The organism is Streptomyces sp. NPDC047017 (assembly GCF_040644175.1).
In the GTDB taxonomy this organism is placed as follows: Bacteria; Actinomycetota; Actinomycetes; order Streptomycetales; family Streptomycetaceae; genus Streptomyces.
This window is the reverse complement of record NZ_JBEYVW010000008.1, coordinates 32,914-88,427: the sequence shown is the minus strand read 5'-3', so window position 1 is coordinate 88,427 and position 55,514 is coordinate 32,914. Positions and strand designations below refer to the sequence as shown.

At 72.9% G+C, this 55,514-nt stretch carries 53 protein-coding genes and 4 pseudogenes (1 of these 57 running past the window's edge); 25 read left to right on the top strand and 32 right to left on the bottom strand.

The window, feature by feature from the left end:
* Nucleotides 1-173, top strand: partial view of an alpha/beta hydrolase gene (locus ABZ858_RS15745; RefSeq protein ID WP_361377433.1) — the 3' end only. 1,372 nt of this gene lie to the left of the window's left edge; only the last 173 of its 1,545 coding nucleotides appear in the window; the start codon falls outside the window, past its left edge; the stop codon is at nt 171-173.
* Nucleotides 174-495: 322 nt separating this feature from the next.
* Here ABZ858_RS15745 and moeZ read toward each other — a convergent pair whose 3' ends face one another.
* The 4 genes from moeZ to ABZ858_RS15725 form a co-directional block, all read right to left on the bottom strand.
* Complete coding sequence (gene moeZ, locus ABZ858_RS15740) at nt 496-1,674, bottom strand: adenylyltransferase/sulfurtransferase MoeZ (RefSeq protein ID WP_361377430.1); 1,179 nt, start codon at nt 1,672-1,674, stop codon at nt 496-498.
* A gap of 63 nt (nt 1,675-1,737) precedes the next feature.
* On the bottom strand, nt 1,738-2,487 hold the full coding sequence (locus ABZ858_RS15735) for a spherulation-specific family 4 protein (RefSeq protein WP_361377427.1): 750 nt from the start codon (nt 2,485-2,487) through the stop codon (nt 1,738-1,740).
* Nucleotides 2,475-3,440, bottom strand: coding sequence for an NAD-dependent epimerase/dehydratase family protein (locus ABZ858_RS15730; RefSeq protein WP_361377424.1), 966 nt, complete (start codon nt 3,438-3,440; stop codon nt 2,475-2,477). The genes ABZ858_RS15735 and ABZ858_RS15730 overlap by 13 nt, the downstream gene beginning before the upstream one ends.
* Before the next feature lie 348 nt (nt 3,441-3,788).
* Nucleotides 3,789-4,919, bottom strand: coding sequence for a hypothetical protein (locus ABZ858_RS15725; protein WP_361378011.1), 1,131 nt, complete (start codon nt 4,917-4,919; stop codon nt 3,789-3,791).
* Here ABZ858_RS15725 and ABZ858_RS15720 point away from each other — a divergent pair.
* A complete protein-coding gene (locus ABZ858_RS15720) occupies nt 4,851-5,135 on the top strand; it encodes a hypothetical protein (RefSeq protein ID WP_361378056.1) in 285 nt (94 codons plus the stop codon). The genes ABZ858_RS15725 and ABZ858_RS15720 overlap by 69 nt on opposite strands.
* Before the next feature lie 110 nt (nt 5,136-5,245).
* Here ABZ858_RS15720 and ABZ858_RS15715 read toward each other — a convergent pair whose 3' ends face one another.
* From ABZ858_RS15715 to ABZ858_RS15680, 8 genes are all read right to left on the bottom strand, one after another.
* Nucleotides 5,246-7,054 carry a DUF3492 domain-containing protein gene (locus tag ABZ858_RS15715; protein WP_361377421.1) on the bottom strand — a complete coding sequence of 603 codons (1,809 nt, stop codon included), beginning with the start codon at nt 7,052-7,054 and terminating at the stop codon, nt 5,246-5,248.
* A 231-nt stretch (nt 7,055-7,285) separates the two neighbouring features.
* The gene (locus ABZ858_RS15710) at nt 7,286-8,890 is read right to left on the bottom strand and encodes an ABC transporter ATP-binding protein (protein ID WP_361377418.1); all 1,605 of its coding nucleotides are present in this window, start codon (nt 8,888-8,890) and stop codon (nt 7,286-7,288) included.
* Nucleotides 8,887-9,894, bottom strand: coding sequence for an ABC transporter permease (locus tag ABZ858_RS15705; protein ID WP_361377415.1), 1,008 nt, complete (start codon nt 9,892-9,894; stop codon nt 8,887-8,889). The genes ABZ858_RS15710 and ABZ858_RS15705 overlap by 4 nt, the downstream gene beginning before the upstream one ends.
* Entirely contained in the window at nt 9,891-11,000 is a 1,110-nt protein-coding gene (locus ABZ858_RS15700) for an ABC transporter permease (protein ID WP_361377412.1), read from the bottom strand. Before ABZ858_RS15700 ends, ABZ858_RS15705 begins: the two co-directional genes overlap by 4 nt.
* Before the next feature lie 4 nt (nt 11,001-11,004).
* Nucleotides 11,005-12,723, bottom strand: coding sequence for an ABC transporter substrate-binding protein (locus tag ABZ858_RS15695; protein WP_361377409.1), 1,719 nt, complete (start codon nt 12,721-12,723; stop codon nt 11,005-11,007).
* Between the two features lie 231 nt (nt 12,724-12,954).
* Nucleotides 12,955-13,047 carry an Ms4533A family Cys-rich leader peptide gene (locus ABZ858_RS15690; protein WP_361377406.1) on the bottom strand — a complete coding sequence of 31 codons (93 nt, stop codon included), beginning with the start codon at nt 13,045-13,047 and terminating at the stop codon, nt 12,955-12,957.
* A gap of 57 nt (nt 13,048-13,104) precedes the next feature.
* Nucleotides 13,105-14,883 (bottom strand): DUF3152 domain-containing protein, encoded by a 1,779-nt coding sequence (locus ABZ858_RS15685; protein ID WP_361377403.1) that lies wholly within the window; start codon nt 14,881-14,883, stop codon nt 13,105-13,107.
* 320 nt (nt 14,884-15,203) lie between these two features.
* Entirely contained in the window at nt 15,204-16,328 is a 1,125-nt protein-coding gene (locus ABZ858_RS15680) for an alpha/beta hydrolase (RefSeq protein WP_361377400.1), read from the bottom strand.
* Nucleotides 16,329-16,566: 238 nt separating this feature from the next.
* Here ABZ858_RS15680 and ABZ858_RS15675 point away from each other — a divergent pair, with 238 nt between their 5' ends.
* The 4 genes from ABZ858_RS15675 (at nt 16,567) to ABZ858_RS15660 (ending at nt 18,575) form a co-directional block, all read left to right on the top strand.
* The gene (locus ABZ858_RS15675; protein ID WP_361377397.1) at nt 16,567-16,794 is read left to right on the top strand and encodes a hypothetical protein; all 228 of its coding nucleotides are present in this window, start codon (nt 16,567-16,569) and stop codon (nt 16,792-16,794) included.
* A gap of 243 nt (nt 16,795-17,037) precedes the next feature.
* Nucleotides 17,038-17,682 (top strand): TetR/AcrR family transcriptional regulator, encoded by a 645-nt coding sequence (locus ABZ858_RS15670; RefSeq protein WP_361377394.1) that lies wholly within the window; start codon nt 17,038-17,040, stop codon nt 17,680-17,682.
* A gap of 185 nt (nt 17,683-17,867) precedes the next feature.
* Nucleotides 17,868-18,095: a DUF3107 domain-containing protein gene (locus ABZ858_RS15665; protein ID WP_361377391.1), complete on the top strand. Its 228-nt coding sequence runs from the start codon at nt 17,868-17,870 to the stop codon at nt 18,093-18,095.
* Between the two features lie 207 nt (nt 18,096-18,302).
* Nucleotides 18,303-18,575: a hypothetical protein gene (locus ABZ858_RS15660; RefSeq protein WP_361378008.1), complete on the top strand. Its 273-nt coding sequence runs from the start codon at nt 18,303-18,305 to the stop codon at nt 18,573-18,575.
* An 89-nt stretch (nt 18,576-18,664) separates the two neighbouring features.
* On the opposite strand, the gene ABZ858_RS15655 is transcribed toward ABZ858_RS15660, so the two are convergent.
* On the bottom strand, nt 18,665-19,411 hold the full coding sequence (locus tag ABZ858_RS15655; protein ID WP_361377388.1) for a ferritin-like fold-containing protein: 747 nt from the start codon (nt 19,409-19,411) through the stop codon (nt 18,665-18,667).
* Between the two features lie 528 nt (nt 19,412-19,939).
* On the opposite strand from ABZ858_RS15655, the gene ABZ858_RS15650 reads away from it, so the two are divergent.
* Both ABZ858_RS15650 and ABZ858_RS15645 read left to right on the top strand, forming a co-directional pair.
* The gene (locus ABZ858_RS15650) at nt 19,940-22,648 is read left to right on the top strand and encodes a DEAD/DEAH box helicase (protein WP_361377385.1); all 2,709 of its coding nucleotides are present in this window, start codon (nt 19,940-19,942) and stop codon (nt 22,646-22,648) included.
* A 101-nt stretch (nt 22,649-22,749) separates the two neighbouring features.
* On the top strand, nt 22,750-23,676 hold the full coding sequence (locus tag ABZ858_RS15645; protein ID WP_361377382.1) for an alpha/beta hydrolase: 927 nt from the start codon (nt 22,750-22,752) through the stop codon (nt 23,674-23,676).
* A gap of 49 nt (nt 23,677-23,725) precedes the next feature.
* Here the strand turns inward: ABZ858_RS15645 and ABZ858_RS15640 are convergent, their stop codons facing one another.
* On the bottom strand, nt 23,726-24,634 hold the full coding sequence (locus ABZ858_RS15640; protein WP_361378005.1) for an NYN domain-containing protein: 909 nt from the start codon (nt 24,632-24,634) through the stop codon (nt 23,726-23,728).
* 244 nt (nt 24,635-24,878) lie between these two features.
* Between ABZ858_RS15640 and ABZ858_RS15635 the strand changes: the two genes are divergently transcribed.
* Entirely contained in the window at nt 24,879-25,031 is a 153-nt protein-coding gene (locus ABZ858_RS15635) for a hypothetical protein (RefSeq protein WP_361377379.1), read from the top strand.
* A gap of 101 nt (nt 25,032-25,132) precedes the next feature.
* Here the strand turns inward: ABZ858_RS15635 and ABZ858_RS15630 are convergent, their stop codons facing one another.
* The 3 genes from ABZ858_RS15630 to ABZ858_RS15620 all read right to left on the bottom strand — a co-directional run bounded on the left by ABZ858_RS15630 (nt 25,133) and on the right by ABZ858_RS15620 (nt 27,451).
* Nucleotides 25,133-25,738, bottom strand: coding sequence for a MarC family protein (locus tag ABZ858_RS15630; protein WP_361377376.1), 606 nt, complete (start codon nt 25,736-25,738; stop codon nt 25,133-25,135).
* A gap of 67 nt (nt 25,739-25,805) precedes the next feature.
* Nucleotides 25,806-26,675, bottom strand: a complete 870-nt coding sequence (locus ABZ858_RS15625) for a PHP domain-containing protein (protein WP_361377373.1) — start codon at nt 26,673-26,675, stop codon at nt 25,806-25,808.
* Between the two features lie 134 nt (nt 26,676-26,809).
* Nucleotides 26,810-27,451, bottom strand: a complete 642-nt coding sequence (locus ABZ858_RS15620; RefSeq protein ID WP_361377370.1) for a DUF6758 family protein — start codon at nt 27,449-27,451, stop codon at nt 26,810-26,812.
* Between the two features lie 203 nt (nt 27,452-27,654).
* Between ABZ858_RS15620 and ABZ858_RS15615 the strand changes: the two genes are divergently transcribed.
* A complete protein-coding gene (locus tag ABZ858_RS15615) occupies nt 27,655-28,890 on the top strand; it encodes an MFS transporter (RefSeq protein WP_361377367.1) in 1,236 nt (411 codons plus the stop codon).
* 58 nt (nt 28,891-28,948) lie between these two features.
* Here the strand turns inward: ABZ858_RS15615 and ABZ858_RS15610 are convergent, their stop codons facing one another.
* Nucleotides 28,949-29,533, bottom strand: a complete 585-nt coding sequence (locus tag ABZ858_RS15610; RefSeq protein ID WP_361377364.1) for a suppressor of fused domain protein — start codon at nt 29,531-29,533, stop codon at nt 28,949-28,951.
* Nucleotides 29,534-30,021: 488 nt separating this feature from the next.
* On the opposite strand from ABZ858_RS15610, the gene ABZ858_RS15605 reads away from it, so the two are divergent.
* Both ABZ858_RS15605 and ABZ858_RS15600 read left to right on the top strand, forming a co-directional pair.
* Nucleotides 30,022-31,137 (top strand): magnesium and cobalt transport protein CorA, encoded by a 1,116-nt coding sequence (locus ABZ858_RS15605; protein WP_361377361.1) that lies wholly within the window; start codon nt 30,022-30,024, stop codon nt 31,135-31,137.
* 34 nt (nt 31,138-31,171) lie between these two features.
* Entirely contained in the window at nt 31,172-31,684 is a 513-nt protein-coding gene (locus ABZ858_RS15600; RefSeq protein ID WP_361377358.1) for a hypothetical protein, read from the top strand.
* Between the two features lie 37 nt (nt 31,685-31,721).
* Here the strand turns inward: ABZ858_RS15600 and ABZ858_RS15595 are convergent, their stop codons facing one another.
* Entirely contained in the window at nt 31,722-32,483 is a 762-nt protein-coding gene (locus tag ABZ858_RS15595) for a hypothetical protein (RefSeq protein ID WP_361377355.1), read from the bottom strand.
* A gap of 292 nt (nt 32,484-32,775) precedes the next feature.
* On the opposite strand from ABZ858_RS15595, the gene ABZ858_RS15590 reads away from it, so the two are divergent.
* The 3 genes from ABZ858_RS15590 to ABZ858_RS15580 are packed head-to-tail and all read left to right on the top strand — an operon-like array spanning nt 32,776 to nt 35,840.
* Entirely contained in the window at nt 32,776-34,083 is a 1,308-nt protein-coding gene (locus tag ABZ858_RS15590; RefSeq protein ID WP_361377352.1) for a CBS domain-containing protein, read from the top strand.
* Entirely contained in the window at nt 34,073-34,663 is a 591-nt protein-coding gene (locus tag ABZ858_RS15585) for a DUF1003 domain-containing protein (protein ID WP_361377349.1), read from the top strand. The genes ABZ858_RS15590 and ABZ858_RS15585 overlap by 11 nt, the downstream gene beginning before the upstream one ends.
* 43 nt (nt 34,664-34,706) lie before the next feature.
* The gene (locus tag ABZ858_RS15580; protein WP_361377346.1) at nt 34,707-35,840 is read left to right on the top strand and encodes an Mrp/NBP35 family ATP-binding protein; all 1,134 of its coding nucleotides are present in this window, start codon (nt 34,707-34,709) and stop codon (nt 35,838-35,840) included.
* Nucleotides 35,841-35,917: 77 nt separating this feature from the next.
* Here ABZ858_RS15580 and ABZ858_RS15575 read toward each other — a convergent pair whose 3' ends face one another.
* The 4 genes from ABZ858_RS15575 to sigE form a co-directional block, all read right to left on the bottom strand.
* A complete protein-coding gene (locus ABZ858_RS15575; protein ID WP_361377343.1) occupies nt 35,918-36,589 on the bottom strand; it encodes a hypothetical protein in 672 nt (223 codons plus the stop codon).
* A 184-nt stretch (nt 36,590-36,773) separates the two neighbouring features.
* Nucleotides 36,774-37,253, bottom strand: a complete 480-nt coding sequence (locus tag ABZ858_RS15570; RefSeq protein ID WP_361377340.1) for a sec-independent translocase — start codon at nt 37,251-37,253, stop codon at nt 36,774-36,776.
* 256 nt (nt 37,254-37,509) lie between these two features.
* Entirely contained in the window at nt 37,510-38,511 is a 1,002-nt protein-coding gene (locus ABZ858_RS15565; RefSeq protein WP_361377337.1) for a zf-HC2 domain-containing protein, read from the bottom strand.
* Nucleotides 38,508-39,233, bottom strand: coding sequence for an RNA polymerase sigma factor SigE (sigE, locus tag ABZ858_RS15560; RefSeq protein ID WP_361377334.1), 726 nt, complete (start codon nt 39,231-39,233; stop codon nt 38,508-38,510). Before sigE ends, ABZ858_RS15565 begins: the two co-directional genes overlap by 4 nt.
* A 233-nt stretch (nt 39,234-39,466) precedes the next feature.
* Between sigE and ABZ858_RS15555 the strand changes: the two genes are divergently transcribed.
* Nucleotides 39,467-40,162 (top strand): O-methyltransferase, encoded by a 696-nt coding sequence (locus ABZ858_RS15555; protein ID WP_361378002.1) that lies wholly within the window; start codon nt 39,467-39,469, stop codon nt 40,160-40,162.
* A 180-nt stretch (nt 40,163-40,342) separates the two neighbouring features.
* Here the strand turns inward: ABZ858_RS15555 and ABZ858_RS15550 are convergent, their stop codons facing one another.
* Nucleotides 40,343-40,510, bottom strand: a complete 168-nt coding sequence (locus tag ABZ858_RS15550) for a DUF3117 domain-containing protein (RefSeq protein ID WP_003966491.1) — start codon at nt 40,508-40,510, stop codon at nt 40,343-40,345.
* Nucleotides 40,511-40,897: 387 nt separating this feature from the next.
* Here ABZ858_RS15550 and ABZ858_RS15545 point away from each other — a divergent pair, with 387 nt between their 5' ends.
* Nucleotides 40,898-41,701, top strand: a complete 804-nt coding sequence (locus ABZ858_RS15545) for an enoyl-CoA hydratase-related protein (protein WP_361377331.1) — start codon at nt 40,898-40,900, stop codon at nt 41,699-41,701.
* 27 nt (nt 41,702-41,728) lie between these two features.
* On the opposite strand, the gene ABZ858_RS15540 is transcribed toward ABZ858_RS15545, so the two are convergent.
* Both ABZ858_RS15540 and ABZ858_RS15535 read right to left on the bottom strand, forming a co-directional pair.
* Entirely contained in the window at nt 41,729-42,274 is a 546-nt protein-coding gene (locus ABZ858_RS15540; RefSeq protein WP_361377999.1) for a DNA-3-methyladenine glycosylase I, read from the bottom strand.
* A gap of 146 nt (nt 42,275-42,420) precedes the next feature.
* Nucleotides 42,421-42,777 (bottom strand): DivIVA domain-containing protein, encoded by a 357-nt coding sequence (locus ABZ858_RS15535; protein ID WP_361377328.1) that lies wholly within the window; start codon nt 42,775-42,777, stop codon nt 42,421-42,423.
* Nucleotides 42,778-42,927: 150 nt separating this feature from the next.
* Between ABZ858_RS15535 and folP the strand changes: the two genes are divergently transcribed.
* The 4 genes and pseudogenes from folP to ABZ858_RS15515 all read left to right on the top strand — a co-directional run bounded on the left by folP (nt 42,928) and on the right by ABZ858_RS15515 (nt 44,833).
* Nucleotides 42,928-43,788 carry a dihydropteroate synthase gene (gene folP, locus ABZ858_RS15530; RefSeq protein ID WP_361377325.1) on the top strand — a complete coding sequence of 287 codons (861 nt, stop codon included), beginning with the start codon at nt 42,928-42,930 and terminating at the stop codon, nt 43,786-43,788.
* A gap of 170 nt (nt 43,789-43,958) precedes the next feature.
* Nucleotides 43,959-44,330: pseudogene (locus tag ABZ858_RS15525) on the top strand (transposase family protein); the annotation flags it as partial.
* Between the two features lie 14 nt (nt 44,331-44,344).
* A pseudogene (locus tag ABZ858_RS15520) lies at nt 44,345-44,461 on the top strand (HNH endonuclease); the annotation flags it as partial.
* A gap of 27 nt (nt 44,462-44,488) precedes the next feature.
* Complete coding sequence (locus ABZ858_RS15515; RefSeq protein WP_361377322.1) at nt 44,489-44,833, top strand: hypothetical protein; 345 nt, start codon at nt 44,489-44,491, stop codon at nt 44,831-44,833.
* Between the two features lie 63 nt (nt 44,834-44,896).
* Here the strand turns inward: ABZ858_RS15515 and ABZ858_RS15510 are convergent, their stop codons facing one another.
* Nucleotides 44,897-45,667 (bottom strand): hypothetical protein, encoded by a 771-nt coding sequence (locus ABZ858_RS15510; protein WP_361377996.1) that lies wholly within the window; start codon nt 45,665-45,667, stop codon nt 44,897-44,899.
* Between the two features lie 252 nt (nt 45,668-45,919).
* Nucleotides 45,920-46,114 (bottom strand): annotated as a pseudogene (locus tag ABZ858_RS15505) (helix-turn-helix domain-containing protein); the annotation flags it as partial.
* A gap of 675 nt (nt 46,115-46,789) precedes the next feature.
* Here ABZ858_RS15505 and ABZ858_RS15500 point away from each other — a divergent pair.
* Nucleotides 46,790-47,803 (top strand): radical SAM protein, encoded by a 1,014-nt coding sequence (locus ABZ858_RS15500; protein WP_361377319.1) that lies wholly within the window; start codon nt 46,790-46,792, stop codon nt 47,801-47,803.
* 477 nt (nt 47,804-48,280) lie between these two features.
* Here the strand turns inward: ABZ858_RS15500 and ABZ858_RS15495 are convergent, their stop codons facing one another.
* Entirely contained in the window at nt 48,281-49,039 is a 759-nt protein-coding gene (locus ABZ858_RS15495; protein ID WP_361377316.1) for a TIGR00730 family Rossman fold protein, read from the bottom strand.
* Between the two features lie 122 nt (nt 49,040-49,161).
* Nucleotides 49,162-50,241 carry a succinyl-diaminopimelate desuccinylase gene (gene dapE, locus ABZ858_RS15490; RefSeq protein WP_361377313.1) on the bottom strand — a complete coding sequence of 360 codons (1,080 nt, stop codon included), beginning with the start codon at nt 50,239-50,241 and terminating at the stop codon, nt 49,162-49,164.
* A 355-nt stretch (nt 50,242-50,596) separates the two neighbouring features.
* On the opposite strand from dapE, the gene ABZ858_RS15485 reads away from it, so the two are divergent.
* The gene (locus ABZ858_RS15485; RefSeq protein ID WP_361377310.1) at nt 50,597-51,613 is read left to right on the top strand and encodes a heavy metal transporter; all 1,017 of its coding nucleotides are present in this window, start codon (nt 50,597-50,599) and stop codon (nt 51,611-51,613) included.
* Nucleotides 51,614-51,972: 359 nt separating this feature from the next.
* A complete protein-coding gene (locus ABZ858_RS15480) occupies nt 51,973-52,422 on the top strand; it encodes an ATP-binding protein (RefSeq protein ID WP_361377307.1) in 450 nt (149 codons plus the stop codon).
* A 96-nt stretch (nt 52,423-52,518) separates the two neighbouring features.
* On the opposite strand, the gene ABZ858_RS15475 is transcribed toward ABZ858_RS15480, so the two are convergent.
* Complete coding sequence (locus ABZ858_RS15475) at nt 52,519-53,610, bottom strand: bifunctional succinyldiaminopimelate transaminase/glutamate-prephenate aminotransferase (protein ID WP_361377304.1); 1,092 nt, start codon at nt 53,608-53,610, stop codon at nt 52,519-52,521.
* A 122-nt stretch (nt 53,611-53,732) separates the two neighbouring features.
* Nucleotides 53,733-54,053 carry a ferredoxin gene (gene fdxA, locus ABZ858_RS15470; RefSeq protein WP_037852134.1) on the bottom strand — a complete coding sequence of 107 codons (321 nt, stop codon included), beginning with the start codon at nt 54,051-54,053 and terminating at the stop codon, nt 53,733-53,735.
* Between the two features lie 140 nt (nt 54,054-54,193).
* Here fdxA and ABZ858_RS15465 point away from each other — a divergent pair.
* Nucleotides 54,194-55,198 (top strand): annotated as a pseudogene (locus ABZ858_RS15465) (GNAT family N-acetyltransferase); the annotation flags it as partial.
* Nucleotides 55,199-55,514 lie beyond the last annotated feature (316 nt).

Below are 55,514 nucleotides of genomic sequence, written 5' to 3'. Positions count from 1 at the left end.
ACGAGGGCGCGCGGAAGATGGTGGACGCCCTGGGCAAGGGCGTGGCCGTCGAACTCACCTACAAGGGCCAGGGGCACGGCGCGTACGACAGCAAGGACAAGTGCGTGCAGAACGCGGTGAACGGCTATCTGCTGGACGGGAGAGTGCCCGCCGCCGGGACGGTGTGCGGCTAGCGGAACCGACCCTGATTTCTCGGGAAAACCGCAGCTCAGAGCGTTATCCACAGGCTGTAACGGAATCTTTTCGGCCCGCCTACCATGGCCTGACAGCTTCCGGCGGCCGATCCGCGGGAGCCCGTCAGGGGGGTGCGGGATGGTGCGTTTCGTGCGGTGGCCGATGCCCTCGGCAAGAGGGTCTGACCTGGAAGGGCGAGGGGGACGGTGCGTACGGCAGCGACCGCGACGTCTGCCCGGCCCGGCGACGCCGGAAGCCCACGGCGCCGAACGGGTCGGGGCCATGGGCTTCCGGTGTCCCGCCGGGCGGCGGGAGGAGCGGTCAGTAGACCGGCTTGTGCGGTTCGATCTGGTTGACCCAGCCGATCACACCGCCGCCGACGTGCACGGCGTCCGAGAAGCCGGCCGACTTGAGGACGGCGAGGACTTCCGCACTGCGGACACCCGTCTTGCAGTTCAGGACGATCTTCTTGTCCTGCGGGAGGCCCTCCAGGGCGTTGCCCATGAGGAACTCGTTCTTCGGGATCAGGCGGGCGCCCGGGATGGCCACGATCTCGAACTCGTTCGGCTCGCGGACGTCGATCAGCTCGATGTTCTCGCCCTCGTCGATCCACTCCTTGAGCTGCTTGGGAGTGATCGTCGAGGCGGCGGCCGCCGCCTGGGCCTCCTCGGAGACGACGCCGCAGAACGCCTCGTAGTCGATCAGTTCGGTGACGGTCGCGTTCTCGCCGCAGACCGCGCAGTCGGGGTCCTTGCGGACCTTGACCTGGCGGTACTGCATCTCCAGGGCGTCGTAGATCATCAGCCGGCCGACCAGCGGCTCGCCGATGCCGGCGAGCAGCTTGATCGCCTCGTTGACCTGGATGGAGCCGATGGACGCGCACAGCACGCCCAGGACGCCGCCCTCGGCGCAGGAGGGGACCATGCCGGGGGGCGGGGGCTCCGGGTAGAGGCAGCGGTAGCAGGGGCCGTGCTCGGACCAGAAGACCGACGCCTGGCCGTCGAAGCGGTAGATCGAACCCCACACGTACGGCTTGCCGAGAAGCACGCACGCGTCGTTGACCAGGTAACGGGTCGCGAAGTTGTCCGTGCCGTCGACGATCAGGTCGTACTGGCCGAAGATGTCCATCACGTTGTCGGCTTCGAGCCGCTCCTCGTGCAGGACGACGTCCACGTACGGGTTGATGCCCTTGACGGTGTCCCGCGCGGACTCGGCCTTGGAGCGGCCGATGTCGGCCTGGCTGTGGATGATCTGGCGCTGCAGGTTCGACTCGTCGACCTCGTCGAACTCCACGATGCCGAGCGTGCCGACGCCCGCCGCGGCCAGGTACATCAGCGCCGGCGAGCCCAGGCCGCCGGCGCCCACACAGAGCACCTTGGCGTTCTTCAGCCGCTTCTGCCCGTCCATGCCCACGTCGGGGATGATCAGGTGGCGGGAGTACCTGCGAACCTCGTCTACGGTGAGCTCGGAAGCCGGCTCGACCAGGGGTGGCAGCGACACGGGGACTCCGTTGGTCGGTCGATCACTACATTTGTTCTCCTCGTAACACTGCCACGGTCGCCTTCATTCCGAGACACCCGTTCCGACCCGCGAGACGATTTCGTCCCAGTAGCCGGGCAGGCCCTCCCAGGGGTCGGCGCGTCCGCCGCGGTCCGTGCGGTCGGTGAACCAGACGGTGCCCGCGCCCTGCCAGCGGGCGACGCGCAGCGCCTCGTCGAGATGGCCGCGCGGGACACCGTGCACGAAGTGGCAGAAGCGCTCGGCCGGGTGGTCGGCGGTCCACTCCGCGACCTGCGAGAAGCGGTAGTCGCGCCACGGTCCGTCGAAGGTCACCAACTGGTCGGCGTGCTCGGCGTAACCGGGGTGGGGATGGGTGCCGTGCCCCAGGACGATGTGGGCGCCCGGCCGCAGCGCCCGCAGCGACGTCACCGTGCGGCGCGTCTCGGGCAGCCCCTCGCGGTCGGCGGGGCAGCGGTCCAGGCGGAAGCCGTCGACCTGGTACCACTCCAGGTAGCGGTGCGCGTCGGCGGCCAGTTCGGCGCGGGGCCGGGTCCCGTACCCGGCGTCGAGATGGCCGAGAACCCGGACGCCCGCGTCGCGCAGCCGGCCGGCCGCGTCCAGGCAGTGCGGATCGGGCCGGACACCGGGGCCGCCGGCGACGTCGAGGATCACCCAGTGCAGGGGTGCGCCGGGGCGGGTGAGCGCGTTCCACTCGGCCGGGGCGAGCAGGGGGTGCGCGCAGCCGGGGACGCCGAGGCCGGTGCGGACGCCGGTGCCGGCGGTGCCCGCCGGGGTGCCGGTCAGATTCGGCATGCGGCCTCCATCCAGATGTCCGCGAGGGACTCCTCAAGGCTGATCCGGGGCCGCCAGCCGAGCCGGTCGCGGGCGGTGCGCACATCGGCCTGCTGCCAGCTGCCGCAGCCGTCGGGGTACGGGTACGCGACCGGAGCGGGGTGGTCCGGGTCGGTGCGGGGGTGCCCGATGGTGGGCCGCAGGTGGCCGCCGCCGGGCGGTCCGTCGACCTCGTGCAGCGAGCCGCCGTACCCGGCCACGCGCGCGAGGACCGAGGCGGCGTCGCGCAGCCGGACCGCGCGCCCGGAGCCGATGTTGATGACGCCCTGGGCGGCCGAGAGCGAGGCGGCGTGCACGGCGCGGGCCACGTCGCGGACGTCGACGAAGTCGCGCTGGGCGGCCAGGCCACCGAGTTTGAGGTCGCTGTCGCCGGACTGCATGGCGCGCCGCATGGCCTCGGCGAGCCGGCCGAGCGGCGATCCCGCCGGGGTGCCGGGTCCGGCGGGTGAGAAGACGCGGAGCACGACGGCGTCCAGGCCGGAGCCGAGGACCAGTTCGGTCGCGGCGAGCTTGCTCACCCCGTACGGGCCGCCGGGGCGGGGCACGGCGTCCTCGGCGGTGGAGGAGCCGGGCTGGCTGGGCCCGTACTCGGCGCCGCAGCCGATCTGTACCAGGCGGGCACCGCAGCCGCTGCGGCGCAGGGCCTCGCAGACGGTGGCGACGGCGACGGTGTTGTGCCGGGTGAGTTCGCGGGCGCCGCCCCGGGTGGCCCCGGCGCAGTTGATGACGACGCCGGGGTGGACGGCGTCGAGGAAGCGGGTGAGCGCGCCGGGGCTGCCCGTGGCGAGGTCGAAGCGTACGTCGGCGTCGTCACCGCGGCCGAGGGCGGTCAGCTGGACGGCCGGGTCGGCGAGCAGACGGTCGGCGACGAAACGGCCGAGGTACCCGCCTGCTCCGATCAGCAGAACCCTCATCGGGCGGCTCCCGGGGTGTGCGCTCCGGTGGCTCCGGATGCTCCGGACGCGCCGGATCGGGCGGTGGTCATGTGGTGTTCTCCTTCAAGGGGGTGGTGCGATCGGCTCCGGCCGTGCGGCCGGACGCCCGCGGCCGGCGGGGAGCCGGCTCCGCCTGCGGCTCCGGCCGGGTGCGGGTCCGTGCGGGGACGCGCCGGTGGCGCGCGGCGGCGGGCGCGGCCCGCGCCGCCCGTGCGGCATGTCCGGGTGCGGGACGGGGGTGGTGGCTCCGGGCGGGCGGGAGCGTTCGGTGTCCGTCACGCGCGGGCCTCGGACGGCCGGGGGCCGCGAGGGACCGCTTCGTGTCCGTCACTGCTGGTCCTCCCCGCGCGCGTGGGCCGAGGCCCTGCTCAGGGTGCGGGTCGCGTGGACCAGGAGGACCAGCGCGACCGCCGCGCAGGCGAGGGCCGGTACGGCTCCCGGGCCCCAGGTGTCCACGACGGTGTCGACCGGGACGGCGAGCGGGTCGCAGCCCGGGAGGCGGCCGGCGAAGACGCTCGCCTGGGCCAGTGCCTCCGCGGTGGCCGCGGCGCCGAGGGCGACGGCCGGGGCATGGGTGGAGCCGTGGCTGACGAGGACGCGGGCGAGCAGCAGCAGCGCGCCCAGGGCGAGTGTCCGGGCGAAGCCGGCGGGCTCGTGCAGCACGGTGCCGCACACCGCGAGCAGGGCGGCCAAAGCGCACAGGAACAGGCCGAACACCCACAGGAGCAGGGGCCGCAGGGAGGCGGTGAACTCGTCCAGGCCACGGCTGGCCGTCAGCCTTCGCCGGGCGCGCGCGGTGAACAGACGGGAGGCCCAGGCCGCCGGGGCGCAGGCGAGAGTGAGGGCCAGGACCGGGGCGGCGGTCAGCGGCCAGGGGCCGGACGCGGTGCCGTCGGGCAGTCCGTCGGGGCCGCCCGCGACGGCGGCGCCGAGCAGGCCGTCACCGAGGAGAGCGTAGGCGAGCAGCCAGTACGTCCACACGCGGGTGCCGGACGTGTGCGTGCCGGGCGGGGTGTGACCGCGCGGGCGCAGTGGGCCCCGGCGGAACAGGGCGCGCACGGCCAGCGCGACGGCGAGGATTCCGCCGCCGGCCACCGCCAGCCGGACCCGGCCCCCGGTCAGGCGCAGCCCGGCGACCATGGCCGCGCCCAGGGCGCCGGGCAGCAGGCTGAGCGCGATCCAGCCGATGCCCGCCCGGGCCGGTGCGGGGTCCCGCGGGGGCGCGGGGGGCCCGGTGTCGCGCGGGACGCGGGCGTACATCTCCTCGGCGAGGGAGAAGACGTCACGGTGGCGGAAGCGGGCGGCGGTACGGTCGGTGACCCCGTGCGCCTCCAGTCCCGCGGCGATCTCCAGCGGGTCCACGGCCTGTTCGCACAGCTCGCGGTGGCGATGCATCAGCGCCTTGACGGGGTCGGCGGCACCACGCCGGGGCGCGGCGGGGGGCGCTCCGCCGGGCACCGCGCCACCGACGCGCACCGCGCCATCGCCGCGCGCCGCACCACCGTCGAGCACCGCGCCACCGCCGCGCGCCACACCGCCACCGAGCACTGCGGCCCCGGGGCGCAGATCGCGCTCGCCCCCCGAGCCGGCATCGGGTCCGAACTGCCCGGCGGTGTGGTGGCTGATCCGTTGCGGCGGTCTGCGCAGCGAGACACCGTTTCGGGGGCCGGGTGACGGCCGGGCCGCGGGCTCGCCCGGTCGCTGTGTCAGCCACTCCGCCGACTGCGCGTCCCAGGCCCCGGGACTCGCCGGGGTGGACGGGCGGTCGGGTTCTCTCGGAGTGGTCATCGGGCGGCCTCCGGGGCGCGGGTGGGAGCGGCGGCCGCCCAGGCGGGGACGCTCCCACGGGCCGGGGCGGAGGGCGCGGGAGCGGCGGCGGGGCCGGTCCAGTGGCCGGGGACATGGGACTCGGCCGGGGCGGCGAACGGCAGGGGCTCGCCGGACTCGTCCAGGACGACGCGCCGGACCGGGCAGTGCGAGACGATCTCCAGGTAAATGCCGTGAAATGCCGCGATGTTCTGCTCGACGGTGAACAGTTCGAGCGCGCGGGCGCGGGCGGCCGCGCCCAGGCGCGCACGGCGCTCGGGGTCGCGCAGCAGCGAGACGCACGCCTCCGCGAGCGCCCGCGGATTGCGCGGGGGCACGACCAGTCCCGTGCCGCCGATGACCTCGACGACCGCGCCGACGTCCGTGGAGACCGTCGCGCAGCCGCAGAACATCGCCTCGACGAGCCCGGCCGGGAACCCCTCGACCACGCTCGACAGGACGGTCACGGCTCCCGAGGCGTAGGCGTCGGCGGGGGCGGGCGCCTCCGGGCCGCCGATCTCCTCGAAGGAGACCGGATTGTCACCGACGGTGTGCGGGCCCTCGGCCTCGTCCGGGAACAGCTGGGCGGCCAGGGCCTTGCAGTGGCCCAGATAGGCGGCCGCTTCGGGACCGTTCGGGGCGGCCGTGCCCACGATCCGCAGCCGGGCGCGGGGGTGCGCCCAGCGCACTTCCGCGAAGGCGTGCAGCAGGGACACCAGATCCTTGGCGGGCTCGACGCGGCCGACCCACACCAGCGTGTCCGGGTCGGGGGCCTGGGGCGACTCCCCGGTCTCGGCGAACGGGGCGGCGTCCATGCCGGGGTGGACGGTGCGCAGCCGGGCGCGGTCGGCGCCGCAGCGTTCCTGCCAGCGGCGGGTGTGGGCGTTGCCGTGGGTGATCAGGGACGCCCGGCGGTAGACCTCGGCGGCGAGCCTGCCGTGGAAGGCGGCGAGCAGCGCGCGGACGGCCGGTGCGGCGGTCCCGGCGGCGCCGGAGGCCAGGTAGTGGGAGCGCAGGGGGGAGCCGTACTCGGTGACCAGGAGGGGGACCCCGCAGAAGTGCCGGGCGAGCAGTCCGGGCAGGGCGGCCGTGCCGCCGGAGGCCGTGTGGCAGAGGTCGGCGGCGCCGAGGCCGTCGTCCTCGTACCAGTCGAGCGAGAGGGGGCGCAGGGCGCGTTCCAGGTGCGCGGCGACCGCGAGGAGATCCGGGACGCGCGCCTCGCGCACGGCGCGCGGGGCGCCGGGCGCGCGGACGGCGTGTTCCAGCGCGCGGACGGCGGTCTCCGAGCGGAGCGCGCCCGCCAGGCCGCCCCTGTCGCGGGCGAGTTCCGCGAGTCCGTAAAGCGCGTTGGCGAAACGGTCCGCCTGCCGGTCCGAGCGGTCCTGGGCGCCGCGCCCCGCCGCATCACCAGCCGCCCGCCCCGGCGCGTCACCGGCCGCCCGCCCCGCCGCGTCATCAACCGCCCGTCCCCCCGCGTCACCGGCCCCGACGGGCTCCGGTGTGCAGAGCGCGGCCGCCAGTTCCCCGTAGTACTCGGCGAAGCGCCGGCGCGCACGGCGCCCGAGCCGCGCGCCGTCGTCACCGTCCGCCCACAGGGGCGCCGTACGGACCCGGGCCACCTGATCGGGCAGCGGCACCCAGCCGTCGTCCTCCTGCTGCCGGCTGCGGCTGAGCGCGTAGAGGTCGAACTCGTGCTGTCCGAGCCCGCGCACGAGCCGTTCGCACCAGGGTCCGGCGTCACCACCCACGTACGGGTAGCCGCCCTCCGTCACCAGTCCGATGCGCACGCGTGCACCCCCGTTCTCTCCGTCGTTCTCTCCGTCGTTCTCTCCGTGTGGAGAGCCGCCCGTGTGGAGAGCCGCCGTCGCATCGGCGGCTCGCAGCGGGAAGAACGTATGCGGACATGCCGGTGGCGCGATGGACGGTTGTCCGTCGCGCCACCAGAAGGGGTGAACGGTCGTGACTTTCCCGGGCGGGGCGCGTTTCGGCGCGCTAGGGGACCGCCCGGGTCCGCGCGGTCAGGCCGCGGCCGGTTCCCGGCCCCCCTCCCGCCGCTGCGCGCGCCGCCGGGCCGCGACCTCGGGGTCGAGCGCGGGCACGGCGGCCAGGAGCTGTCTCGTGTAGGGGTCGCGGGGCGACTCGTACACCTCGTCGGCCGGGCCCTCCTCGACGATCCGTCCCCGCCGCATCACCGCGACCCGGTCGCTGACCTGGCGCACCACGGCCAGGTCGTGGGCGATGAAGACCAGCGCGATCCCCAGTTCCCGCTGCAACTCGCCGAGCAGGGCGACCACCTGCGCCTGGGTGGTGACGTCGAGGGCGGAGACGGGCTCGTCGCACACGATCACGCGCGGGTCCGCGGCGAGCGCCCGCGCGATGCCCACGCGCTGGCGCTGTCCGCCGCTGAACTCGTGCGGATAGCGGTCGTAGTGCGCCGCTTCGAGCCCCACGCGCTCCAGCAGTTCGCTCACGCGCCCCCGGATGCATCGTTCGTCGCGTTCGCCGCGCGCGCGGAGCGGGTCCGCGACGGACTCGCCCACGCTGCGCCGGGGGTTGAGGGAGGAGACGGGGTCCTGGAAGACCATCTGCACGGCCGGGTCCGTACCGGCGCGGGCGCGGCCCTCGAAGCGGACCTCGCCGGCCGTCGGCTCCAGGAGCCCGACCAGCATCCGTCCCAGCGTGGTCTTGCCGCTGCCGCTCTCTCCGACGACGCCGACCGTCTCGCCCCGGCGGACGGCCAGCGACACGCCGTCCACGGCCGCCAGGGCCCGTCTGCCGCGCCCGAACTCGCGCCGCAGCCCGGTCGCCTCCAGGACGATCTCGTCCGAGACCGCCGACGGCGCGCGGGCGACCTCCACGCGCGGCACCGCGCCCAGCAGTTCCCGGGTGTACGGCGCGGCGGGCGCCCCCAGGACACGGGTGACGGGCCCGTGTTCGACCGCTCGGCCGTGCCGCATGACCAGCACCTCGTCGACGCTCCCGGCGGCGACGCCGACGTCGTGCGTGACGAGCAGCAGGCCCATGCCGGTCTCCTCGCGCAGCGTGTGCAGCAGGTCGAGGATCTGCGCCTGGACGGTCACGTCGAGCGCGGTGGTCGGCTCGTCGGCGATCAGCAGGTCGGGCGCGCAGGCCAGCGCCATGGCGATCAGGGCGCGCTGGCGCATGCCGCCGCTGAACTCGTGCGGCCGCGCCCGGGAGCGCCGGACCGCGTCCGGGATGCCGACCCGGTCCAGCACCTGGACCGCACGCGCGCGTGCCGCCCGCCGGGACGCACGCGCGTGCGTGCGGTACACCTCGGCGATCTGGTCCCCGACGGCGTAGTACGGGTCGAGCGAGGACAGCGGGTCCTGGAAGACCATGGCGGCCCTGGCGCCGCGCAGCCGCCGCAGCTCCTCGTCGGACGCCTGCTGGACGTCGGTGCCGGCCACCCGCACCGAGCCGGTCACCCGGGCGCCGGTACCCCGGTGCAGCCCCAGCAAAGCCGAGGCGACCGTGGACTTGCCCGAGCCGGACTCGCCGACCAGGGCCAGCGCGCGGCCGGGCGCCAGGTGGAAGGAGAGGTCGTCGACGGCGCGCAGCGGCCCGAACTCGACCGTCAGGCCGCTGACTTCCACCAGGCTCATGCGAGGACCACCCGTCGGTCGGCCACCGCGAACAGCACGTCCGCGACGGAGTTGGCGATGACCACGAAGAAGCCGACGACCAGGACCATGCCGACGACCACCGGCAGGTCGACGACGTTCACCGCGTGCACCAGTTCCTGGCCGATGCCGGGCAGCCCGAACAGGGTCTCGGTGAGGACCGCGCCGCCGACCGCCGAACCGAAGTTGTTGGCGTTCAGCGCGATGACGGGCGCCAGGGCCCCGCGCAGCGCGTGCCGGCCGACCACCGACCGTTCGCCGACCCCGTACGCCCGGAAGGTGTGGATGTGGTCCTCGGCGAGGGTCTCCAGCATGGCGGCCCGGGTGAGCCGGGCGAAGGCGGCGGCCTCGATCAGGGCGAGCGAGAGCCACGGCAGCAGCAGGTTCCAGGCCCATTGCTCGGGGTCGTCGGTGAGGTTCACGTACTGCGGGAACGGCAGCCACTGGAACTCGCCGCAGACGACGATCATCAGGACCAGCCCGATGACGAACACGGGTGTCGCGGTGCCGGCGAGCGTGACGGCGGTGAGCACCCGCTCCGAGACGCGGCCGCGCCGCCAGGCGGACAGGACGCCGGTGCCGACGCCCAGGACGAGCCAGAGCACCATCGCGCCGAACACGAGGGACAGGCTCACCGGGAGCTTGCCCAGGATGAGGGCGAGGACCTGCCGGCCACTCTGGTAGGAGATCCCGAGGCAGGGCGCCGGGCAGTGCTCCACCGAGGTGCCGGTGGAGTAGTCGTGTCCGGCCACGAGCCCTTCGAGGAAGTGCCAGTAGCGCAGGTACAGCGGGTCCTCCAGGCGCAGTTGCTGGGCGACCTGGTGCACCTGTTCCGGTGAGCAGCGCGGGCCGCAGGTGATCTGGGCGACGTTGCCGGGGGCCGCGTAGAAGACGACGTAGACGATGACCGAGATGGCGAGGAGGGTGGCCACGGCGCCCAGGGCGCGGCGCAACGCGAACCCTCCGAGTCCGCCGAGGACGTTCATCCGGTCCCCTCCTGGTCCGCCCCCGCCGTGCGCGGCAGCGCACCGGGCGTCTCCGTCGTGCGCGGCAGCGCGCCGGGCGTCTCCGCCCTGCGCGGCGGCGCCGCACCATCCGGCTCCGCGTCGGCCTCGCGTCTGCGGCCCGTGCCGACGCGCAGGCGGGAGGCCGCGCGCGGGTCGAGGGCCGTGCGTACGCCGTCCCCGAGCACGGTCAGGGCGACGACGGTCACGAACAGGGCGCCCGCGGGCAGCATCAGGTACTGCGGCGCGGCCTGGTACCAGACGTCGGCCGCGGTGAGCATCTGCCCCCAGGACGGGGTCGGCGGCTTCACGCCCACCCCGAGGAAGGACAGCGCGGCCTCGGCGGAGATGTTGATGGGGACGAGCAGCGCGGCGTAGGTGATGACCGGGGCGGCCAGTCCGGGCAGCAGCTCGCGGCGGGTGATCCGCCAGCCGCCCCAGCCGCTGAGCCGGGCGGCGGCGACATGGTCGAGCCCCTTCAGGGTGAGTGTCTGGGCGCGGACGATCTTCGCGACGCTGCCCCAGGCGATCAGGCCGATGACGAGGGCGACCAGGGCCGGGCGCGGGAAGCTCGCCGGGACGATCGCGAGCAGCGCCAGCGACATGATCATCAGCGGCATGGCGACGATGATGTCGGTGGCCCGGCTCAGCAGCTGGTCGACCCAGCGGTTGCCGAGCGCGGAGGCCACGCCGACCGCGACCCCGATGACGATCTGCACGAGGGTCGCGGCGAGCGCCACGCCCAGCGAGATCCGTGCCCCGTACACCAGCCGGGCGAACAGGTCGCGCCCGGTCTGCGGTTCCACGCCGAGCCAGTGGTCGGCGCCGGCCCCGCCGAACGCGCCCACCGGCACGCCGCCGCGCGCGGAGTCGATCAGGGACGGGTGGTAGGTGGTCGGGTCCTGGCCCTCCAGCGCGGCGAGCAGGGGCGCGGCGAGCGCGACCACGACGAGCAGCGCGACTACGGCCGCCGCGACGAGGGCGGCGCGCTGCGCACGCAGCCGCCGCCAGAACTGACGGGCCCCCGAGGCCACCGGGACGGCTGTGTCCGTCCCGGCGGCCTCGACGGCGACGAGTGCCTCGCTCACGGTGTCACTTCACCGCGATCTGGGAGATGTCCAGGACGCCGGTCCAGTCGCTGATCACGATGTTCTTGACGTCCTTGCCGTACAGGCGCTTGTAGACGGGGTGGAACAGCGGCACGGTCAGGGCCTGCTCGCCGATCTTCTTGTCCAGTGCACCCCACCGCCGGGCGGCGGCGTCAAGATCCGTCAACTTGTTGATCGAGTCAATCTCGGTGTTGACCGACTTGTCGTTCAGCAGGCCGGTGTTGAAGTTGGCGCCGTCCTTGACGATCTGGCGGCCGTCGAAGATCGGGGCCAGGAAGGGGCCGCCGGAGGGCCAGTCGGCGCCCCAGTGGGCGAGGAAGAAGCCCGGCTCGGTGCCGACGTCGTGGATCTTGGCCTTGTAGTCGTTGTCCTCCAGGCCCTGGAGTCTGACGGTGATGCCGGCCTTCTTGAGGGCGTCCTGGATCGCGGTGGCGATCTCCGGGCTGGTCTCGAAGTCCTTGGCGTTGGAGTGGGTGAGCGTCACGGTGAGACCGCTCTTGTACCCGGCCTGCGCCAGCAGCTCCTTGGCCTTGGCCGGGTCGCCGGACGGGCCGGCCGGGAAGAGGTCGTAGGGCGTGTAGCCGAAGGACTTCTGGTTCGGCAGGAAGGTGGTGGCGGGTTCGGCGAGCGCGCTGCCGCCGGCCGCGTTGACCACGGAGGACCGGTCGATGGCGTACGAGATCGCCTGCCGCACCCTGATGTCGTCGAACGGCTTGACCTTCGGGTTGAAGGCTATGTAGTTCGTGTAGCCGAAGTGGCCGGTGCCCACGCGCGCGGCCAGCTCCTTGTCGCCGCTCACCTTGGCGAGTTCGGCCGGGCCGAGGTTGGTGTCGGTGGTGACGGCGGCGGCGTCCGCGCCCTGGGAGGCGGAGAGCCGCTGGTCGATCACCGAGGAGTCCAGGCCGGAGCGCACGTCGATCCGGTCGGGGTACGCCTTGCGCTCGGCGTCGGTGGCGGCGGACCAGTGGGGGTTGCGCGCCAGGACGAGGTGCTCGCCGTCGTTCTCGTTGCTGACGACCTTGTACGGCCCCGACGAGAGGGGGTGCTCCTCGTACTTGGTGCCGGTGTCCTTGCTCCGCGGCACCGGCGTGAACTGCGTCTGGGTGGCCAGGTACGGGAACTCGCCCTCGGGCTTGTCCAGATGGAAGACGATGGTCCGGCTGTCCGGCGTCTCGATCGCGGACAGGCCCTTCTTGTCCTTGTACGGCCCCTGGTAGCCGGCCGCGCCGACCAGCCAGTCCCGCAGGTAAGGAGCGCCGCCGGAGAGTTCGGGGGCGAAGGAGCGCTCGATGCCGTACTTGATGTCGGCCGAGGTGATCGGGGTGCCGTCCTCGTACTTCAGGCCCGCCTTGAGCGTGTACGTCCACACGGTCGCGTCCTTGTCGGGGCGCCCGGTGTCGGTGGCGAGGTCCGGGACGACCTTCGCGCCGGCGGCGCCGTTCTCGCGGTTGCGGGTGGTGAGCGTACGGAAGACGAGGGAGGGGACGTTGCCGCCGCCGGAGGTGTAGAGGCGGGCGGGGTCGAAGTTCTCCTGGGGCTGCGCGTTCAGGACGGTGAGGGTGCCGCCCTTGTGGGGCTGGGAGCCGCCGCCGGCACCCTGGGCGCCGCTGTCCTTCGGCCCGCAGGCGGCGACGCCCGCTGCCACGACCAGGGTGACGGATGCCGCGGCCACGCGGCGGGCGTTGACGGACGGTTGGCGCATCGGGGTGACGACCTCTCGGAAGGTGTCTCGGATCGCGAGACGAATTGACGAGGAGTGAGACGACATCGAGCAGACGTCTGCCTCGGCGGCGGGTCGTCGGATCACCGTGAGCCGGACCGCCGTGCGGCGGGGAACCGCGCACGGGGACCGTGATCAGGGAAGGCTCACCGGGAACCGGGGAGGTTCACGGCGAGGACGCGAGAAACGCGACGCGCACGCCGGGGGCGGGCGTCAGCGACAGTGGATGTCGGCCACACAGAGGGCGGTCACGCCAAGGAGCGCCAGCTCGATGGCGGCGCTGTTGACGGCGTGACGGGACCACATGCGCAGAAATATGAACGAGCGTTCGGCACATTGTCAACACGGCTTTCGCCGCGTGCGTCAACTCTTCGGGTACGGCCAGGGGTTGGGCAGACAGTGGATTCCGTCGTGATCCAGGAACTTCGTCTGCTGCTGCATGACCGGCGCCAGCTCGCCGTTCTTCTCGCAGCTGACGTGGTTGTGGCCGAGCCGGTGACCCACCTCGTGGTTGATCAACATCTGCCGGTAGGAGTACATCTTGTCGCCGTACGTCTTCGAGCCCTGCGCCCACCGGTACACGTTGATCATCACGCGCTCGGTGGCGGCCGAGTCGCACGAGACGTTGTCCTCGGTGGTGTCCAGGCCGGACTTGGCGCACCAGGCGGCGGTGGTGCCGGGACTGGCCAGCGTGATCACGAAGTCGGGCTTCCCGGTGGAGACCCGCTCGAAGGTGCGCGCGCCGTCGTGCGCCCAGCTGCGGTCGTCGTTGAGCGTCTTCTGCACGGCGTCGGCGAAGAGAGCGCCGTCGAGTCCGAGGCCCTGCTCCATGTCGACGCGGTAGGTGAACTTGTGCCCCCGGCCGGGCGCCTTGGCGAAGCCGGGGACCGTCTCGAAGCGGCCCGACCCCTTCAGGGTGGGGGCCATCGCGTACTTCGTGTCCATCTTCTGGTCGTACGTGAGCTGCGGCGCGGGGGCTCCCGGCGACGCGGCCGTCCCGCCGCCGGTACCCGCGAGCGCGTGGGCGTCCCGGCCCTGCTCGGTGGCGGCCTGCGACCGCGTCCCGGCGCCCGCCCGGCCCTCGGCCACCTGCCCGGCGACGATGACGGCGAGCACGGTGGTGACGGCTGCGGCGGCGATGCCGGTGAAGGTACGTCCCTTGGCGCCGCCCGTATGGCGCGCGGGCTTGTCGGTGCCGGTGGGCGGCGGGGTGGTGCCGGCACCGGCGGGGGTTGCCTCGGTAGCGGCGTCGGCGTGGACACCGGCCTCGGCGCCGGCGCGGGACTCGTCCTTGGTCCCCGGGTCGGCCGGGGGGCGCGCGGCGCCGCGTGGGCGGGGCGCGAAGACGTCGTCACCGTCGCCGTCGTCGCCGCCACCATCGCGCTTGCCGAACGCGTCGAGGTACTCCTGCCGGGGGCCAGGGGGCGGCGCCTGCCGCTGCCGGGGGATGGGGACGCCCGGGGCGGCACCGGGGGCGGAGGGACTTGTGGCGGGGTGCCCGGAGGGGCCGGCGTAGGGGCTGGGGTGGGAGCCGGTCGCGGGGTCGGCCGGAGCGGCGGGGGCAGGCACGGCGGACCTGCCTCGTCCGCGTCGGGTCGGGGCGGCGGGGCCGGCGTGGACACCAGGACCGGCGTGGACACCAGGGCCGGGCATCGTGCCCGCCGACGCGCCGGGACCGGCCGCTCCCGGCCGTCCCCGGCCGGCGTCGGCGGCGGGCCCGGTCCACGACTGCGGCTCTCCCCAGCCGCCCCCGGCCTCACGCTGCTCGGGGTGCCCGCCACGCGCCTCGGGAACATCGCGCGCGCGAGTGCTGTCGGGCATCCGGGGCACACCCCGCGCGGGCGTACCGTCCCCGAACCTCGGCACACCCCGCGCGGGCGCACCGTCCGGCAGACGCGGCACCCCGCGCGCCGGAGTGCCGTCCGTGAACCTGGGCGCGCCATGCGCCGGAGTACCGTCCTCGAACCTCGGCACGCCATGCGCGGGCGTACCGTCCGGCAGACGCGGCACCCCGTGCGCCGGAGTGCCGTCCGTGAACCTGGGCGCGCCATGCGCCGGAGTACCGTCCCCGAGCCTCGGCACACCCCGCGCGGGCGTACCGTCCGGCAAACCCGCTCCGGTGTACGGCGATTGACCGGTCATCGTACGAGCACCCCGGGACGGGACGGAGTCCGACGAGGAACCCGGCAGTCGCCCGGGGGGCATCGCACCCGCGTCCGGTTCCTGGCGGGCCCGGGGAATCCCGCCCTGCCCCGCCGCTGCCCCAGGTCCGGGGCTCTCGCGGCCGTCACGGCCCTCGCCGCGAACCCCGTGGCCCTCGCCGCGAACCCCGCGATCCTGGCCGTGGGCTCCGTGGTCCTGGCCGGGCAGGCCGGGCCGGTCGTCCCGCTGTGCTGCAGTTGTGTCCGCCGTCTCGCCCGTGGGGGCGGGTCCGCGGCGGCTGTGGCGTCCCACCTGGCCCGTCAGCCCCTCTTGTCGTCGCCGGAAGCCCTGTCGTCGGCCCCCGTGCTTCCATAACCGGCGCTACCGGCTTCCGGTTTCTCCCACTCCCCCGGTTTCCCGGCTGCCGTTTTCCCGGCTGCCGTCGTCGCCGCCGTTCCCGTCGCCGGCCCGGCAGCCCGCCCCCGGCCGCGCTCCGCGGTCTCGGCCAGCAGGTCCAGGAACGCGGTGGCCACCGTCTCCGGATACTCCATCATCGCCACGTGACCGGCGTCCGGCAGGGTCAGCAGGCGGGAGTCGCGGAAGGCGCGGGCGGCCCGGCGGGCCATACGGTAGCCGACGAGCTGGTCCCGGCCGCCGTAAACCAGCAGGGTGGGGGCGAGGACCCGCTCGGCCTGGCGCCACAGCCCGTGCTGGCCGCCCAGTGTGTACGCGTCCACGATCCCGCGCGCGGAGCGTGCCATCGCGTCCCAGAAGTACGGCAGCCGCAGCCGCCGTTCCATCTCCCGCACCGCGTTGCCGAACTCCTCCGGCGTGACCTGCTCGGGGTTCCCGTAGCAGAGGGCCATGACGCCGCGGACCCGCTGCTCGGGCGTCCACTCCCGGGTGAGCCGGGTGAAGAGCGCGGCGATGCCCGGCAGGGCGAGCAGTCCGGTCGGCACGGCGCTGCGCTGCACCCGCAGCTCGGGCAGCGCGGGCGAGACCAGTGTGAGCGTGCGGACGAGGTCCGGGCGGAGCGCGGCGACGCGCGTCGAGACGGCGCCGCCGAGGGAGTTGCCGAACAGATGGACGGGGCCGCCGCCGGAGGAGTCCAGGAAACGGATCACCGCGCGGGCGTGCGCGGTGATGGAGTAGTCGCCGTCGTCGGGCGGCGGGGAGTCGCCGAAGCCCGGCAGGTCGACCGCCTCGCCGTCGACGACGTCGTCGAGCAGCGGCATCAGCGCCGACCAGTTCCGCGAGGAGCCGCCGAGTCCGTGCACGTACAGCGCGCGCGGCAGGCCCTCGCGCGCGGGGGGCCGGGAGCGCACCGTCAGGGTGATCCCCGGCAGTTCGGCCGAGCGCAGCCGTTCCCCTTCCTCGACCGCTACGGGCGCCACCCGGGGAAGAACATTGGCGGGCGGCACGGAAGGCAGCTCGGTCGAAGGCATGCGGCAATGTTACGAGACGATCACGCCGTGGTTCATGTGTTCGCCATCACAGGTACGCCACGCCGTGGATCGTACGCATGCGCGACCCCGATCGCATGGCATCAGGATCGGGTGTCTCCTACCCTCGAAGCGAGGGCACCCGCATGTAGCCCCTGCATCGCATGTGGCCCCGCTTCTTCCGGGCACATGCACACTCACCAGGACATGCGCAGGGACGTGCACAGGAAGGGAGCCCAGCATGGCATTCGACCCCACCGATCCCGAGACGTTCGCGGACGGGGACGCGACCGAGAACGCGGCGGAGATCGGTGTCGAGGCCCCGGAGGGCGATGCCGCCGAGCAGCACGCGGACATCGCGCCCGAGGACGACGACCCGCTGACGGACGTGGACCCCGGCCGCGGCAACGAGGCCGACCTCGTCGAGCAGGCGCGGGTCGTGTCCCTGGACGAGGACGACTACCGCTGACCGGGCGGCCACCGCCGGCCCGGCGCCCGCCGCGACCACCCCGGCCCCGTGGACGCGGGAGACCGCCGCGGGACAGCGGCGGCGCACGCTCCTGCCCGGACTGGGTCTCTTTGAAACCGTCTTCGCCGCTTTCGTCACCGTCCGCTCCGTGAAATTCTGCGTCCGCACCGCGCACAGGACGGTTACCGAAAAGTACGATGGCGGCGCGGCGCACACCGCGCAGGGACGACTTTGGGAGGCGGCGTGACAGCCATCGAGCAGACAGAGGCGGCACGCCCGCGAGGCACGCGCCTGCCGCGCCGTGCCCGGCGGAACCAGCTGCTGGGCGCCGCCCAGGAAGTCTTCGTGGCGCAGGGCTACCACGCGGCCGCGATGGACGACATCGCCGAGCGCGCCGGAGTCAGCAAGCCCGTGCTCTACCAGCACTTCCCGGGCAAGCTCGACCTCTATCTGGCGCTCCTCGACCAGCACTGCGAGGCGCTGATCCAGTCGGTGCGCAGCGCGCTGGCGTCGACCAGCGACAACAAGCAGCGCGTGCGGGCCACGATGGACGCCTACTTCGCGTACGTCGAGGACGACGGCGGCGCCTTCCGGCTGGTCTTCGAGTCCGACCTGACCAACGAGCCCGCCGTGCGCGAGCGCGTCGACAAGGTCACCACCGAGTGCGCCGAGGCGATCTGCGAGGTCATCGCCGAGGACACCGGCCTCTCGCGCGCCGAATCGATGCTGCTCGCCTCGGGCCTGGGCGGCCTCGCGCAGGTGGTGGCCCGCTCCTGGCTGCACAGCGACCGCAGTGTCCCGCGCGACCAGGCGGTCCAGCTGCTGACCTCGCTGGCGTGGCGCGGTATCGCGGGATTCCCGCTGCACGGCAGCGACGCGCACCACTGAGCCGCCGGCGTGCGCACCCCTGCCTCCGCCCCCCCGGCTCCCGCCCCCTGCTCTCGCCGTTGTTCCCGTCCGGTGTTCGCTCGTGGCGTTCTCCGGCGGAGCATGTCCGTCCCCTCACCGGGCTAATGTGTCGGGGTACGGCGCGTAAGGTCGCGCACTTCACTGACCGTCGGAGGGACATAGCCGTGGAGGTCAAGATCGGCGTGCAGCACGCGCCCCGCGAGATCGTTCTGGAGAGCGGTCAGAGCGCCGAGGAAGTCGAGCGGGCGGTGGCCGAGGCACTGGCCGGCAAGTCGCAGCTGCTGACCCTCGTGGACGAGCACGGTCGCAAGGTGCTGGTGCCGGCCGAGCGTCTCGCCTACGTCGAGCTGGGCGAGGCGGCCCCGCGCAAGGTGGGCTTCGGGGCGCTGTAAGGCACGAAGGCGAAGAGGGGCCCGGCGGTCGATGACCGCCGGGCCCCTCTCCTGTCCCCCTGCTCCCCCTGTCCCCCTGTCCCCCCTGTTCTCCCGATCTTCACAAAGGACTCACAAACGGCCCACAGGGGAGGGTTGCATTCCGCAGGTCAGGGGTATGACGGCCAGTGACCGCGGCATCGGCCGACCGTGTGGGAGGGACCCGTGATTTTCTTGGAGGCGCTCGGCTCCGCAGCGCTCGGTCTGCTGCTCGGCTGGGCGGCGGTCCGCCGCCTGGCGCACCGGCTGCCCTCGCGGCTGCTGGTGCTCTCCACCGGGGGCGCGGGCGCCCTCTTCGGCGACTTCGTCACCCACAGCGCGCTGGGCGGCTCGGGGTCCGTGCTGTCGAGCCTGCTCGGCGCGGCCGTCGTCTCGGCCGCCTCGCTCTCCCTGCTGCTGCGCCCCGCGGGAAGACTGCGCCGGCGCTCGGCGCCGGCCTGATCCGGCACCGGCGGCGGCACAGCCTCTGACCACCGACCCGCCCCCGCGGCGATCCCCGGTCCCGCGGCGATCCCCTGGCCCGCGAGGGGTCAGGCGGCCAGTCCCAGCGCGGCCATCCGCTTGGTGTGCGCCTCGGTGATGCGGGTGAACATCCGGCCGACCTCGGCGAGGTCGAAACCGTCCGCCACGCCGCCGACGAGCATCGTGGACAGCGCGTCCCGGTCGGCCACGACCCGCTGCGACTGCGACAGGGCCTCGCCCATCAGCCGCCGCGCCCACAGCGCGAGCCGGCCGCCCACCCGCGGGTCGGCGTCGATCGCGGCGCGCACCTTCTCCACCGCGAACCCGGCGTGCCCGGTGTCGTCGAGGACGGCCAGGACCAGCTCGCGGGTGTCGGTGTCCAGGCGGGCGGCGACCTCCCGGTAGAAGTCACTGGCGATCGAGTCGCCGACGTACGCCTTGACCAGGCCCTCCAGCCAGTCCGACGGCGCCGTCTGCCGGTGGAAGCCGTCGAGCGCGGCGACGAAGGGGTCCATGGCCGCGGTCGGCTCCGCGCCGATCTCCGTGAGCCGGTCGCGCAGCCGCTCGAAGTGGTGGAACTCGGCCGAGGCCATCTTCGCCAGTTCCGCCTTGTCCGCCAGGGTGGGCGCCAGCTTGGCGTCCTCCGCGAGCCGTTCGAACGCCGCCAGCTCCCCGTACGCGAGCGCGCCGAGCAGGTCCACGAGCGCGGCGCGGTACTGCGGGTCGGCGGCGGCCGTCGCCCAGTCCTGGGCGGCGATCCCGGTGCGTTCGGCGGGTGCGTCGGCGGCCTGGTCAGGCTTGTCAGAGCTCGTCATGCAGCGCACAATAGCCCGCTCACCGAGCCCCCGAACGCCCCGGCCGAGCAGTGTGACGACGACTACGTGACCGAATCGGCCATCGCGTGTGCGCGATTCCGGGGTATGGTGGTAATGCGCCTGCTGAGTACGCCGAGGCTTCTCGACGCACACCGACAGGCCGCACGCATGAGGATGCCCGGTCGGAGGCCCGATCGGCTCCGACCCGACAGCCCTCCCTGACCGTACGCCTCGACGCGTACGACGATCGGAGGGACACCCTCAGCGGTACGAGCGCTGGCGCTGTCCCGAGGACAGCTCCTCAGAGCGTCGGTAGAGGTCCCGTGCCACACGGCCGGCCTGAGCGGTTCGCCCGTACGGCCGCCGACGTCCCCGGCACGGTCCGACACGACCCCCGCGTTCGCCTCGCACCGCACACACAGAAGAGGCAGCACCCTGACTACGACGTTCCGAGAGCTCGGAATCCTTCCCGAGACCGCCGAGGCCCTGGAGGCCGTCGGCATCATCACCCCCTTCCCCATTCAGGAGATGACACTCCCCGTGGCCCTGTCGGGCACGGATGTCATCGGCCAGGCCAAGACCGGCACCGGCAAGACGCTCGGCTTCGGCCTTCCGCTCCTGGAGCGCGTGACCGTCCCCGCCGACGTCGAGGCCGGGCGCGCCAAGCCCGAGGCCCTCACCGACGCCCCGCAGGCGCTCGTCGTCGTCCCCACGCGCGAGCTGTGCACGCAGGTCACCAACGACCTGCTGACCGCCGGCAAGGTGCGCAATGTGCGGGTCACCGCGATCTACGGCGGCCGGGCCTACGAGCCCCAGGTCGAGGCCTTGAAGAAGGGCGTCGACGTGGTCGTCGGCACCCCGGGCCGGCTGCTGGACCTGGCCGGCCAGAAGAAGCTGAACCTCAAGCACGTCAAGGCCCTCGTCCTGGACGAGGCCGACGAGATGCTCGACCTGGGCTTCCTGCCCGACGTCGAGAAGATCATCGGCATGCTGCCGGCCCGCCGGCAGACCATGCTGTTCTCGGCCACCATGCCGGGCGCGGTGATCGGACTGGCCCGCCGCTACATGTCGCAGCCCACGCACATCCGCGCCACCGCGCCGGACGACGAGGGCACGACGGTGGCCAACACCACCCAGTTCATCTACCGCGCGCACAACATGGACAAGCCCGAGATGGTCGCGCGCATCCTGCAGGCCGAGAGCCGCGGGCTCGCGATGGTCTTCTGCCGCACCAAGCGCACGGCGGCCGACCTCGCCGACCAGCTCAAGCAGCGCGGTTTCGCCTCCGGCGCGGTCCACGGCGACCTCGGCCAGGGCGCCCGCGAGCAGGCGCTGCGCGCCTTCCGCAACGGCAAGGTGGACGTCCTCGTCTGCACCGACGTCGCCGCCCGCGGCATCGACGTCGAGGGCGTGACCCACGTCATCAACTACCAGTCGCCGGAGGAGGAGAAGACGTACCTGCACCGCATCGGCCGCACCGGCCGCGCGGGCGCCAAGGGTACGGCGATCACCCTCGTCGACTGGGACGACATCCCGCGCTGGCAGCTGATCAACAAGGCGCTGCAGCTGGACTTCAACGACCCGCCGGAGACGTACTCCACCTCCCCGCACCTCTTCACCGACCTGGGCATCCCGGAGGGCACGAAGGGCATCCTGCCGCGTTCCGAGCGCACCCGCGCCGGGCTGGACGCGGAGGAGCTGGAGGACCTCGGCGAGACCGGCGGCCGCGGTGCGCGCGGTGCGCGCGGCGGCGGCCGGGGCGAGCGCGGTGACCGTGGTGAGCACGGTTCCCGTGGCGGTCGCTCCGAGGAGCGCACCACCGACCGTGAGCGCCCGGCGCGCACACCGCGTCGTCGGCGCCGTACCCGCGGTGGTGCGACGTTGGACCCGTCCGCCACGCCTTCGGGTACGCAGGCCAGCGGCGCGCCCGCCGAGGCCGCGTCGGTCGAGCCTGCCGCCGCCGACGAGACGACCGCCACCCGGACCCCGCGCCGCCGCCGTCGCACCCGCAACGGCGCGTCGGCGCAGCCGGTGGCCTCCGCCGCGCCGGTCACCGCCGAGCCGCAGCCGGCGCCCGCCCCCGCGCGGAGTCCGGAAGCCGTGGTGACGGCGGTGGAGGGCCAGGCCCTCGACACGCCGGAGGCCGCGGAGAAGCCGCGCCGCCGCCGGACCCGCGGCAAGTCGGCGGAGCCCGTGGTGACGCCGACCGAGGCGGCTGCCCCGGTCGTCGCGCAGGCGCCGGAGGCGCCGCAGGCCCCGGTGGCGGTCCCGGCCGAGGCCGAGGTCGCCGCCCCGGCACCGCGCCGCACCCGCAAGAAGGCCGTGCCCGCCGCCGAGGCGGCCGTGGCCACGGCCGAGGGCACGGACGCCGAGCCGGCGGCCAAGCCGAAGCGCGTCCGCAAGGCCGTCGCCGAGGTGGCCCCCGCGGAGACTCCCGCGGCCGCCGAAGCCGCCGTCGAGACGGCCGAGGCCACCGAGGCCAAGCCGCGTCGCCGTACGCGCAAGGCCGCGGAAGCCGTGGAGTCGGTGGAGACCGCCGCGACGCCGGAGACGGCGGAGTCGGTGGAACCGGTGGAGGCCAAGCCGAAGCGCGTCCGCAAGACGGCCGCCGCCAAGGCAGCCCCCGTCACCGACGACGCTGCGGCGGAGGTCAAGCCCAAGCGCACCCGCAAGGCCGCCGCCACCAAGGCGACCACCACGGAGGCCCCCGCAGCCGCCGAAGCCGTCGTCGAGACGGCCGAAGCGGTGGAGGCCAAGCCGAAGCGCGTCCGCAAGACCGCCGCCACCAAGGCCGCGACCGCCACGGACGACACCGCCGCCGAGGCCAAGCCCAAGCGGGTCCGCAAGACGGCCGCCGCCACCAAGGCGACCACCGCCGAAGCCGCGGCGGACGCCGTAGCGACGGCCGAAGCCGCCGAGGCCAAGCCGAAGCGGGTCCGCAAGACCGCCGCTCCCAAGGCGACCACCGCGGAGAGCGCCGAAGCCGCGGCGGACACCGTCGCCACGGCCGAGGCCGCCGAGGCCAAGCCGAAGCGCCGTACCCGCAAGACCGCCGCGAGCACCGTGGCCGTCATGCCGGAGATTCCGGCGCAGGCCACCGGTGAGCCGGAGGCCAAGCCGCGCCGCCGGACCCGCAAGGCCGCCGAGACCGCTGACGCGGCCGAGGCGACGGAGGCGAAGCCGGTGGTGCGCAGGGCCCGGAAGGCGGCCGCCGTGGCGGAGTCCGCGGAAGCCTGATCCCGGCGGCGCCCCGCGACCGTACGGTCCGACGGCCCGGCTCACCTCGTGTGGGCCGGGCCGTCGGCGTTCGCGTCCGCCGGCCCGATAACCTTCACCGCATGAGCAGGCCCCCGACGTTCACCCCGCCGCCCGGTGCCCGGGCCTACCGGCTGCGCACCGCGCGCGGCGAGTTCGCCGTCGTCGACGCGCCCGCGGCGCCCGGTGCCGAGCCGAGAGGCACGGCGCTGCTCGTGCCCGGCTTCACCGGGAGCAAGGAGGACTTCCATCCGCTGCTGGAGCCGCTCGCGGCGCGCGGATACCGGACCGTGGCCGTGGACGGGCGCGGGCAGTTCGAGTCGGAGGGGCCCGAGGACGACGAGTCGGCCTACGCCCAGGACGCCCTGGCGCGGGACGTCCTCGCCCAGGCGGCCGCGCTCGGCACGCCCGTGCATCTGCTCGGGCACTCCCTCGGGGGACTCGTCGCCCGGGCGGCCGCGCTCCTCGACCACTCCCCCTTCTTGTCGCTGACCCTGATGTCCTCCGGCCCGGCGGAGATCTCCGTGCCGCAGCAGCAGCGCGTGAAACTGCTGCGGGACGCGCTGGCCGTGCACTCGATGGCCGAGGTCTGGGATCTCATGCAGCTGATGGAGACACCCGCCGACACCGACCCCCGCACCGCCACCGGCACCGGCACCCCCGCCGGCACCGGCACCGACGGCGGTCTCGCCCTCGATTCCGGCGCCCCCACCCAGGCGGACCTGCGGCGTCGCTGGCTGGGCACCCGGGCCGCCCAGCTCATCGTCACCGGGCACCAGTTGTGCGTGGAGCCGGACCGGGTCGCCGAACTCGCCGCGCTCCCGCTGCCGTTCCATGTGCTCTCGGGCGCCCGGGACGACGCCTGGCCGGTGCCGCTGCTGGACGGCATGGCCGTACGGCTCGGCGCGCGCCGCACGGTCGTCGAGGGCGCCGAGCACTCGCCCAACTGCGACCGGCCGCTCGCCACCGCCGAGGCCGTCGCGGACTTCTGGGACAGCACCGGCCGGTAAGCCGGGCGGCCGGCCCTACACATCTGAAGAGAATTCCTGATTCAGAAGACTAGTACTGCGCCTGGAGGTGGTCCCAGAAGCCGTCGCGCAGGGCGCGGCGCAGGTCCGCCTGGCCGCGCAGCGAGTACTGGAGCAGGCCCTCCGCCTCGACCAGCAGGTCCTGGTCGACCGAGCCGGGCAGATAGGGGTGGCCGGGCAGGAGTTCCCCGAGGCTGTCCCGGCCGCGCGCCGCGAGCCACTTCGCGGCGATCTGCGCGCCGACGAAGCGGACGTCCTCGCGGGTGGGGCGGGTGGTGCCCGCCGGGTCGTAGGTGACCGCTGTGCGCCGGGAGACGTAGGGCTTGAAGAAGTCGAGGTCGAGGGTGCGCTGGCTGTCGACCTCCCACAGCAGGGGCTCGGCCTGGTTGCGGCCCTCGGGGGCCTCGATGCCCCACAGGTGGACGCGGGCCCCGTAGCCCTGGGCGGCCTCTACCGCGGAGACCAGGTCCTCGTCGCCGCCGAGCAGGGCGGCGTCGCTGATGGCGCGGTGCCGGGCCAGGGACTCCAGGTCCGAGCGGATGAGGGAGTCGACGCCCTTCTGCTGGTTGTTGGCGTTGAGGTTGCCGAGGCGGACCTTGACGTCGGGCAGTTCGGCGATCGACTGCTGCTCGGCGGTGTGGATACGGCGCCGGGCGCCGTCGTACCAGTAGACGCGCAGCAGCCGGCTGTCGGCGAAGACCGTGCGGGCCCGGTCGATGAGCGCGTCGATCAGGCCCTCGGCGTCCAGGTCGAAGGCGCGCCGGTCCTCGGTGCCGGCGACCAGCCGGCCGGCGGCGGCGTACAGGTATCCGGCGTCGACGAAGATCGCGTGGGTCGAGGGTGTCTTGGCCACCTCGGCGAGCATGCGGACCAGCAGCTCGTTCGTGCGGTCGATGCGGGCGGCGAGCGCCGCGCGGTCTTCGTTCCTGGCCTCGTTCATCACCACCATCATCCCGTCGGTCACACAGCGAGTACAACCGGCCCCGAACGGTCGGTCCGGGGGCGGCGGACCGGCACTCATTAGCCGCTCGAAAAATTTCCTTAGCGTAGGGAATGTTTGCCACCTGCATCTCGTTGTACCCATACGGAACGCAGGGCATCTCCGCCACGCGCACCACCATCTCCGCACCGACCATCTCCAAGTAATTCTCCGCAGGAGGATGACCAGACGAAGGGAGAAGCCCATGCGCTTCGAGATCATGCGACTCGACGAGGTCGACGGCACCACCGTGGACAGCACCGTCGTGGACGCCGCCTCCGTCAACCGGATCGTGCAGCAGGCCGCCGCAATCGGCCAGCGGCTCTGGATCCGCCCGGCCGACAGCCCGGCTTCATAGCGCCGGACCGTTTCCGATCGCCCGGAGCCCCCGCAGGCGCACCTGACGCGCGCCTGCGGGGGCTCCGTGTGCCGAGCGGGCGTCCGTGTGCCGAGCGGGCGTCAGGCGCCCCGGACCACCTGGGTGATGCCGTTGATGATCTGCTGCACGGCGATCGCGGAGAGCATCATGCCGGCAAGACGCGTCACCAGGACCACACCGCCGTCCTTGATGACCCGGATGATCAGCAGCGAGTAACGCATCACCAGCCACAGCACGACGTGGATCGCGAGGATCGCCGACCACACCGAGATCTGCGAGCCGACGCTGTCGGCCTTCTGCACGGCGAGGATGACGGACACGATCGCGCCGGGCCCGGCGAGCAGCGGCATGCCCAGCGGGACCAGGGCGACGTTGACGTCCTTGGTCGCCTTGGGCTCGTCCGTCTTGCCGGTGAGCAGGTCGAGGGCGATGAGCAGCAGGAGCAGCCCGCCCGCGATCATCAGCGCGGGGACGGACACATGCAGGTAGTCGAGGATCTGGTGGCCGAGCACCCCGAACACGGCGATGACGCCGCCGGCCACGCAGACGGCCTGGAAGGCCATGCGCTTCTGCACCTTGCCGGGGCGTCCGGCGGTCAGCGCGAGGAAGATCGGGGTGATCCCGGGGGGATCCATGATGACGAAAAGGGTGAGGAACAGGGAGCCGAAGACGGCAGCGTCGAACATCGCGTGTACTGGCCTTGCTCATGTGCTGGGGAGAGGAAGCTGACGGAGCGTGCGGTGGGGGCGGGGCTCAGGCCGCGCCGGCCGTTCCGCCGGCCCCGGGCACGGGGAACGCCCCGGTGGCCCGCCGCGTGATCTCGCCGTACACGTCGGGGTGCGTGGTGAACTCGCCGAGCGGGACGGTCTTGCGGCTGCCGTGGTAGTCGCTGGAGCCGGTGACCAGCAGTCCCAGGTCCTTCGCCAGGCCGCGCAGCCGCGTCCGGGTGTCGGGGTCGTGGTCCATGTGGTCGGCCTCGATGCCGTCGAGGCCGGCGGCGGCCAGCTCGGCGATCCGGGACTCGGGGACCGTGCGGCCCCGCTTGGCGGCGGCCGGGTGGGCGAGGACGCAGACCCCGCCGGCGCCCTTGACCAGCCGGATGGCCTCGAACGGGTCCGTCTCGTGCTTGCCGACCCAGGCCCGGCCGCGGTCGGCCAGCCACTGGTCGGTGAAGGCGTCACCGACGGTGGCTACGACGCCCAGCTCCACCAGCGCGGTGGCGACGTGCGGGCGGCCGACCGAGCCGTCGCCCGCGATCCGCGCGACCTGCTCCCAGGTGACCGGCACGCCCAGCTCGTTCAGCTTGGCGATCATGCCCTTCGCGCGGGGCACCCGGTCGTCGCGGACCAGCTCGCGCTCGGCGAGCAGCGCGGGCTCCTCGGGGTCGAAGAGGTAGGCCAGCATGTGCATGCTGATGCCGTCGACGCGGCAGGAGAGTTCGGCGCCGGTCACCAGGGTGAGCCCGGCGGGCAGCGCGGCGAGCGCCTCGGCGTGGCCGCGGGTGGTGTCGTGGTCGGTCAGCGCGACGACGTCCAGGCCGGCCGCGGCGGCGTTCCGCACCAGTTCGGCCGGGGTGTCCGTGCCGTCGGACGCGGTGGAGTGGGTGTGCAGGTCGATGCGCACGACACGGACTCCAGGCGGTGACGGGACGGAAGGGGACACCCAAGGATAACGGGAGCCGGCGGATGCCCGGTCACAGCCGCATCCGCGGCCCGCCCCCTACAGTCCCGCGTTCCATCCCCCCGCAGGCGAGGCCGTCACGGCCGCAGCAGCCGCGGTGACAGCGCGCCGCACGGCACCAGTTCCAGTTCGGCGCCCGCGTCGCGCAGGTCGGCCAGGACCAGTTCGTCGTACATCAGCAGGCCCGACTGCTCGGGCCACACCACCGCCCACAGCCACAGCCCGCACGCCTCGCCCGCGAAGACGGCGCGGTCGGCGGGGGTGTCGGAGACGTGCCAGAGCGGGGTCGGCCGGCCGCCGGCCAGGACCTTGGCGTCCGGCGGTTTCTCGACGTTCAGGCAGAGGCCGGGGTCCGGGCCCTCGATGCCGGCGTAGCGCGCGCCGAGGCCGACGCCGAGTTCCTCGGCGACCAGGATCAGTTCGCCCATGCCGCCGAGCGGTCCGGGGCCGGAGCACACCACGGCGGTGGCGCGGCCGCCGCTGCGGTCGTCGCCCGCGCTGGCCACCCCGGTGAACAGCCAGCCGACCGGCAGCGGCCACGGCATCCACACCGGCACCTGAGTGCGCCGCACGACGACGCCGAGGGCCTCGACGCCGGGCGGGACCACGGGCTGCACCGGATGCACCGTCCCGTGCGCGGCGCACTGCCAGGAGTCATTGAAGAGGCCGGGAGCCCTGACCCGGCCACCGCACCTCGGGCAACTGGGTTCGCCCCTCATAGAGCCCCACGGTCCTACCCGGACCGCGCCGCGTCAAGGACGATCACCCGTCCGGGGGCAACGGCTGACCAGGAAGAACTAGATGCACCTTGCATTAATTAGCCGAGCTAACTTACTATGTGCATAAGCCAACCATCTACCCCTCCCGCTCAACCCCTCCCATCTCCCCCTCCCCTCCCCCTACCGTCCGGATTGGAGCACGCATGGACGTGGACGCGGACCCCTTCGACGCGGGCGCGGGCAGCCTCCTGCGGCAGCCGAAGGCAGTCTGGGCGACGGCCGGCGCGTCCGTCGTCGCCTTCATGGGCATCGGCCTGGTGGACCCGATCCTGCCCTCCATAGCCAAGGGCCTGGACGCCACACCGAGCCAGGTCTCGCTGCTCTTCACCTCGTACTTCCTGATCACCGCCGTGGCGATGCTGGTCACCGGCTTCGTCTCCAGCCGCATCGGCGGCAAGAAGACCCTGCTGCTCGGCCTCGCCTTCGTGGTGGTCTTCGCCGGACTGGCCGGCACCTCCGGCTCCGTCGGCCAGCTGATCGGCTTCCGGGCCGGCTGGGGCCTGGGCAACGCGCTCTTCGTGTCCACGGCCCTCGCCGTCATCGTCGGCGCGGCGGCCGGCGGCAGCGCGGCGGCGATCCTGCTGTACGAGTCCGCGCTGGGCCTCGGCATGGCCTGCGGCCCCCTGGTCGGCGCGCTGCTCGGCAACGCGAGCTGGCGCTACCCGTTCTTCGGCACCGCGTGCCTGATGGCCATCGGCTTCCTGTGCATCACGGTGTTCCTGAAGGAGCAGCCCAAGCCGGCCCGCAAGACCTCGCTCCTCGACCCGATCAAGGCGCTCGGCCACGGCGGTCTCGCCTCGGCGGCCGCCTCGGCGTTCTTCTACAACTACACGTTCTTCACCGTGCTGGCCTTCACCCCGTTCGTGCTGAACATGACGCCGTACAAGTCGGGCGCGGTGTTCTTCGCCTGGGGCCTGCTGCTGGCCGTCTTCTCGGTGCTGGTGGCGCCGCGCATGCAGGCGCGGTTCGGCTCGCTGAAGGTGCTCGGCGGCTCGCTGGTGCTGCTCGCCGCCGACGTGATCGTGCTCGGCTACGGCGACCACACCACCGCGATCGTGTGCACCGTCCTGTCCGGCGCGTTCATCGGCGTGAACAACACCGTCTACACCGAACTGGCGCTCGGCGTGTCGGACGCGCCGCGCCCGGTGGCGAGCGCGGGCTACAACTTCGTGCGCTGGTTCGCCGCCGCCGCGGCTCCCTACCTCGCGCCGAAGATCGAGGAGTGGAGCGACCTCCACATCCCGTTCGTGGTGGCCGGCGCGACCGCGCTGCTGGGCGCGCTGGTGGTCCTGGTACGGCGCCGGGCGCTCACCCACGAGGCGGAGGAGCTGGAGCCGCGCCACGCCACCGAGGACGGCGTCACCGTCTTCGCCAACTGACGCGTTCGGGCCATTCCCTGAGCGGGGCTCACCTCCGGCATCGCCTCGGTGGGCCCGCTCACTCCAGCGGGACGGACCTGCGGGCCGGGTCCCGCAGGTCCGTCCCGTTGGCCAGCCAGCGTTCCTGGAGCGCCTGCGCGCCGTGCACCCGCTTGTAGGCGGCCTCGTTCGGCGTCATCGGCAGCAGCGGCAGGAACCGTACGGGCTCCAGCGGCGCGTCCAGTTCCAGGTCCTCCACCAGGCCGCCGGACTCGGCCACCAGGACCGAGGTGAAGGGCGCCCCGGGCCACAGCGCCTCGCCCACGTCGAGCGACGCGCCCGGCGCCACGACCAGGCCCTCGACCTGCGGGGAGGCGCCGAGCACGGCGAGCGGGCGGAGCACCTTGCCGGTGTCGGCGCGGCCGGCCCGGACCGACAGCACGAGTTCGGCGCGCGGCCCCTCGACCGGGTCGGCGAGCACCGCCGTGGGGTCCGTCATCGGGTGGGCGGACATGCCGAGCGTGGCGTACCGCACGATGTCGCCCTCCTGGAAGCGGAGCACCTCGATACGGTCCGTGCCGAGGAAGGTGACCGCGGCGCGCGCGTCCGGCTCGCCCAGCGCGGAACGCAGCCGGGCCTCGACCAGAGGAAGTACATCTGCCATGCGGCGAGCATAGAACTCGTCAGTACGCGGCAAAGCGGCACCTTGACACGTTCGCCGACTGGTACGGTGGGCCGGTCGTTCGGGGCAGCACGCAGAAGCGTCGCGATCAGGCTCCGACGCCGATGGGACTCCCTTACGAGGGACCGGCCGGAGGAGGTGGGGCTGTCATGGATCGAAGTCGACCGTGCAGTAGCACCCGCTCTTCCCGCCGCTGATGTAGCTGTTCCGGCTCCGGCTGACCCGCCACCTCTCGCCTTCGTGCCCTTGTGCGCGTCGTACGGAAGAGCACTTCGTTCGCTTGCCTGACCGTCCGGTCATCAGATCCGACGGTCTGCCTGATCCGTATCAGTGACGAAGTCCGCCACCGCGATGGTGCGGTGCTCCCCGCTTTGTGGACGTGCGAAACATCGCGCACCCCACGTCCTCATTCCGGGCAGTTCCGACCGCCGTCGGCCTCTCTTCGTCGCTCGTCACGAAGGAGCCCCGCCATGTCGATGATCCGTGACCTGCGAGCCGTGGTCCGCCCGTCCCGCCCGGCAGCGCGCAAGGACAACGGCACGTACGACACCACCCGCGACCCGGCGACGCCCTCGGCCGTCGTCGACTGCGCCGTCTACCGCGACGGCGCCCGCGTGGCGACCCCCGCGACGCTCACGCCGCAGGAGGCGATGCGCCTGGTGCGGCGCGACGGGGGCTTCGTGTGGATCGGCCTGCACGAGCCGACCGGGGCCGAGTTCGCGGGCATCGCCTCCGAGTTCGGGCTGCACCCGCTGGCCGTGGAGGACGCCGTCCAGGCCCACCAGCGGCCCAAGCTGGAGCGCTACGACGACTCGCTGTTCACCGTCTTCAAGACCATCCACTACGTCGACCACGACCAGCTCACCGCCAACAGCGAGGTCGTGGAGACCGGCGAGGTCATGTGCTTCACCGGGCGGGACTTCTTCATCACCGTCCGGCACGGCGGCCAGGGCTCGCTGCGCGCCCTGCGGCACCGGCTCCAGGAGGACCCGGAGCTGCTCGCCAAGGGCCCCTCGGCGGTGCTGCACGCCATCGCCGACCACGTCGTGGACGGCTACATCGCGGTCGCCTCCGCCCTCCAGGACGACGTGGACGACGTGGAGACCGAGGTGTTCTCGCCCGGCCGGGGCGGCACCCCGCGCGGCACCGACGCCGGCCGGATCTACCAGCTCAAGCGCGAGGTGATGGAGTTCAAGCGGGCGGTGTCGCCGCTGCTGCGGCCCATGCAGCTGCTGAGCGAGCGGCCGATGCGGCTGGTCGACCCGGACATCCAGAAGTACTTCCGGGACGTGGCCGACCACCTCGCCCGGGTCCAGGAGCAGGTCATCGGCTTCGACGAACTGCTCAACTCCATCCTCCAGGCCAACCTGGCCCAGGCGTCCGTCGCGCAGAACGAGGACATGCGGAAGATCACCGCGTGGGCCGCGATCATCGCCGTACCGACGATGGTGTGCGGGGTGTACGGCATGAACTTCCAGCACATGCCGGAGCTGCACTGGCGGTACGGCTACCCGGTGATCATGGGCATCACGGCCGTGATCTGCCTGGGCATCCACCGCACGCTCAAGCGCAACGGCTGGCTGTGAGGGCGCCGGGGGCGTGCCTCGTTACGCTTCTGCCATGACAGACGCGCTGCTCCAGCGGGCCCTCGTCGAGGAGGCCACCAAGAAGTCCGGTCTCATCTGGGTGAGCGGTCCCGGCGTCCCGGCGCGTGCCCTGTGGCACGTCTGGCACGAGGGCGCGGCCTGCCTGGTCGGCGACGGGCCCGGCGAGCAGCCGCTGCCGGGGCTGGCCGACGGCGGCCCGGCCGAGGTGACCGTGCGCAGCAAGGACAAGGGCGGCCGGCTGGTCACCTGGGCGGCCCGGGTCGTGCAGCTCGCGCCGGACAGCGAGGCGTGGCGGGCGGCGGTCGCCGAGCTGAAGGGCAAGCGCCTGAACGCGCCCGACGGCGAGGCCATGACCGGGCGGTGGGCCCGCGAGTGCCGGGTGCTGCGCCTGGAGCCCACCGGGACGACCGCGCCGCTGCCCGACGGCCCGCTCGCCGAGGCGCCGCTGCCGACCCCGGCGACGACCCGGCGGCCCGTCCCGCCGGGGCTGCCCCGGCTGCTGCTGGGGAAGCGCCGGCGGAAGTGAGCACCGGGGCGCGGCTCCGGGGCGGCCGGGGCCGGGCTCAGGACGCGGGCAGCTGCTTGCCGTAGTCGACGGTGTCGCCCTGGGCCGGTGCGGCCAGCGGGAAGTCCTTGCCCCACTCCGAGAAGACCAGCGTCCCCGCGTCGCCCGCGCGCCGCAGGAGCAGCGGGTAGGGCGTGCCTTCCAGGGAGACGTCCAGGGCGCCGCCGGAGCCCTTGCCGCCGGTGACGCGGACCGTGCGTACACCGGACTGCTCGTGGCGGCCGTCGGTCGCCAGGGTGCCGTGCAGGGACAGCAGGCCGTCCAGGAGGACGTTCTTGTCCGTGAAGCCGCTGAACCGCTTGTACGCCGGGTCGCCCTGCGGCACCTTCACGTACTTTCCGTCCAGCTTGTCCGCCGTCCCGCTGTCCGTGCCGCCGCTCTTGTCGCCGTCGGCGCTGCTCCAGAACCGGGCGTCCGCCTTGAGGTACAGCTGGGCGCCGATCCGCAGCAGCCCGAACGTCACCCCCTGCGAGGTGACCGAGCCGGTGCCGCCCTCGGGCTTGAGGCGCATGTCGAGCCGGTAGGAGCGGCCGTTGGTGACCACGTCCCCGGCCAGGTGGACGGTGCCGGCGGCGTCGGCGGCCGCCTTGGCCCTGGCCTGGATCCGGTCGGCCGGCAGCTTGCCGACCCCGTTGGTGCCCGCGTCCGGGTCGTCCCCGGAGCACCCCGCCAGCGCCGCGCCCACGACGAGGGCCACGGCGCTCAGCGCGCCCGCCCGCGCGGCCCGGCGGGTTCGGCGGCCCTGGGGAATCGCAGTCACAGGTGGCGCTGCCTTTCTGGCGGGAGCGAGGGGCGCGGGCATGGCGGTGCCGGGCGTGCGCGGGCGCACTCGGGGCACGCGGAGCGTGGCGGCGGATGGGGCCCGTCGCGGCGTACGGCAGCGTACCGGGGCCGTGCCGGGGCTGCGGAGCCAGTCCGTCCGCACCGCTCACCAGGGCGTATCCGAACGGGACGGGCTAGCCTGAAGCCCACCTGAGCGGGCAAGGGGGATAAGACACCCATCACACCCAGGAGATGCCTCGCGCATCACGGAGCACGCAAAGGAGGCGCGCATGGCAGCGGGCGCCCCCCGGATCTTCGTCTCGCACCTCGCCGGTGTCGCCGTCTTCGATCCGACGGGCGACCAGGTGGGACGCGTCCGCGATCTGGTCGTCATGCTGCGCGTCGGGCGCAAGCCGCCCCGGCTGCTCGGGCTGGTCGTCGAACTCGCCACCCGGCGCCGCATCTTCCTGCCCATGACCCGGGTGACGAGCGTGGAGTCCGGCCAGGTCATCACCACCGGTGTGCTCAACGTCCGGCGGTTCGAGCAGCGGCCCACCGAGCGGCTGGTCTTCGGTGAGCTGCTGGACCGGCGGGTCACGCTCGTGGAGAGCGGCGAGGAGGTCACCGTGCTCGACGTGTCGGTGCACCAGCTGCCCGCGCGCCGGGACTGGGAGGTCGACCGGGTCTTCGTGCGCAAGGGACGCAAGGGCGGGGCGTTCCGGCGCAGCCGGGGCGAGTCGCTGACGGTGGAGTGGTCCGCGGTCACCGGGTTCTCCCTGGAGGAGCACGGCCAGGGCGCGGAGAGCCTGCTCGCCACCTTCGAGCAGCTGCGCCCCGCCGACCTCGCCAACGTGCTGCACCACCTGTCCGCCAAGCGGCGTGCCGAGGTCGCCGCCGCGCTGGACGACGACCGGCTCGCCGACGTCCTGGAGGAGCTGCCGGAGGACGACCAGATCGAGATCCTCGGCAAGCTCAAGGGCGAGCGCGCCGCCGACGTGCTGGAGGCGATGGACCCCGACGACGCCGCCGACCTGCTGGCCGAGCTGCCCGAGGAGGAGCAGGAACGGCTGCTGGGCCTGATGCAGCCCGCCGACGCGGCCGAGATGCGCCGGCTGATGTCGTACGAGGAGCACACGGCGGGCGGCCTGATGACGACCGAGCCGATCGTGCTGCGGCCGGACGCGACCGTCGCCGACGCGCTGGCCCGGGTCCGCAACCGCGACCTGTCCCCCGCGCTCGCCGCCCAGGTCTACGTGTGCCGCCCGCCCGACGAGACCCCGACCGGCAAGTACCTGGGCACGGTGCACTTCCAGCGCCTGCTGCGCGACCCGCCCTACACCCTGGTCAGCTCGATCCTCGACGACGACCTGCAGACGCTCGCCCCGGACGCCGAGCTGCCGGTGGTCGCCGGGTTCTTCGCGGCGTACGACATGGTGGCGGCGCCGGTCGTGGACGAGGCCGGCTCGCTGCTCGGGGCGGTCACCGTGGACGACGTGCTGGACCACATGCTGCCCGACGACTGGCGGGAGACGGAGTACCACCTGGACGACGCGGCGGCCCGGGCGACGGGCGAGGGGGCGGGCACCCATGGCGGCTGAACGCGACACCCGCGAGCGGCACCCCGCGGGGGCGACCGCCACCGGGCGGCCCCGGGCCCGCCTCGACCAGCCGCGCCCGCTGCGGCGCAGGCTGCTGCCCGAGTGGGACCCGGACGCCTTCGGGCGGCTCTCCGAGCGCATCGCGCGCTTCCTGGGCACCGGGCGGTTCATCGTCTGGATGACGGTGGTGATCATCGTCTGGGTGGTGTGGAACATCGCCGCGCCCGCCGCGCTGCGCTTCGACGAATACCCGTTCATCTTCCTGACCCTGGCCCTGTCCCTCCAGGCCTCCTACGCCGCCCCGCTGATCCTGCTGGCGCAGAACCGGCAGGACGACCGCGACCGGGTCAACCTGGAGCAGGACCGCAAGCAGAACGAGCGGTCGATCGCGGACACCGAGTACCTGACCCGGGAGATCGCCGCGCTGCGCATGGGCCTGGGCGAGGTGGCGACCCGGGACTGGATCCGCTCGGAGCTGCAGGACATGATCAAGGAGCTGGAGGAGCGGCAGAACGGCCATCGCGCACCCGCCGTATTCCCGGCGGATCACCCGCGCGGACGTGACATGGACGACCGCTGACGGGGGTCCCGGGGCCGCCGCCCCGCGCCGTACCATCGTCCTTATGGTTACGGAAGACGCGGTGCGCGAAGCGCTGGCGACGGTTGACGACCCCGAGATCCACCGGCCCATCACCGAGCTAGGCATGGTCAAATCGGTGGAGATCGGCGCGGACGGCGCGGTCGCGGTCATCGTGTACCTGACGGTCTCCGGCTGCCCCATGCGCGAGACGATCACGCGGCGCGTGACCGACGCGGTCTCCCGCGTCGAGGGGGTCACCCGCGTCGGCGTCTCGCTGGACGTGATGAGCGACGAGCAGCGCAAGGAGCTGGCGAGCGCCCTGCGCGGCGGCCAGACCGAGCGCGAGGTGCCCTTCGCCAAGCCGGGCAGCCTGACCCGTGTCTACGCGGTCGCCTCCGGCAAGGGCGGCGTCGGCAAGTCCTCGGTGACGGTGAACCTGGCGGCGGCGATGGCCGCCGACGGGCTGAAGGTGGGCGTGGTCGACGCCGACATCTACGGCCACAGCGTGCCGCGCATGCTGGGCGCGGACGGCCGTCCCACCCAGGTCGAGAACATGATCATGCCGCCGTCGGCGAACGGCGTGAAGGTCATCTCCATCGGCATGTTCACCCCGGGCAACGCGCCGGTGGTCTGGCGCGGCCCGATGCTGCACCGCGCGCTCCAGCAGTTCCTGGCGGACGTGTACTGGGGCGACCTGGACGTGCTGCTGCTCGACCTGCCGCCCGGCACCGGCGACATCGCGATCTCCGTGGCCCAGCTGGTGCCGAACGCCGAGATCCTGGTCGTCACCACGCCCCAGCAGGCCGCCGCCGAGGTGGCCGAGCGGGCCGGTTCGATCGCCGTGCAGACCCACCAGAAGATCGTCGGCGTGGTCGAGAACATGTCGGGGCTGCCCTGCCCGCACTGCGGCGAGATGGTCGACGTGTTCGGCACCGGCGGCGGGCAGACGGTCGCTGACGGCCTGACCCGCACCACCGGCGCCTCGGTCCCGGTCCTCGGGTCCATCCCGATCGACGTCCGGCTGCGCGAGGGCGGCGACGAGGGCAAGCCGGTCGTGCTGACCGACCCGGACTCCCCGGCGGGCTCGGCGCTGCGTGCCATCGCGGGCAAGCTGGGCGGCCGCCAGCGCGGCCTGTCGGGGCTGTCCCTCGGGATCACCCCGAGGAACAAGTTCTAGCGCTGTGCGGGGCCTGTACGGCCTCGGGGGCGCCGTCCGCGCGGACGGCGCCCCTGTCGTCGTTCCGGCCGCGCGGGTCAGGCGTACGTGGTGATGTCCGCGACCTTCGCGAAGCCCAGGCCGTAGGCGCTCATGCCCCGCCCGTACGCCCCCACGTGGACCCCTTCGGAGGTCGAGCCGGCCAGCACCCAGCCGAACTCGGACTCGCGGTAGTGGAAGGGGGCCGGGACGCCGTCCACGGGCAGCGAGAGCGTCGACCAGTCCGGTCCTGACAGGTCGTCGGCCAGCACCCACGCGGTCTCGGTCTGCTGCTCCAGCCAGTCGTCGCGCAGCGCGTGGTCCATCTGCGTGGGCCAGGTGACGGACAGCAGGCCCACCCCGGCCAGCCAGGCCGCCGACGAGACGGAGGTGGCCTCCAGGCGGCCGGTGCCGTCGGCCAGCTGCCGCCCGGGGTGGGCGGCGACGGTGACGACGACGGCGAACCGCTCCCTGGGATCGTCCGGGGACCCGGACACGAACTCGTTGCGCACGGAGGGCTCGTCGCCGTGGCCGGTCGAGCCGTGCTCCACGGCGCCGTCGGCCGACGTGCCGACCTGCATCAGCCAGCGCGCTCCCGTGTACGCCTCGTCGAGGCCGTACCACGGGAAGGGCGCCAGCAGGTAGCCGTCGACCGTGCCCCGGGCGGAGGGGAGTGGTCTTCCGCCCTCCGCGGCCGGTGCCTGCGCGACCGCCCTACTTGTCGTCTCCATGAACCCGGACGCCTCCTCGCTCTCGTCGGACCGGCGCGGCCCGCCCCCCATCGGGCGTACTCGTCCGGTCCGCACAACAACTCGGCAGCATATCCACCCCGCCCCGGGCAGCCGGGAAAGCAGCCGGGCGCGTGGCTCGCGGGTGCGCCGGGCGGCGCCGGCGCACAGCGGTGCGCCAAGTGCGTCAGGTGGCGTCGGAGTCGAAGGGCGGCCGCTCGTCGCGGTCGCCCGGCTCGGGCCTCTTGGTCATGTCGATCCGGCCGCCGGCCGGGCCCGCTCCGCCCGCGCCGGACGAGGAGGGCGACGAGGACGACGAGGGCGACGAGGACGCAGACCCGGACTCGCGGCCGTGCACCGCGTCCGTGACCTCGGCCATCTCCTTCTTCAGGTCGAAGCCGTTGCGGATCTCCTTGAGGCCCAGGTCGTCGGCGTCGAGTTGCTTGCGCAGGAACGTCTTGGGGTTGAGGTCCTCGAACTCGAAGTCCTTGAACTCCGGGCCCAGCTCCTGGCGGATGTCCTGCTTGGCCGACTCCGAGAACTCGCGGATCTTCCGGATCGTGCGCGTGACGTCCTGGATGACCTTCGGAAGCTTGTCCGGACCGAACACGAGCACGCCGAGGACGATGAGCGTCGCCAACTCGGGCAGTCCTATGTCGTTGAACACCTGAAGCTCCTTGCGATGTCCGCGGTCCTCGGCCCTCGGGCGGTCCGGTCTGAGCGGGGCCGTCCGTGGTCCGGGCCGGGTCCACGGTACCCGGCCCGGGTGTCCGACCGGTACCGTCCCGCGGTGTCGGAGCCACGTGTACACGACCAGTTTCCGGCCCGTTCGCCCAGCCGCCGCGGGTGGGGTCTTTGCGGGCGCGGCCGCCTGGACGGCCCGGTTCACGGGTGGCCGCGCGGACTCCGGACGCTGCTGCCGGTCAGGGCGAGGTGGGCCGGGGCGCGGAGGACGGCGGGACCGGTGTGGGGCCGGGAGCGGGGGCGGCCAGGAGGCCGAGCGGGGAGAAACCCTGGTTCGTGGACCACTCGGTCAGGGAGACCGGCGGCCGCATGGCGAGCGGACGTATCAGCGGGGACAGGGCCGCCGCGTCGACGGCCATCGGCGGGGACAGCGTGCGCGCCCGGTCCCGCGACGGCTCGGCCGGTGGCGGCACGCCGGGCAGCAGCGGCGCGGACAGCGAGGTCGGCGCCACCGGTGCCCCGCCGCTCAGCCGCTGTACGGACAGCGGGCCGGCCGACTGACGGCGCCGGGTCAGCTCGGGACCCACTCCGCCCGTGCCCGCCGGCGTACCGCTCGTGCCCGCCGTACGGGCCGGGGCCACGTTGCTGCCCGCGCCGGAGCCGCCGCGGGCCTCCGCCGCCGGGTCGCCCACGGCACCGGTGGTCACGCCGCCGAGGGCGACCGCGGCCAGCGACACCGCACCGGCGGCGACGAACGCGAACCGGCGCCCGCGCGAGGCCGCCCGCTCGCTGTCGGGACGGCCCACGGGATGGACCCGGAAGCCCTCCGGCCGGCCCGGCCCGGCAGCGGCCGCGAACGGCCCCGCCGGAACGTACCCGAACTCGAACCGCTGCTCGCCGCGCCGCACGTCGAACACCCCGGAGCGCCCGGGTCCCCGGCCGGGGAACGCGTCCCCGCCCGGCAGCGGGCCGCCGTCCCCGTCCGGGCCGCCCCCGGAAAGCCCCTGGAGGCGGGCGAGGAAGCTCTCCGAGGGGGGCGGGGGGGCCGTCTCCGCGAAGACGTTCTTCAGGCGGCGCTGGGCGTCCACCTCCGCCTTGCACTTCACGCAGGTGGCCACGTGCGCCAGGACGCGCTCACGCGTCTCGTGACCCAGCTCTCCGTCGACCAGGGCGGAGAGTCGGTCTCCCAGGTGCTGTTCCGCGAACGTCCTCGCGGCGGGGTCGGGTCGGGATCCGCTCACGCCGTCGCGCCCCCTCCTCCCAGCGCGGCGACCCCGACCCGGGGCACGAAGCCGCGGCGCTCGGCCCGGCGGGCCTCGGGCGAACGGTGCGCGAGGGCCTTGCGCAGCTGCGAGCGGCCCCGGTGGATACGGGAGCGGACCGTGCCGAGCTTGACGCCCAGGGTCGCGGCGATCTCCTCGTAGGACAGTCCCTCGATGTCGCACAGGACGACCGCGGCGCGGAACTCCGGGGCGAGCGTGTCCAGGGCCTGCTGGACGTCCGCGTCGAAGTGCGCGTCGTTGAAGAGCTGCTGCGGGGTGGGCTCCTTGCTGGCCAGCCGCTCGGCCGCGTCGTCGCCGAGCGCGTCGAAGCGGATGCGCTGCTTGCGGCGGACCATGTCCAGGAAGAGGTTCGTGGTGATGCGGTGCAGCCAGCCCTCGAAGGTGCCCGGGGTGTAGGTCGACAGGGAGCGGAAGACGCGGACGAAGACCTCCTGGGTGAGGTCCTCGGCGTCGTGCTGGTTGCCGGTGAGGCGGTAGGCCAGGCGGTAGACGCGGCCGCTGTGGGTGCTGACGATCTCCTCCCAGGTGGGCGGAGTCCACGCCTGCCCGTCCGCGTCGGTGGAGAAGGTCGCGGTCTGGGTGAAGCCGTCGGCGTGGCTCGCGTCAGCAGCGGTGTCGTTCACGGATTTCGGCCAGCCCGCCGATCCGAGAAAGCGCCGCAGCGCTCTTCCCCGATCCATGGGCGAAGCCGCACCTCCCCTGTCGGCTCTGGTGGTGTCCAGTGGAGCCCCTACCATAGCCACCTCGCCCGTTAGCTCCGGATAAGCGGTTTTACGAGAATTTGAACCGCGCTGCCACGGCTCGTCCGGCTGCGTCAGCGCCTGCCCGGCGTCCCGATCCATCCCATACCCCCCGTCCTGCCTCCGGCGACGTCTCCCGGTGTTCCCCCGCCCTCTTCAACGACCGGTCCCATCTGCGGGTTCCCGGGCCCAACGGATACAGTCACGCCGAGACAACCACGGGACAGGAGAGGGTCATTACCGGCAACCGGCAGACGAGCTGGGCGTTCGCCGACGCCTATGTCGCCGAGGAGGACGCGCTGCTCTGGGCCCGTGACCGGGCCGCCGAGGCAGGACTGCGCTCGGTGTCACCGGCCGCGGGCGCGGCGCTGCGGTTGCTCGCCGCCACCGTGGACGCCAAGGCGGTCGCGGAGATCGGGACCGGTACCGGCGTCTCCGGCATCCACCTGCTGCACGGCATGCGCCCGGACGGGGTGCTGACCACCGTCGACCCCGAGCCCGAGCACCAGCAGTCCGCCCGGCAGGCGTTCCGCGCCGCCGGCTTCGCCAGCAACCGGGCCCGGTTCATCCCCGGCCGCGCCCTCGACGTGCTGCCCCGGCTCGCGGACGCCGGGTACGACCTGGTCTTCTGCGACGGCGACCGGCAGGAGTTCCTGGACTATCTCGCTGAATCGTTGCGCCTGCTGCGCCCGGGTGGCCTGGTGGTCTTCGAGGGCGTCTTCGCGCACGGCAGGACGGTGGATTCCGGGCCGCAGCCGACGGAGGTGCTGCGCCTGCGCGAGCTGCTGCGCACGGTGCGCGAGAGCCCCGGCCTGGTGCCGTCGCTGCTGCCGGTGGGCGACGGCCTGCTGTGCGCGGTCAAGCGCTGAGCGAGCGCCGACCGGGGGCTGACCGAGCCGACCGAGCGCTCCCCCGGACTTCGGCGGGCGGCTCGGGCGGCGGGCGGTCCGGGTGGCGGGCAGCTCGGGCGGCGGCCCCCGGAAAAGCGGCTGCCCCGGCACCGCTCACGCGATGCCGGGGCAGCCGGAAAGACTGTGGTCGCTCGCGCGTCAGCCGACGACCTTCTTGAGGGCGTCGCCGAGCGCGTCGGCCTCGTCAGGGGTCAGCTCGACGACGAGCCGACCGCCGCCTTCGAGCGGAACGCGCATGACGATGCCCCGCCCCTCCTTGGTCACCTCGAGCGGGCCGTCACCCGTCCGCGGCTTCATGGCCGCCATGCTCGTTCCCCTTCCTGAAACCCAGCTCATCGTCAAGGCCGACGGCCCACAGGGGCACGCGTGCGATCCGCGCCCAGGACGGCCCAGGACACGCGACACCGGCATCGAACACATTGCTTCTTGGCCATTATCCCGCATCTCAGGACCCGATGACCAACATCAGTCCGCATCGCTTGGGCAACGCGCGCGAGCAAAACCACTCAATTCGGGGATGTGGCTGCGATACTGCGCCCTCGCGCCGACCTCCCCGGACGCCCGGCCCACCGGATTTCTTTGACGCAGGTCACACGTCCGCTCCGCGCCGGGGCCGGTGATCTCCGTCATGCTGTCCTCCGGACAGGACGTACCGAGCGGTACGCCGCAGCCGGACACCGGAGGGGATGCCCCATGGCCGACACCGTGCTCTACGAGGTGAGCGACGGGCTCGCGACGATCGTGCTGAACCGCCCCGAGGCGATGAACGCGCTGGACATCGCGACCAAGAACGCCCTCCGGGACGCGGCCCGGGACGCCGCCGACGACGACGCCGTACGGGCGGTGCTGCTGACCGCCGCCGGGGACCGGGCGTTCTGCGTGGGGCAGGACCTCAAGGAGCACATCGGGCTGCTGAACGCCGACCGGGAGAGCGGCTCCGGTCAGACGATGAGCACCGTACGGGAGCACTACAACCCGATCGTGCGGGCGCTGGCCGGTGCGGCGAAGCCCGTGGTGGCCGCGGTGAACGGCGTGGCCGCCGGGGCGGGCTTCGGTTTCGCGCTCGCCGCCGACCACCGGATCGTGGCGGACACGGCGTCCTTCAACACCTCCTTCGCGGGCGTGGCGCTCACCGCCGACTCCGGCGTCTCCTGGACGCTGCCGCGGGTGGTCGGCCCCGGCCGCGCCGCCGACCTGCTGCTCTTCCCGCGCACGATCACCGCGCAGGAGGCCCTGGCCCTGGGCATCGCCGACCGGGTCGTACCGGCGGCCGAGCTGCGCGCCGAGGCCGAGAAGACGGCGCGCCGGCTGGCCGCGGGCCCCACCCTCGCGTACGCGGCGCTCAAGGAGTCGGTCGCCTACGGGCTGACGCACTCCCTGGAGGAGACGCTGGAGAAGGAGGACGAGCTACAGGCGCGCGCGGGGCGGTCCGCGGACCACGCCATCGCCGTACAGGCGTTCGTGCACAAGGAGAAGCCGAAGTACCTGGGGCGCTGAGCCACCGGCCGGGCCCGCCGCGTCCGGTCAGGGGCGGCGGGCCACGCAGTCCGCGAGGTGGTCGTCGACCAGGCCGCACGCCTGCATCAGCGCGTACGCCGTGGTCGGGCCGACGAAGCGCAGCCCGCGCTTCTTGAGGGCCTTGGACAGGGCCGTGGACTCGGGGGTGACGGCCGGGACGTCGGAGAGGGTCCGCGGGGCGGTGCGGCCGGCCGGGTCGGGGGCGTGGGACCAGATGAGGGCGTCCAGGTCGCCCGGGGCCCAGCCGGCGAGCACGCGCGCGTTGGCGAGGGTCGCGTCCACCTTGGCGCGGTTGCGGATGATGCCCGGGTCGGCGAGCAGGCGCTCGCGGTCGGCCTCGGTGAAACCGGCCACCGCGGCGATCTCGAACCCGGCGAAGGCGGCGCGGAAGCCGGGGCGGCGGCGCAGGATGGTGATCCAGGACAGGCCGGACTGGAACGCCTCCAGGCTGAGCCGTTCGTAGAGGGCGTCGTCGCCGTGGACGGGACGGCCCCACTCCTCGTCGTGGTAGGCGACGTACTCCGCCGCGGACAGCGCCCACGGGCAGCGCAGGCCGCCGTCCGGGCCGACGACGGGGGCACCGGCCGGGGCCGCTGCCGGGGCCGGGGTCGCTGCCGTGGCCGGGGGCGGGGTCGCTGCCGTGGCCGGGGGCGGGGTCGCTGCCGCCTCTGTCGTCACGCTCTCGGTCACCGGGTCCGTCACTGCTCGCCCTCCGCTTCCGGCTTGGTCAGGCGTACCCGGGTCTCGGCGTCCCGGGCTCCGGCCAGGGCGGTCTCCAGGTCGGCGATCCGGGCCTCCCGCTCGGCGAGTTCCGCGCCGAGCCGGCCGAGGGCGTCGTCCACGTCCGCCATGCGGTAGCCGCGCACGGCGAGCGGGAAACGCAGCTCCTCCACGTCGGCGGGGCGCACCGGGCGGTCCGGCGGCAGCGGGTCGCGCAGCCGCTCGGGGGCCGCCTCGGGCAGCGGGCCGGCGCCCTCGCCGCCACCCACGACCGCGAGGGTCACCGCGGCGACCACGACCGCGAGCGCGACGACCAGGAACAAGAACATAACCATCGCTGAGGTCCCCACGGAGTCCGGAGTCTGTCGTTTGTGTCAGGCGGGTGTGCCAGGCGTGTGTGTCAGGGTCCGATCGTGCCATGCGACGCTGACGGTTAGGGTCGCAGGCGGTCGAGGACCACGACGTACGAGGAGAGGTCACAGGGGATGCTCAGGCTGGGCAGGCGTGAATTCGGCGCGCACGAGCCGGTGATCATGGCGATCGTCAACCGGACCCCGGACTCCTTCTACGACCAGGGGGCGACGTTCCGCGACGAACCGGCCCTGGCGCGCGTCGAGCAGGTGGTCGCCGAGGGTGCCGCGATCATCGACATCGGCGGGGTGAAGGCCGGGCCCGGCGAGGAGGTCACCGCCGAGGAGGAGGCCCGGCGCACGGTCGGCTTCGTCGCCGAGGTGCGGCGGCGGTTCCCGGACGTGGTGATCAGCGTGGACACCTGGCGCGCCGACGTCGGCGAGGCGGTCTGCGAGGCCGGGGCCGATCTGCTGAACGACGCGTGGGGCGGCGTGGACCCGCGGCTCGCCGAGGTCGCCGCGCGGTACCGGGCCGGCCTGGTGTGCACCCACGCGGGCGGCGCCCGGCCGCGGACCCGGCCGCACCGGGTGGCGTACGAGGACGTCATGGCCGACATCCTGGAGGTGACCGTGGGCCTGGCCGAGCGGGCGGTGGCCCTCGGTGTGCCCCGGGAGTCGGTGCTGATCGATCCCGGGCACGACTTCGGCAAGAACACCCGGCACAGCCTGGAGGCGACGCGGCGGCTGGACGAGATGGCCGCGACCGGGTGGCCGGTGCTGGTGTCCCTGTCCAACAAGGACTTCGTGGGCGAGACGCTGGACCGGCCGGTCAAGGAACGGGTCCTGGGGACGCTGGCGACGACCGCGGTCTCGGCGTGGCTGGGGGCGCGGGTGTACCGGGTGCACGAGGTGGCGGAGACGCGGCAGGTGCTGGAGATGGTGGCGGCGATCGCGGGGCACCGGGCGCCCGCCGTCGCCCGGCGGGGGCTGGCGTAGGGGCCGGGGGCTTCGCCCCTGGACCCCTTGTGTGCGCTGTCGGCCGCCCGCCGGAGGGGGTTGCTCGCGCAGTTCCCCGGGGTTCTGGTCTAACGGTCCACCCCGAGTGAGTCCTTCCACTCCCTAAGCGTTGTCCCGTAACTGCTGGTCACAGGTGAGATGATCTTGCTGTGGCTGGTGTGATCACGGCGTCGGAGCCCTCCTGGACAGCCCCGTTCACCGGGCTGAGTCCGCGGCAGTTCAGCAAGCTCGTCACCGCGCTGCGGCGCGAGGGTGTGGACCCGGTGCGCAAGGGCCGGCCGTGGAGCCTGCCGCTGGAAGACCGCGTGCCGCTGGTCGCCGCGTACTGGCGGACCAACCTCACCCTGCGCCAACTGGCCCCGCTGTCCGGGGTGTCCAAGTCCGCGGCCGACCGCATCACCGACCACCTCGCACCCTCGCTCGCGCTCCAGCAGCGCAAGCGGTTCCGTAAGGACACCGGGGTGATCGTGAACGGGACCCTGGTCCCCACCCGTGACCACCAGGTGGCCGAGCAGAGGCGGGGCACCGGTGCGCCATCCCCACATGTCGGCAGACCCCCGTCGAGATCGCGCACATCACTCCGTGGACCAAGGTTCGAGAACACAAATTTGAGAATCTTATTTCGCTTTGCCCGACCTGTCACACGCGTTTCGATCAGAGCGATATCGACCGGAAGGCGATGCTCCAGTACAAGGAGAATCTTGAGGTATTGAATAGTCGTCATACCGATACTGAGCGACAGTTCCTTAAGGTGTGTGCCCAGAACTGGGAAACGTTTCGCAGTGAACATCTCAGCCCTGATGTAACCCTGGACAAATTCCGTCAAGGCAGGGTGGTATCGCTGGGGAATATGAAGCTTCACACCGACATGTGGTGGCTTCTCTCGAATCTGCTCGACGACGGAATTATCACCTTTGGCAATGAACTTCCCGCCCTCTTTGAAAATGGTCTGGTAACCCAAGTCAGCCTGACTGACAAGGGGTGCAGCCTCATTGGGCGTGTGGTAGACGCAGAGCCGATCTAGCCTGACCCCTGAAGCCCCGTACCGCCGCCTTTCCTGGTGGCCGGTACGGGGCTTTCTGCGTTTCTAGGCTGCCGGGTGCTCAGCTAGTAGGGCTGCGACTTCCGGAACTTCGGCGTACTCCTGCAACCGGGCGAGAATGATCCGCACGCGCTCTGCCACCCTTTCTGACGGCGCGTCAGAGCCAAGGGAGATGACCCGTTCCGCTACGGCTGCCGCCTCTTCTGGTTCGTTGGCATCCGCCAGAGCCACGGCCAGCCAAGAGAGATACAGCGCCATTTCACGGGTGTGCGTGGCGTCATAGCCGCTGAGGACTTCCCGGAGCAACGGTACGGCGCGCAAGGGTCGGTGAAGCTCCGTGTAGACCCGGGATTCCATGATCCGGAGTTCGCCAGCGTCCACCCAGTACAAGTAGGCAGGCGATTCCGTGCCTTCGCTGTCTTCGCTGAGCGCCTGCCCGGCCTCCCCCAGTGCGCGCATTGCCTGTTGTCCGTTCTCCGTTCCTCCGGCTTTCGTGTGCGCCCATGCCACCCGGTCCAGATACAGCGCGCGGGCTTTTGGGGGTGCTTCGGTCTCTGCGTCCCGGAAAGCTGCCTGAGCCAGGGTGAGCCCTTCGGCTTCACGCCCTGTGTTACTCATCTGGTAGGCAAGTGATCCGGCGAGATTCCCGGCAAGGGTGTGGTCTTCCGCCTGCCGTGCGGCACTGATGCCAAGCCGGTAAATGCGCTCTGCCTCTTCGTGCTGTCCAGCGTCACTAGCAATCCATCCGGCAATCTGCGCCAACTCCCCGATTTCCCGGAGGAGTTGACGCCCTACTTCGCCGGTGTGCGTGCTCACTCGGTACAGCTTCACTACGCGTCGAAGGTCTCGAAGTGCGGGGCGGATTAGGTCACCCCCTGCTAGCACGTCGTCAGCCAGCCTGAGCCCATGCACCCGCCGTTGCAGTTCGTCTACGGTGCCCATTCCGACGCGGCGCCCTGTACGGCCTTCCAGCAGGCTTAGCGGGTCGTCTTCGGGCAGGAAGTCAGCCAGGGTCGGCAAGGGCGGCTCAGCGGGCGTAGGCGGCCCTGTGAGGGCTTCCACGGGTACGCCAAGAGCCGTAGCAAGGAAGGGCAGCCATTCGCGCGGGGTCCGCTTCCCTGTCTCCCATCGGCTGATTTCTTGACGGCCGACCGGATCACCGGAAATGCCTGCTGCCCGGCAGACCTCCCGCGCCAGCCGTGCCTGACTCCACCTGAGCCGGTCACGCTCCCGCCGGATGTTGGCCCCAACGTTGCTCCCCATAGGTCCAGTCTGGCCGACAGTTGGCCGACAGGTGGCCGCTATGCACCGACTCAGGTCAAAGGGACGTTGGGAGACGCACGCAAGACCCCCGCGACCGTGCGACCGGCCCGGGGGCGTGGACCACCTGATTGGGCAGGCAACCATGGCGAATAGTAGACGGGCATCGGGCAGAATCGGTAACGGGGTCGGAGGAACGCGGCGGTTTTTCGTCAGCGCGGATAAAGGGCTGTTCGTCGCGCTGCAACCCAAATCCCCGACGCTTCCCGGGGACACGCTCAAGTGGCCGAAATGCCAGTGCGGCAGCCCAAAATGCCCGGACAGCGAGGCGAACGCGGAGTGAGCGCCTCGTATTCTCCGGAAGCGTCCAAAGAAGAGGGAAGCCAACCGGCCCCACTGCCTTCCCTTGAAGACTTGGCCAAGCGCGCTGAGGAGTTGGCCGAAGCGATCAGGCGACATCTGGAAAGGCCATGACCGCCAAGTCGAAGGCGGAGAAGGCCGCCCCGGGGAAGACCTATTGCGGCTGCTGTGTCGGGTGGCGCGATATCTGGTGCCCAGACTGTTACGGATTCTTTGGATGCGAAACGTGCAAGTACACGTACAAGGTGCCGTGCCCGGTCTGCGCGGGTGGCGATAGGGAGCCGATCCGATGGTGAGGAGATTTCTCGGCCGGATTGCATGGCCGGTGTGCGTTCTGACTTCGGCGGCATCGTGCGGCTTCATCATCACTGCCGCGCTGACAGGGAAGCTCTAGGCGAACCACCGATCGTAGGGAGTTGTGGGATGAGTGCTGCCCAAAACACTTTGAAGTTTGCATGGTTGGAGGTGACGGGCCGGTGTAACGAGTTCTGCGATCACTGCTACACGGACTCGTCACCGAAGGGAACGCACGGCACCATGACCGTGCAGGACTGGACGCGGGTAATCGACCAGCTTTCGGGCATGGGCGCGCTTGACGTTCAGTTCATCGGCGGAGAGCCGACGCTGTACCCGCACCTTCCGGAGCTGATCCGGCACGCGCACGGTTCCGGGCTGTCCGTGGAAGTGTTCTCGAACATGACCCACATTCGCCCGGAGCTGTGGGAGACGTTCACCGAATGCGGGGTCAAGCTCGCCACGTCGTACTACTCGGACACGGCCGAGGAACACGACAACGTGACCAGGCTCCGTGGTTCGCACAAGAAGACCCGGGCGAACGTTGAGAAGGCGCTCAGCCTCAATATCCCGCTTCGCGGCGGAGTGGTGGCAGTGCAGGAAGGCCAGCGCGTCCAAGAGGCTGCACGGGACCTTTCCGCGCTGGGAGTCGGCACGGTCGGCGGTGACCGGACCCGGGCTTTCGGCCGTGGGAGCAAGGGCGCTGCCCCGACCATCGGTGATCTGTGCGGGCACTGCGCACATGAGAAATGCGCCATCGGGCCGACCGGTGACGTGTGGCCGTGCGTGCTGGGCCGGTTCCTGAACATCGGCAACGTGATGGACGCGCCCCTTTCCGAAATCTGGGGCGGGGTGGCCATGGCGGAAGTGCTGGCCGACATCACGGCCGTGCATGGGGAAGGTGCCCAGTCCTGCACGCCCCCGCAATTCCTTCCCATGTGCGGGCCGTGTGGTCCGTGCGTTCCGTCCGTGGCGCACTGCGACCCGAAGGAGGCGGATGCCATGGCGGGTCCGGCTACGATCGGTGCACCCGCTTAACCGCTGAGATCATCAGGAGTTCACCAATGGAAGATCACGGGGACGACTTCGGCCGGTGGGGCACTGACGGCAACGCCAACGCCATACAGCGGACCGAAGAGGACTGGGCCAGGATCGCGGGGTATATCCGGCACGCCGCGAACAAGGTAGGGCCGACGCTGCCCCTGTGCCTTCCTGGTGAACCTGACGAGTGCGGCCGGAGCGCTCAACAGCACGTCCTCGCGTGGTCCGCCCACCTCAAGGCCGTGGCCCATCACCTGATCGAACAGTCAGCGCCGAGCGAGGCACGGGCGGCACACGTGGGCGGACCGCTCTACCAGCGCCGACTAGGTGAGCTTCGGGCCCAGAGCGCCCCCGTGCACGCTCAGCACTGAACAGCACGCCCCCAGCGGCCCCGTTCGTACGTCGTACCCCCGTGGCGCATGGGCGGGGCCTCTCGCTGTCTGGCCAGGGGTTTCCTTGGCTGTCAGACAGGCCCTAGCGGCCCGCCTCCTTCGAGACCAGGGTCACCGCCTCCTCCACGTCGTCCGTGACGTGGAAGAGGGTCAGGTCGGCCTCGGCGGCCTTGCCCTGGGCGATGAGGGTGTTCCGCAGCCAGTCGACCAGGCCGCCCCAGTACGCGCTGCCGAACAGGACGATCGGGAAGCGGGTGACCTTCTGGGTCTGGACGAGGGTGAGCGCCTCGAACAGCTCGTCGAGGGTGCCGAGTCCGCCGGGCAGGACCACGAAGCCCTGCGCGTACTTCACGAACATCATCTTGCGGACGAAGAAGTACCGGAAGTTGAGGCCGATGTCGACGTACGGGTTCAGGCCCTGCTCGAAGGGCAGCTCGATGCCGAGGCCGACCGAGGTGCCGCCGGCCTCGCAGGCGCCCTTGTTCGCCGCCTCCATCGCGCCAGGACCGCCGCCGGTGATCACCGCGAACCCGGCCTCGACCAGGCCCCGGCCCAGCCGCACCCCCGCCTCGTACTCGGGTGAGTCCACCGGGGTGCGCGCGGAGCCGAACACGCTGATGGCGGGCGGGAGTTCGGCCAGGGTGCCGAAGCCCTCGATGAACTCGGACTGGATGCGCAGCACCCGCCAGGGGTCGGTGTGCACCCAGTCCGTGGGGGCGCGCTCGTCCAGCAGCCGCTGGTCGGTGGTGCTCTCCTGGACCTGTCCGCGGCGCCGGAGGACGGGTCCCAGGCGCTGCTCCTCCGGTGGCTGCTTCTTGCCCTCGGGGTTGCCTGTAGCCATGTGCGCTCCCTCCACGTGCGGAACCTTCCACCTCAGCGTAGATCCACGCCGGTTACCGGCGGGGGACCTCGGCATGTCCGGTGCGCGGTGCCCCGGCGGTGCGGGCCGGGGCGGCCGGCTCGTCAGCTCGTCAGCCAGGTCCGCAGCCGTTCCTCGCCCGCCAGCACCTTGGCGGTCTCCACCCGTTCGTCGCGCTTGTGCGCCAGCAGCGGGTTGCCCGGGCCGTAGTTGACGGCCGGGACGCCCACCGCCGAGAAGCGCGACACGTCCGTCCAGCCGAACTTGGGGCGCGGGGTGCCGCCGACCGCCTCGATGAACGCCGCCGCGGCCGGGTGGCCGAGGCCCGGCAGGGCGCCCGGGCTGTGGTCGTCGATCACGAACTCCTCGACGCCGCAGCCGGCGAAGACCTCGCGGACGTGGTCGACCGCCTCCTGTTCCGTACGGTCGGGCGCGTAGCGGAAGTTGACGGTGACCACGCACTCGTCGGGGATGACGTTGCCGGCCACGCCGCCGGAGATGCCGACCGCGTTGAGGCCCTCGCGGTACTCCAGGCCGTCGATGACCGGGCGGCGCGGCTGGTACTCGGCGAGCCGGGCGAGGATCGGCGCGGCGGAGTGGATGGCGTTGGAGCCCATCCAGCCGCGCGCGGAGTGCGCCCGCTCGCCGCGGGTCTTCAGCAGCATGCGCAGGGTGCCCTGGCAGCCGCCCTCCACCTCGCCGTCGGAGGGCTCCAGCAGGACCGCGAAGTCGGCCGCCAGCCACTCCGGGTGGGCCTCGGCGACGTGCTTGAGGCCGTTCAGGTCGGCGGCGACCTCCTCGTTGTCGTAGAAGACGAAGGTCAGGTCGCGGTTGGGGGCGGGGACGGTGGCGGCGATGCGCAGCTGCACGGCCACGCCGGACTTCATGTCGCAGGTGCCGCAGCCCCACAGGACGCCGTCCTCGTCGAGCCGGGAGGGCACGTTGCCGGCGATCGGGACGGTGTCGATGTGGCCGGCCAGCACCACCCGCTCGGACCGGCCCAGGTCCGTGCGCGCGACGACGTTGTTGCCGAGGCGGTCCACCGTCAGGTGCGGCAGGGCGCGCAGCGCGGCCTCGATCGCGTCCGCGAGCGGCTTCTCCGTGCCGCTCTCCGAGCGGAAGTCGACGAGCCGCGCGGTCAGCCGCGCGGCGTCCAGCGTGAGGTCAAGCGGGGTATCGGCCATGGCCTCGACCCTAACCCGCCCGAGCTGCCGCCCGCCCGCGTCCGGACGGCCCGCCCACATCGCATCCGCCGGGGCCGCGTGCCTGTCCGCGTACGGCCTGCCTGGGACCCGCCCGCCTGCCCGGGTACGGCCCCGCCCGGCTCCCACACGCCTGCCCATGCACGACCCGCCCGAGTCCCGCCCACCTGCCCGCTGACGCCCGCCCAAGTCCCCCCCCATCTGCCCGCGTACGACCCGCCCAGCTCCCGTCCGCCTGCCCGCGTACGTCTCTCGCGGGGTCCGCTCGCGCGGGTGCCGCCGCGTGCCCTCACCCACCGGCCGTGAAGACCCCGGAGGACTCCAGTACCTTGTACGCGTGCCAGAGCCGTCCCCCACCCCTCAGCGCCGTGGCCGCCCTTTCCGGATCGGGGCGGCCCTCGTCGTCCTGCTCGCGGTCGCGGGCTATCTGACGGTGCAGTACCTGACGGGCGGCACCGGCCCGGGCTGCGAGGTGGTGTCCGCCGACCGGGGCGGCGCGTCCTACGAGTTCACGCCGGAGCAGGCGGTGAACGCGGCGACGATCGCGGCCGTCGGCAGCGGGCGGGGCATGCCCGAGCGGGCCGTGACGATCGCGCTGGCCACCGCCCTTCAGGAGTCGGGCCTGCGCAACATCGAGCACGGCGACCGGGACTCCCTGGGCCTGTTCCAGCAGCGGCCCTCGCAGGGCTGGGGCACGCCGAAGGAGATCATGGAACCGGCGTACGCGGCCGGGGTCTTCTACACGCACCTGACCGAGATCCACGACTACCAGCGGCTGCCGCTGACGGTGGCCGCGCAGCGGGTGCAGCGCAGCGGCTTCCCGGAGGCGTACGCCAAGCACGAGCAGGACGCGGCCCTGCTCTCCGCCGCCCTCACCGGGCGCGCGGCGGCCACGCTGACCTGCCAGGGGCGGCCCGCCGTCGCCACCGCCACCGGGCCGGACGCGGTGCGGGCCGCCCTGGTGCGGGACTTCGGGCGGGACGCGGTGGAGGAGACCGGCGCGGAGGTGGGCGGCGGTCGCGGCGGTCGCGGCGCGTCCCCGACGCCCACGGCACCGCCCGCGGACCCCGGCACCCACGGGCGCACGGTGACCCTGCCGGTGCGCCCCGGCACCGGCGCGGCCAAGGGGCAGAGCGCGCCGCAGCGCGGCTGGCAGCTGGCGCAGTGGGCGGTGGCCAACGCCTCCGCGCTGCACATCGAGCGGGTGGCGTACGCCGGGCGGGAGTGGACCGCCGGGGTCACCGAGGGCCAGTGGCGCGCGACGGACGCGAAGAACGCGGACAGCGGCACGGACGGCGGCACGGGCGGCGGGGCGCGCGGCACCGGCTGGGTGCAGATCACCACGAGCCGCTGACCGCCGGGCACGTGTGCGGTTCTTCCCTCGCACGGGTGACGCGGGGCGGGTCCGGGCCGGGGTGTGCGCAGGTTTTCGTGCCGTCACTCCCGTGTTCCCCGAAAGCCTTGGGAACACAGGGGCGTAAGGATTCAGCAGACTTTTCGGCCGGAGACCCTTCATCCCTCCTTCGTCCCTTTTTATCCACAACCGATAATGCGACGCATTACCAACTCTTTACCTCGGCCCGCCGCAACCTTCCCCGCCTTCGAGCGGTAGTCACTGCGTCCGAGCCCGGCGGCCCGGCGGCCCTGCGGCCTCCGGTCAACTGCCGGACACGACCGGACACTTCAAGGTTTCTCTCCCGTCGAAGGAGCAACATGTCCCTCCCCCTGACCCGCCGGATCGCCCGTGCCGCCCTGCTCGTCGCTGCGGGAGCGGCCGCCGGGGTCGGCGCGGCCGGTTCCGCCGGCGCGGCCACCCAGCTGCCGGCCACCCCGAACCTGGGCGGCCTGACCGCCCTGGACGGGGCGAGCGTCGGCAACACCGTGGACGGTGCCGCGCAGCACGTCACCGGGGTCGCGGGCGACACCGGCGGCAAGGCCGTCAAGCAGGCGGTGCCGGCCGCGGGCAAGACCGGCGGCAAGCTGGTGAAGAAGGCGACCCCGGTGGCGCAGAAGGCGGCGGGCGACACGGCGGGCACCGCGGCGGGCCTCCTCGGCGACACCGCGAAGACGGCGACGCAGGGCGGCCTGCCCACGCAGGGGCTGCCCACCCAGGGCCTGCCCACCCAGGGGCTGCCGGTGCAGGGGCTGCCGCTCGGCGGCTGATCCGCCGCCGCACGCGGACACGGACGCGGACGCGGACGGGGCCCGGGGAGATCCCCCGGGCCCCGTCCGCGTGTCAGCGAGGTGCCGGCCGGCGGTTCACAGCCGGGCCACGGCCGCCGCGATCCGTTCGTCCGTCGCCGTCAGGGCCACCCGGACGAACCGGTCGCCCGCCGGGCCGTAGAAGTCGCCCGGGGCGACCAGGACGCCCCGCTCGGCGAGGTGGGCGACGGTGTCCCAGCAGGACTCGTCGCGGGTGGCCCACAGGTACAGGCTGGCCTCGCTGTGCTCGATGCGGAAGCCGTGGGCGAGCAGCGCCTCGCGCAGGGCGACGCGGCGGGCGGCGTAGCGCTCGCGCTGCTCGCGCACGTGCGTGTCGTCGCCCAGGGCCGCCACCACCGCCGCCTGGGTGGGCGCCGAGGTCATCATGCCGCCGTGCTTGCGGATCTCCAGCAGCGGGCCGAGGACGGCCGGGTCGCCGGCGAGGAAGGCGGCGCGGTAGCCGGCCAGGTTGGAGCGCTTGGACAGCGAGTGGACCGCGACGATGCCGTCGAAGGAGCCGCCGTTCACGTCGGGGTGCAGTACCGAGACCGGGTCGGCCTCCCAGCCCAGTTCGAGGTAGCACTCGTCGGAGAAGACGAGGACGCCGTGCTCGCGGGCCCAGGCGACGGTCCGGGTCAGGTCCTCCTTGCCCATGACCTTGCCGGTGGGGTTGGACGGCGAGTTCAGCCACAGCAGCTTCAGGGCCGCCGGGTCCAGCTCGGTCGGGTCGTCGTAGGCCACGTGGTCCGCGCGGGCCAGCCGGGCGCCGACCTCGTACGTCGGGTAGGCCAGGCGCGGGTAGGCGACCCGGTCGCCGGGGCCCAGGCCCAGCTGGGTGGGGAGCCAGGCGACCAGTTCCTTGGAGCCGACGACCGGCAGCACGTGGTGGTGGGTGACCCCGCGCGCGCCGAGGCGGCGCTCGACCCAGCCGGTGATCGCGTCGCGCAGCGCGGGCGTGCCCCAGACCGTCGGGTAGCCCGGGGAGTCGGCCGCCGCGATCAGTGCCTTCTGGATCAGCTCGGGGACCGGGTCGACCGGGGTGCCGACCGACAGGTCGACGATGCCGTCCGGGTGGGCTGCGGCCGTCTTCTTGTACGGCTCCAGCTTGTCCCAGGGGAAGGTGGGGAGTCGGTCGGAGACTGCGGACACGGGGATCAGGCTCACTTTCTCGTACGGAAAACGCCTCGGTCCCGCACGGCCGCCGACACGCTCGGAGCGGTCAGGCCGTACGGGACCGAGGCGGCGGCCGGCCGGGGGACCGCGCCGGACGGTTACTCGCCCTGCGGCGGCAGCGCGGAGATGACCGGGTGGTCACGCTCGATCAGGCCCAGCTTGCTGGCGCCGCCGGGAGAGCCGAGCTCGTCGAAGAACTCGACGTTCGCCTTGTAGTAGTCCTTCCACTCCTCCGGCACGTCGTCCTCGTAGAAGATCGCCTCGACCGGGCAGACCGGCTCACAGGCACCACAGTCGACGCATTCGTCCGGGTGGATGTACAAGGACCGCTGGCCCTCGTAGATGCAGTCGACCGGGCACTCCTCGATGCACGCCTTGTCCTTGACGTCGACACAAGGCTGCGCGATGACGTAGGTCACGCTGTCGTTCCTCCTCGATAGGGCGCTGGCGGGCCTCCACAGGCTCCGCCGCCTGGCGCGCGGGAGCGCGGCGTCGTCGATGCCCGCCCCTAGTATCTCCGTTCCGGGGCACGATCCGAACAGGAGGGGTGAACTGACCTGTGGAAATCTGGCCGACAGGACGACTTGAGGTCCGCGTCACCGCTGCTGACGTGGGCAAACGGGTTTCCGTGCGGCGGCTGGCCGAACCGCCGGGAACGGGCGAGAAGTTCACCGACACGGTCGGCGTTCTCACATCATGGGACGATGGTGTGCTGCTGATCACACGAAAGAGCGGCGAGCGGGTGCGGATCGCGGAATCCTCGCTGGTGGCCGGGAAGGTCGTACCGGCCGCTCCGGCGCGCCGCCGGGGTCCCGCCGCCTCGTACGGGGAACTCGCGCGTGTCGCGGCGCGGGCCTGGCCGCCGGTCGAGAGCGGGCGGCTCGGCGGCTGGGAGCTGCGGGCCGCCGCCGGGTTCACCCGGCGGGCCAACTCGGTGCTGCCGCTCGGTGACCCCGGCCTCCCGCTGGACGCGGCGCTGGCGGCCGTACGGCGCTGGTACCGGGAGCGCGGCCTGCCCGCGTACGTCCAGACCGCCACCGGCGCCGAGGGCACGCAGGAGCTGCTGTGCGCGGAGCTGGAGGGGCGCGGGTGGACGCGCGAGGTGAGCGCGGAGGTGTGGACCGGGGCGCTCGCGCCGGTCGCGGACCGGGAGCCGGGCCCTGTGGACCACGCGGTCGCGCTGTCCCGCACGGCCGACGAGGCGTGGCTCGCGCGCTATCAGCGCAAGGGGGTGAGCGAGGTGGCCCTGGAGGTGCTGGGCGGCGGGCCCTCGGTGTGGTTCGCGACCGTGCCCGGCGCGACGGCCGGCGAGCCGCCCGCCGCGATCGGGCGGTGCGTCGTGGACGGCCGCTGGGCCTCCTTCGCGGCGGTCGAGGTGGACCCGGCCCTGCGCCGGCGCGGCCTGGCCGGCACCGTCCTGGCCGCACTCGCCCGCCAGGCCCTCACCGAGGGCGCCTCGGCCGCCTGCCTCCAGGTCGAGACCGACAACACGGGGGCCCGGGCGCTGTACGCGGGCCTGGGCTTCTCGGCGCACCACGCGTACCACCACTATCGGGAGCCGGACACGGAGGTCGACGCGGAGGCGGAGGGGGGCGTGGGGTCGAGCGCGGGGTTCGGCACGGGGCCGGATGCGGAGTTCGGCACAGGGCCGGATACGGGGTCCGGCACAGGGCCGGATACGGAGTTCGGCACAGGGCCGGATACGGAGTTCGGCACAGGGCCGGATACGGGGTCCGGCACAGGGCCGGATACGGAGTTCGGCACAGGGCCGGATACGGGGTCCGGCACAGGGCCGGATACGGGGTCCGGCACAGGGCCGGATACGGAGTTCGGCACAGGGCCGGATGCGGGGTCCGGCACAGGGCCGGATACGGGGTGCG

Coding starts and splice junctions, on each gene's coding strand:
- ABZ858_RS15735 (WP_361377427.1), bottom strand. CDS start 2,487: ATGCCGAATCTGACCGGCACCCCGGCGGGCACCGCCGGCACCGGCGTC.
- ABZ858_RS15730 (WP_361377424.1), bottom strand. CDS start 3,440: ATGAGGGTTCTGCTGATCGGAGCAGGCGGGTACCTCGGCCGTTTCGTC.
- ABZ858_RS15720 (WP_361378056.1), top strand. CDS start 4,851: ATGCATCAGCGCCTTGACGGGGTCGGCGGCACCACGCCGGGGCGCGGC.
- ABZ858_RS15710 (WP_361377418.1), bottom strand. CDS start 8,890: ATGAGCCTGGTGGAAGTCAGCGGCCTGACGGTCGAGTTCGGGCCGCTG.
- ABZ858_RS15705 (WP_361377415.1), bottom strand. CDS start 9,894: ATGAACGTCCTCGGCGGACTCGGAGGGTTCGCGTTGCGCCGCGCCCTG.
- ABZ858_RS15695 (WP_361377409.1), bottom strand. CDS start 12,723: ATGCGCCAACCGTCCGTCAACGCCCGCCGCGTGGCCGCGGCATCCGTC.
- ABZ858_RS15690 (WP_361377406.1), bottom strand. CDS start 13,047: ATGTGGTCCCGTCACGCCGTCAACAGCGCCGCCATCGAGCTGGCGCTC.
- ABZ858_RS15685 (WP_361377403.1), bottom strand. CDS start 14,883: ATGACCGGTCAATCGCCGTACACCGGAGCGGGTTTGCCGGACGGTACG.
- ABZ858_RS15680 (WP_361377400.1), bottom strand. CDS start 16,328: ATGCCTTCGACCGAGCTGCCTTCCGTGCCGCCCGCCAATGTTCTTCCC.
- ABZ858_RS15675 (WP_361377397.1), top strand. CDS start 16,567: ATGGCATTCGACCCCACCGATCCCGAGACGTTCGCGGACGGGGACGCG.
- ABZ858_RS15655 (WP_361377388.1), bottom strand. CDS start 19,411: ATGACGAGCTCTGACAAGCCTGACCAGGCCGCCGACGCACCCGCCGAA.
- ABZ858_RS15650 (WP_361377385.1), top strand. CDS start 19,940: ATGACACTCCCCGTGGCCCTGTCGGGCACGGATGTCATCGGCCAGGCC.
- ABZ858_RS15645 (WP_361377382.1), top strand. CDS start 22,750: ATGAGCAGGCCCCCGACGTTCACCCCGCCGCCCGGTGCCCGGGCCTAC.
- ABZ858_RS15640 (WP_361378005.1), bottom strand. CDS start 24,634: ATGAACGAGGCCAGGAACGAAGACCGCGCGGCGCTCGCCGCCCGCATC.
- ABZ858_RS15635 (WP_361377379.1), top strand. CDS start 24,879: ATGCGCTTCGAGATCATGCGACTCGACGAGGTCGACGGCACCACCGTG.
- ABZ858_RS15630 (WP_361377376.1), bottom strand. CDS start 25,738: ATGTTCGACGCTGCCGTCTTCGGCTCCCTGTTCCTCACCCTTTTCGTC.
- ABZ858_RS15620 (WP_361377370.1), bottom strand. CDS start 27,451: ATGAGGGGCGAACCCAGTTGCCCGAGGTGCGGTGGCCGGGTCAGGGCT.
- ABZ858_RS15615 (WP_361377367.1), top strand. CDS start 27,655: ATGGACGTGGACGCGGACCCCTTCGACGCGGGCGCGGGCAGCCTCCTG.
- ABZ858_RS15610 (WP_361377364.1), bottom strand. CDS start 29,533: ATGGCAGATGTACTTCCTCTGGTCGAGGCCCGGCTGCGTTCCGCGCTG.
- ABZ858_RS15605 (WP_361377361.1), top strand. CDS start 30,022: ATGTCGATGATCCGTGACCTGCGAGCCGTGGTCCGCCCGTCCCGCCCG.
- ABZ858_RS15600 (WP_361377358.1), top strand. CDS start 31,172: ATGACAGACGCGCTGCTCCAGCGGGCCCTCGTCGAGGAGGCCACCAAG.
- ABZ858_RS15590 (WP_361377352.1), top strand. CDS start 32,776: ATGGCAGCGGGCGCCCCCCGGATCTTCGTCTCGCACCTCGCCGGTGTC.
- ABZ858_RS15585 (WP_361377349.1), top strand. CDS start 34,073: ATGGCGGCTGAACGCGACACCCGCGAGCGGCACCCCGCGGGGGCGACC.
- ABZ858_RS15580 (WP_361377346.1), top strand. CDS start 34,707: ATGGTTACGGAAGACGCGGTGCGCGAAGCGCTGGCGACGGTTGACGAC.
- ABZ858_RS15575 (WP_361377343.1), bottom strand. CDS start 36,589: ATGGAGACGACAAGTAGGGCGGTCGCGCAGGCACCGGCCGCGGAGGGC.
- sigE (WP_361377334.1), bottom strand. CDS start 39,233: ATGGATCGGGGAAGAGCGCTGCGGCGCTTTCTCGGATCGGCGGGCTGG.
- ABZ858_RS15550 (WP_003966491.1), bottom strand. CDS start 40,510: ATGGCGGCCATGAAGCCGCGGACGGGTGACGGCCCGCTCGAGGTGACC.
- ABZ858_RS15545 (WP_361377331.1), top strand. CDS start 40,898: ATGGCCGACACCGTGCTCTACGAGGTGAGCGACGGGCTCGCGACGATC.
- ABZ858_RS15535 (WP_361377328.1), bottom strand. CDS start 42,777: ATGGTTATGTTCTTGTTCCTGGTCGTCGCGCTCGCGGTCGTGGTCGCC.
- folP (WP_361377325.1), top strand. CDS start 42,928: ATGCTCAGGCTGGGCAGGCGTGAATTCGGCGCGCACGAGCCGGTGATC.
- ABZ858_RS15515 (WP_361377322.1), top strand. CDS start 44,489: ATGCTCCAGTACAAGGAGAATCTTGAGGTATTGAATAGTCGTCATACC.
- ABZ858_RS15500 (WP_361377319.1), top strand. CDS start 46,790: ATGGCCGGTGTGCGTTCTGACTTCGGCGGCATCGTGCGGCTTCATCAT.
- ABZ858_RS15495 (WP_361377316.1), bottom strand. CDS start 49,039: ATGGCTACAGGCAACCCCGAGGGCAAGAAGCAGCCACCGGAGGAGCAG.
- dapE (WP_361377313.1), bottom strand. CDS start 50,241: ATGGCCGATACCCCGCTTGACCTCACGCTGGACGCCGCGCGGCTGACC.
- ABZ858_RS15480 (WP_361377307.1), top strand. CDS start 51,973: ATGTCCCTCCCCCTGACCCGCCGGATCGCCCGTGCCGCCCTGCTCGTC.